At 52.6% G+C, this 57671-nt stretch carries 58 protein-coding genes and 2 pseudogenes (1 of these 60 running past the window's edge); 26 read left to right on the forward strand and 34 right to left on the reverse strand.

Annotated features, from left to right (window positions below; all coding sequences use genetic code 11):
• Positions 1-326: 326 nt before the first annotated feature.
• Positions 327-530 (reverse strand): cold-shock protein, encoded by a 204-nt coding sequence (locus RDY34_RS01355; protein ID WP_002217533.1) that lies wholly within the window; start codon positions 528-530, stop codon positions 327-329.
• 249 nt (positions 531-779) lie between these two features.
• Here RDY34_RS01355 and clpS point away from each other — a divergent pair, with 249 nt between their 5' ends.
• Entirely contained in the window at positions 780-1082 is a 303-nt protein-coding gene (clpS, locus tag RDY34_RS01360; RefSeq protein WP_003754853.1) for an ATP-dependent Clp protease adapter ClpS, read from the forward strand.
• Between the two features lies 1 nt (position 1083).
• Entirely contained in the window at positions 1084-3375 is a 2292-nt protein-coding gene (gene clpA / locus RDY34_RS01365; protein WP_003754850.1) for an ATP-dependent Clp protease ATP-binding subunit ClpA, read from the forward strand.
• Between the two features lie 39 nt (positions 3376-3414).
• Here clpA and RDY34_RS01370 read toward each other — a convergent pair whose 3' ends face one another.
• From RDY34_RS01370 to adk, 11 genes are all read right to left on the reverse strand, one after another.
• Complete coding sequence (locus RDY34_RS01370) at positions 3415-6513, reverse strand: type I restriction endonuclease subunit R (protein WP_308074333.1); 3099 nt, start codon at positions 6511-6513, stop codon at positions 3415-3417.
• The gene (locus tag RDY34_RS01375) at positions 6503-7651 is read right to left on the reverse strand and encodes an AAA family ATPase (protein WP_308072849.1); all 1149 of its coding nucleotides are present in this window, start codon (positions 7649-7651) and stop codon (positions 6503-6505) included. The genes RDY34_RS01370 and RDY34_RS01375 overlap by 11 nt, the downstream gene beginning before the upstream one ends.
• A 57-nt stretch (positions 7652-7708) precedes the next feature.
• Positions 7709-8287 carry a restriction endonuclease subunit S gene (locus tag RDY34_RS01380; protein ID WP_372340207.1) on the reverse strand — a complete coding sequence of 193 codons (579 nt, stop codon included), beginning with the start codon at positions 8285-8287 and terminating at the stop codon, positions 7709-7711.
• Positions 8253-8834, reverse strand: coding sequence for a restriction endonuclease subunit S (locus tag RDY34_RS01385; protein ID WP_308075365.1), 582 nt, complete (start codon positions 8832-8834; stop codon positions 8253-8255). The genes RDY34_RS01380 and RDY34_RS01385 overlap by 35 nt, the downstream gene beginning before the upstream one ends.
• A gap of 147 nt (positions 8835-8981) precedes the next feature.
• Positions 8982-9851, reverse strand: coding sequence for a DNA damage-inducible protein D (gene dinD / locus RDY34_RS01390; protein WP_308075169.1), 870 nt, complete (start codon positions 9849-9851; stop codon positions 8982-8984).
• 116 nt (positions 9852-9967) lie between these two features.
• Complete coding sequence (locus RDY34_RS01395; protein WP_308072852.1) at positions 9968-11512, reverse strand: type I restriction-modification system subunit M; 1545 nt, start codon at positions 11510-11512, stop codon at positions 9968-9970.
• A 73-nt stretch (positions 11513-11585) separates the two neighbouring features.
• Positions 11586-12590 (reverse strand): ADP-glyceromanno-heptose 6-epimerase, encoded by a 1005-nt coding sequence (rfaD, locus tag RDY34_RS01400; protein WP_308072853.1) that lies wholly within the window; start codon positions 12588-12590, stop codon positions 11586-11588.
• 63 nt (positions 12591-12653) lie between these two features.
• Positions 12654-13616, reverse strand: a complete 963-nt coding sequence (gene hldA / locus RDY34_RS01405; protein ID WP_003751478.1) for an ADP-heptose synthase — start codon at positions 13614-13616, stop codon at positions 12654-12656.
• 104 nt (positions 13617-13720) lie between these two features.
• Positions 13721-14113 carry a DUF2185 domain-containing protein gene (locus RDY34_RS01410; RefSeq protein WP_003751480.1) on the reverse strand — a complete coding sequence of 131 codons (393 nt, stop codon included), beginning with the start codon at positions 14111-14113 and terminating at the stop codon, positions 13721-13723.
• A 95-nt stretch (positions 14114-14208) separates the two neighbouring features.
• Positions 14209-14940, reverse strand: coding sequence for an orotidine-5'-phosphate decarboxylase (gene pyrF, locus RDY34_RS01415; protein ID WP_308072854.1), 732 nt, complete (start codon positions 14938-14940; stop codon positions 14209-14211).
• A gap of 105 nt (positions 14941-15045) precedes the next feature.
• Entirely contained in the window at positions 15046-15693 is a 648-nt protein-coding gene (gene adk, locus RDY34_RS01420) for an adenylate kinase (protein WP_308072855.1), read from the reverse strand.
• A 215-nt stretch (positions 15694-15908) separates the two neighbouring features.
• On the opposite strand from adk, the gene htpX reads away from it, so the two are divergent.
• A complete protein-coding gene (gene htpX, locus RDY34_RS01425) occupies positions 15909-16748 on the forward strand; it encodes a protease HtpX (RefSeq protein ID WP_308072857.1) in 840 nt (279 codons plus the stop codon).
• 236 nt (positions 16749-16984) lie between these two features.
• Here the strand turns inward: htpX and RDY34_RS01430 are convergent, their stop codons facing one another.
• Together RDY34_RS01430 and RDY34_RS01435 are read right to left on the reverse strand one after the other, a co-directional pair.
• Positions 16985-18283 (reverse strand): adenylosuccinate synthase, encoded by a 1299-nt coding sequence (locus tag RDY34_RS01430; RefSeq protein ID WP_196427883.1) that lies wholly within the window; start codon positions 18281-18283, stop codon positions 16985-16987.
• Positions 18284-18386: 103 nt separating this feature from the next.
• A complete protein-coding gene (locus RDY34_RS01435; RefSeq protein WP_308074337.1) occupies positions 18387-19538 on the reverse strand; it encodes an ATP phosphoribosyltransferase regulatory subunit in 1152 nt (383 codons plus the stop codon).
• A gap of 334 nt (positions 19539-19872) precedes the next feature.
• On the opposite strand from RDY34_RS01435, the gene norM reads away from it, so the two are divergent.
• The 7 genes from norM (at position 19873) to RDY34_RS01470 (ending at position 26172) form a co-directional block, all read left to right on the forward strand.
• The gene (gene norM, locus RDY34_RS01440; protein ID WP_308074338.1) at positions 19873-21252 is read left to right on the forward strand and encodes a multidrug efflux MATE transporter NorM; all 1380 of its coding nucleotides are present in this window, start codon (positions 19873-19875) and stop codon (positions 21250-21252) included.
• Between the two features lie 76 nt (positions 21253-21328).
• Positions 21329-22369, forward strand: a complete 1041-nt coding sequence (murB, locus tag RDY34_RS01445; protein ID WP_308074339.1) for a UDP-N-acetylmuramate dehydrogenase — start codon at positions 21329-21331, stop codon at positions 22367-22369.
• 11 nt (positions 22370-22380) lie between these two features.
• On the forward strand, positions 22381-23031 hold the full coding sequence (locus RDY34_RS01450) for a TetR/AcrR family transcriptional regulator (RefSeq protein ID WP_118814007.1): 651 nt from the start codon (positions 22381-22383) through the stop codon (positions 23029-23031).
• 54 nt (positions 23032-23085) lie between these two features.
• Positions 23086-23862 (forward strand): SDR family oxidoreductase, encoded by a 777-nt coding sequence (locus RDY34_RS01455; RefSeq protein WP_118817733.1) that lies wholly within the window; start codon positions 23086-23088, stop codon positions 23860-23862.
• A 50-nt stretch (positions 23863-23912) separates the two neighbouring features.
• Positions 23913-24479, forward strand: a complete 567-nt coding sequence (locus tag RDY34_RS01460) for an SCP2 domain-containing protein (protein ID WP_308074340.1) — start codon at positions 23913-23915, stop codon at positions 24477-24479.
• Between the two features lie 19 nt (positions 24480-24498).
• A complete protein-coding gene (locus RDY34_RS01465) occupies positions 24499-25389 on the forward strand; it encodes an NAD(+)/NADH kinase (protein WP_308072864.1) in 891 nt (296 codons plus the stop codon).
• A 24-nt stretch (positions 25390-25413) separates the two neighbouring features.
• On the forward strand, positions 25414-26172 hold the full coding sequence (locus tag RDY34_RS01470; protein WP_111726603.1) for a pseudouridine synthase: 759 nt from the start codon (positions 25414-25416) through the stop codon (positions 26170-26172).
• Positions 26173-26224: 52 nt separating this feature from the next.
• Here the strand turns inward: RDY34_RS01470 and RDY34_RS01475 are convergent, their stop codons facing one another.
• From RDY34_RS01475 to folE2, 3 genes are read right to left on the reverse strand one after another with little or no spacing between them, the layout of a single operon-like run.
• Positions 26225-26890 carry an NAD(P)H-dependent oxidoreductase gene (locus RDY34_RS01475; RefSeq protein WP_308072865.1) on the reverse strand — a complete coding sequence of 222 codons (666 nt, stop codon included), beginning with the start codon at positions 26888-26890 and terminating at the stop codon, positions 26225-26227.
• Between the two features lie 14 nt (positions 26891-26904).
• Positions 26905-27066, reverse strand: a complete 162-nt coding sequence (locus RDY34_RS01480) for a hypothetical protein (RefSeq protein WP_308072866.1) — start codon at positions 27064-27066, stop codon at positions 26905-26907.
• 19 nt (positions 27067-27085) lie between these two features.
• A complete protein-coding gene (folE2, locus tag RDY34_RS01485; RefSeq protein ID WP_372338036.1) occupies positions 27086-27859 on the reverse strand; it encodes a GTP cyclohydrolase FolE2 in 774 nt (257 codons plus the stop codon).
• Between the two features lie 191 nt (positions 27860-28050).
• On the opposite strand from folE2, the gene RDY34_RS01490 reads away from it, so the two are divergent.
• Positions 28051-29208, forward strand: a complete 1158-nt coding sequence (locus RDY34_RS01490) for a trans-sulfuration enzyme family protein (protein ID WP_308072868.1) — start codon at positions 28051-28053, stop codon at positions 29206-29208.
• 63 nt (positions 29209-29271) lie between these two features.
• Here RDY34_RS01490 and hemB read toward each other — a convergent pair whose 3' ends face one another.
• Complete coding sequence (gene hemB / locus RDY34_RS01495; RefSeq protein WP_308072937.1) at positions 29272-30273, reverse strand: porphobilinogen synthase; 1002 nt, start codon at positions 30271-30273, stop codon at positions 29272-29274.
• Positions 30274-30417: 144 nt separating this feature from the next.
• On the reverse strand, positions 30418-30702 hold the full coding sequence (gene yhbY / locus RDY34_RS01500; protein WP_003750834.1) for a ribosome assembly RNA-binding protein YhbY: 285 nt from the start codon (positions 30700-30702) through the stop codon (positions 30418-30420).
• Positions 30703-30812: 110 nt separating this feature from the next.
• On the opposite strand from yhbY, the gene RDY34_RS01505 reads away from it, so the two are divergent.
• The 10 genes from RDY34_RS01505 (at position 30813) to RDY34_RS01550 (ending at position 39449) form a co-directional block, all read left to right on the forward strand.
• Positions 30813-31433: an RlmE family RNA methyltransferase gene (locus RDY34_RS01505; RefSeq protein WP_096107593.1), complete on the forward strand. Its 621-nt coding sequence runs from the start codon at positions 30813-30815 to the stop codon at positions 31431-31433.
• 63 nt (positions 31434-31496) lie between these two features.
• Positions 31497-33464 (forward strand): ATP-dependent zinc metalloprotease FtsH, encoded by a 1968-nt coding sequence (ftsH, locus tag RDY34_RS01510; protein ID WP_308074341.1) that lies wholly within the window; start codon positions 31497-31499, stop codon positions 33462-33464.
• Positions 33465-33684: 220 nt separating this feature from the next.
• Positions 33685-34116, forward strand: coding sequence for a type II toxin-antitoxin system RatA family toxin (locus RDY34_RS01515; protein WP_025456696.1), 432 nt, complete (start codon positions 33685-33687; stop codon positions 34114-34116).
• Positions 34109-34387: an RnfH family protein gene (locus RDY34_RS01520; RefSeq protein ID WP_308074342.1), complete on the forward strand. Its 279-nt coding sequence runs from the start codon at positions 34109-34111 to the stop codon at positions 34385-34387. The genes RDY34_RS01515 and RDY34_RS01520 overlap by 8 nt, the downstream gene beginning before the upstream one ends.
• A 52-nt stretch (positions 34388-34439) precedes the next feature.
• Positions 34440-35018 (forward strand): aminoacyl-tRNA hydrolase, encoded by a 579-nt coding sequence (gene pth, locus RDY34_RS01525; RefSeq protein ID WP_118846667.1) that lies wholly within the window; start codon positions 34440-34442, stop codon positions 35016-35018.
• A 59-nt stretch (positions 35019-35077) separates the two neighbouring features.
• A complete protein-coding gene (locus RDY34_RS01530) occupies positions 35078-35284 on the forward strand; it encodes a hypothetical protein (RefSeq protein ID WP_002213975.1) in 207 nt (68 codons plus the stop codon).
• On the forward strand, positions 35281-35640 hold the full coding sequence (locus RDY34_RS01535; protein ID WP_308074343.1) for a VanZ family protein: 360 nt from the start codon (positions 35281-35283) through the stop codon (positions 35638-35640). The genes RDY34_RS01530 and RDY34_RS01535 overlap by 4 nt, the downstream gene beginning before the upstream one ends.
• A 228-nt stretch (positions 35641-35868) precedes the next feature.
• On the forward strand, positions 35869-37284 hold the full coding sequence (locus RDY34_RS01540) for an SLC13 family permease (protein WP_308074344.1): 1416 nt from the start codon (positions 35869-35871) through the stop codon (positions 37282-37284).
• 105 nt (positions 37285-37389) lie between these two features.
• Positions 37390-37899, forward strand: a complete 510-nt coding sequence (locus tag RDY34_RS01545; protein WP_304717614.1) for a peptidylprolyl isomerase — start codon at positions 37390-37392, stop codon at positions 37897-37899.
• Between the two features lie 167 nt (positions 37900-38066).
• On the forward strand, positions 38067-39449 hold the full coding sequence (locus tag RDY34_RS01550; protein ID WP_308072876.1) for a phosphomannomutase/phosphoglucomutase: 1383 nt from the start codon (positions 38067-38069) through the stop codon (positions 39447-39449).
• Between the two features lie 55 nt (positions 39450-39504).
• Here RDY34_RS01550 and RDY34_RS01555 read toward each other — a convergent pair whose 3' ends face one another.
• Genes RDY34_RS01555 through RDY34_RS01565 form a run of 3 tightly spaced genes read right to left on the reverse strand, consistent with a single transcriptional unit; the run spans position 39505 to position 41803 of the window.
• Complete coding sequence (locus RDY34_RS01555; protein WP_308072877.1) at positions 39505-40260, reverse strand: amino acid ABC transporter ATP-binding protein; 756 nt, start codon at positions 40258-40260, stop codon at positions 39505-39507.
• Between the two features lie 9 nt (positions 40261-40269).
• Positions 40270-40986 (reverse strand): amino acid ABC transporter permease, encoded by a 717-nt coding sequence (locus RDY34_RS01560; RefSeq protein ID WP_308075168.1) that lies wholly within the window; start codon positions 40984-40986, stop codon positions 40270-40272.
• Positions 40976-41803, reverse strand: coding sequence for an amino acid ABC transporter substrate-binding protein (locus tag RDY34_RS01565; RefSeq protein ID WP_308072879.1), 828 nt, complete (start codon positions 41801-41803; stop codon positions 40976-40978). Before RDY34_RS01565 ends, RDY34_RS01560 begins: the two co-directional genes overlap by 11 nt.
• 234 nt (positions 41804-42037) lie before the next feature.
• Here RDY34_RS01565 and RDY34_RS01570 point away from each other — a divergent pair, with 234 nt between their 5' ends.
• The 4 genes from RDY34_RS01570 to RDY34_RS01585 all read left to right on the forward strand — a co-directional run bounded on the left by RDY34_RS01570 (position 42038) and on the right by RDY34_RS01585 (position 47648).
• The gene (locus RDY34_RS01570) at positions 42038-42943 is read left to right on the forward strand and encodes a Dyp-type peroxidase (protein ID WP_308072880.1); all 906 of its coding nucleotides are present in this window, start codon (positions 42038-42040) and stop codon (positions 42941-42943) included.
• A gap of 79 nt (positions 42944-43022) precedes the next feature.
• On the forward strand, positions 43023-46637 hold the full coding sequence (recB, locus tag RDY34_RS01575; RefSeq protein ID WP_308075166.1) for an exodeoxyribonuclease V subunit beta: 3615 nt from the start codon (positions 43023-43025) through the stop codon (positions 46635-46637).
• Between the two features lie 38 nt (positions 46638-46675).
• Entirely contained in the window at positions 46676-47035 is a 360-nt protein-coding gene (locus RDY34_RS01580; RefSeq protein ID WP_308075165.1) for a rhodanese-like domain-containing protein, read from the forward strand.
• 133 nt (positions 47036-47168) lie between these two features.
• The gene (locus RDY34_RS01585) at positions 47169-47648 is read left to right on the forward strand and encodes a DUF302 domain-containing protein (RefSeq protein ID WP_308075174.1); all 480 of its coding nucleotides are present in this window, start codon (positions 47169-47171) and stop codon (positions 47646-47648) included.
• Positions 47649-47923: 275 nt separating this feature from the next.
• On the opposite strand, the gene radA is transcribed toward RDY34_RS01585, so the two are convergent.
• Positions 47924-49303: a DNA repair protein RadA gene (gene radA, locus RDY34_RS01590; protein WP_308075163.1), complete on the reverse strand. Its 1380-nt coding sequence runs from the start codon at positions 49301-49303 to the stop codon at positions 47924-47926.
• Between the two features lie 27 nt (positions 49304-49330).
• Here radA and RDY34_RS01595 point away from each other — a divergent pair, with 27 nt between their 5' ends.
• The gene (locus RDY34_RS01595) at positions 49331-49504 is read left to right on the forward strand and encodes a hypothetical protein (protein WP_308184446.1); all 174 of its coding nucleotides are present in this window, start codon (positions 49331-49333) and stop codon (positions 49502-49504) included.
• Here the strand turns inward: RDY34_RS01595 and hemE are convergent.
• From hemE to RDY34_RS01650, 11 genes and pseudogenes are all read right to left on the reverse strand, one after another.
• Positions 49492-50556 (reverse strand): uroporphyrinogen decarboxylase, encoded by a 1065-nt coding sequence (gene hemE / locus RDY34_RS01600; RefSeq protein ID WP_308075162.1) that lies wholly within the window; start codon positions 50554-50556, stop codon positions 49492-49494. The two genes, RDY34_RS01595 and hemE, sit on opposite strands and share 13 nt — an antisense overlap.
• A 153-nt stretch (positions 50557-50709) precedes the next feature.
• A pseudogene (locus RDY34_RS01605) lies at positions 50710-51154 on the reverse strand (hypothetical protein).
• Between the two features lie 32 nt (positions 51155-51186).
• Complete coding sequence (locus RDY34_RS01610; RefSeq protein WP_096111466.1) at positions 51187-52410, reverse strand: heme biosynthesis protein HemY; 1224 nt, start codon at positions 52408-52410, stop codon at positions 51187-51189.
• Entirely contained in the window at positions 52407-53741 is a 1335-nt protein-coding gene (locus RDY34_RS01615) for a uroporphyrinogen-III C-methyltransferase (protein ID WP_308072884.1), read from the reverse strand. Before RDY34_RS01615 ends, RDY34_RS01610 begins: the two co-directional genes overlap by 4 nt.
• Before the next feature lie 14 nt (positions 53742-53755).
• On the reverse strand, positions 53756-54517 hold the full coding sequence (locus RDY34_RS01620) for a uroporphyrinogen-III synthase (RefSeq protein ID WP_308074355.1): 762 nt from the start codon (positions 54515-54517) through the stop codon (positions 53756-53758).
• A 17-nt stretch (positions 54518-54534) separates the two neighbouring features.
• A complete protein-coding gene (locus RDY34_RS01625; RefSeq protein ID WP_308072887.1) occupies positions 54535-54957 on the reverse strand; it encodes a protein Gly1ORF1 in 423 nt (140 codons plus the stop codon).
• A gap of 404 nt (positions 54958-55361) precedes the next feature.
• Positions 55362-55682: a DUF2322 family protein gene (locus RDY34_RS01630; protein ID WP_308072888.1), complete on the reverse strand. Its 321-nt coding sequence runs from the start codon at positions 55680-55682 to the stop codon at positions 55362-55364.
• Positions 55683-55704: 22 nt separating this feature from the next.
• Positions 55705-56331 (reverse strand): uracil phosphoribosyltransferase, encoded by a 627-nt coding sequence (upp, locus tag RDY34_RS01635; protein ID WP_308072889.1) that lies wholly within the window; start codon positions 56329-56331, stop codon positions 55705-55707.
• 105 nt (positions 56332-56436) lie between these two features.
• Positions 56437-56748: a Grx4 family monothiol glutaredoxin gene (gene grxD / locus RDY34_RS01640; protein WP_002214004.1), complete on the reverse strand. Its 312-nt coding sequence runs from the start codon at positions 56746-56748 to the stop codon at positions 56437-56439.
• Positions 56749-56848: 100 nt separating this feature from the next.
• Positions 56849-57078: pseudogene (locus RDY34_RS10705) on the reverse strand (putative hemolysin).
• Positions 57079-57103: 25 nt separating this feature from the next.
• On the reverse strand, positions 57104-57671 hold the 3' portion of the coding sequence (locus RDY34_RS01650) for a TatD family hydrolase (protein WP_308072890.1). Its footprint extends 212 nt past the window's final position; 568 of the gene's 780 nt are visible here — the last part of the coding sequence; its start codon lies off the right edge, out of view — the gene reads right to left on this strand; the stop codon is at positions 57104-57106.

The raw sequence follows: 57671 nt of genomic DNA on the forward strand, positions 1-57671 counted from the left end.
ATCGGTTCCGTACTATTTGTACTGTCTGCGGCTTCGTCGCCTTGTCCTGATTTTTGTTAATCCACTATACATAATTTCTTTTAGATTTCCGCAAAAATCCCTGACAAACAATCTGCACATTTTTTAATCATATAAGATTTCCCCTTATTCCTCAGCATACTATCAAACATATCCACAACAGGATTCACACAGGCTAAGGATAAAGCAGATAAAAAGACACCTGTTCTTTTCAGACGGCATTCCCTGTTTCTGCAAACGGCAAAACAAAACGGCAGGACATCGTCTGTCCTGCCGTTTCACATATACGGTTTCCCGTACACTCGGGATTAAGCAGCCTGAATGTTAGCAGCTTGTTTGCCTTTAGGGCCGGTGGTTACGTCGAAAGACACGCGTTGGCCTTCTTTCAGGGTTTTGAAACCTTCCATATTGATCGCTGAGAAGTGAGCGAACAAATCTTCGCCGCCTTCGTCAGGAGTGATGAAACCAAAACCTTTAGCGTCGTTAAACCATTTTACGATACCGGTTGCCATTAGAAACTTCCTATACTTAAAAATTAACAAAATCAGCAAAATAAGGCATACAGCAAACTTAAACGTTCAGCGTTTCTCCCCAGCTTTATATACTTGGTCGAGTGCCGGCTTCTGCTTAACCGTCTTTTTACATTTGTTAAGCCGAAACGTCAAGCTATGTTTCCAAAAAAGTGAGAAAATAAGCGGAAAAACCGAAAATACAACAGAAATGCCGTCTGAAAACGGCTTCTTCCCGATAGAAAACAACTTATGACGACACACTGCCAATCCGATACGCTTTTAAGCGACCTGAAAACCCTGCCGCCAAAACGTTACGGCGTTTTCCTATTGAACGACGATTACACCACGATGGAATTTGTCGTTGAAATCCTGACCGAAATCTTTATGCTCGGGCAAGAACAGGCGGTAGCGGTAATGCTCTTGGTTCATCACGAAGGCAAAGGCCTGTGCGGCACTTACACGCGCGATATTGCCCAAACCAAACAGCAACAAGTCATGCAGCGGGCAAAAGCCGAAGGGCATCCGCTGCAATGTATTGTCGAGGAGATTTAATATGCTTGCCCCTGAATTAGAACAGATTTTGCAGCAGCTTTACCGCGAGGCGCGCAACGCCCATTATGAATTTATCAGCCTCGAGCATCTGCTTTTGGTACTCATCGAAGAAGATGCCGCCGTCCCCAACGTCCTCAAGCTCTGCGGCACGGATTTGAAAGTGGTGTCCGAACAGCTCGCCGCCAGCGTTGCCGAAAACACCCCCCTGATTCCCGAACACCTTTTAGACACGGTCGAAACCCGGCTCACGCTCGGCTTCCAACGCGTGATGCAACGGGCGATGGTACATACCCAATCCGCAGGCAAAGCCGCAGTCGAACCGTTGGACGTTTTGGTCGCGCTGATGAGCGAAACCGACAGCCACGCCGTTTATTTTTTGGGTTTGCAATCGGTTACGCGTTTTGAAGTTTTGCGCTGCATCGCCCACGGCTCTCCCGATGAAGATGAAGACGATGGCAACTATTCTTCAGATGGCATGGACGACGATAATGAGAACCGCGCCAACCCGGGCAAAAACCCTTTATCGGCGTACACCGTCAACCTCAACACCGAAGTCAAAGTCGGCCGTATCGACCCTTTGATTGGTCGCAAACACGAAATGGAACGGCTGGTGCAAATCCTGTGCCGCCGCCGCAAAAACAATCCGCTTTTGGTCGGCGAAACAGGCGTGGGCAAAACCGCGCTGGCGGAAGGTTTGGCACATCAAATCGTCAACGGCGACATTCCCGACGCGCTCAAAGATGCCGAAGTATACGCGCTGGATATGGGTTCGCTTTTGGCGGGCACAAAATACCGCGGCGATTTTGAAGCGCGGATCAAATCTATATTGAAACAGCTCGAAAAAATCCCGCGCGCCATTTTGTTTATCGACGAAATCCACACCATCATCGGCGCAGGCAGCACCAGCGGCGGCACGATGGACGCGTCCAATCTGCTCAAACCCGCATTGGCGAAAGGCTCGCTGCGCTGCATCGGTGCAACCACCTACGACGAATACCGCACCATTTTCGACAAAGACCACGCCTTAAGCCGCCGCTTCCAAAAAATCGATGTGGTCGAGCCTACCGTCGCCGAAACCGTACAAATCCTGCGCGGCTTGAAACCGATGTTTGAAGGCTTCCACCAAGTGCGCTACACGCAAGGCGCACTCGAAGCCGCCGCCGAACTTTCCGCACGCTACATCAACGAACGCTTCCTGCCCGACAAAGCCATCGACGTGATGGACGAAGCAGGCGCGGCGCAACGGATTCTGCCCAAATCCAAACAGAAAAAAGTCATCGGCAAAGCGCAAATCGAAACCGTCATCGCCAAAGTCGCGCGGATTCCTGAAAAAACCGTGTCGCACGACGACAAACAAGTGTTGCAATTCCTCGGCCGCGATTTGAACAATATGGTTTACGGGCAGGAAAACGCCATCGACGCACTGGTTGCCGCCGTCAAAATGTCGCGCTCGGGCTTGGGGCTGCCCGACAAACCGATAGGCAGCTTCCTCTTCTCCGGCCCGACCGGCGTGGGCAAAACCGAAGCCGCCAAACAGCTTGCCTACTCGATGGGCGTACCGCTGCAACGCTTCGACATGTCCGAATACATGGAACGCCACGCCGTATCGCGCCTCATCGGCGCACCACCGGGCTACGTCGGCTTTGAACAAGGCGGCCTTTTAACCGAAGCCGTCAACAAACAGCCGCATTGCGTGCTGCTCTTGGACGAAATCGAAAAAGCCCACCCCGACATTTTCAACGTCCTCCTGCAAGTCATGGACGCAGGCAAACTGACCGACAACAACGGCAAGAGTGCCGATTTCCGCAATGTTATCCTGATCATGACCACCAACGCAGGCGCGGAAAGCCTCAGCCGCCCCAGTCTCGGCTTCACCGCCAAGCGCGAGCGCGGCGATGAAATGCAGGCTATCAACAAGCTCTTCACGCCCGAGTTCCGCAACCGCTTGGACGCGATTATCCCGTTTGCGCCCCTGTCCGAACCCATTATCGTCAAAGTCGTGGACAAATTCCTGCTTCAGCTCGAACACCAGCTCCTCGACAAAAAAGTTGAAGCCGAATTCACGCCGGCATTGCGCAAATATCTGGCGGAAAAAGGTTTTGACCCACAAATGGGCGCACGCCCAATGAACCGCCTGATCCAGGAAAAAATCCGCAAACCGCTCGCCGACGAACTCCTGTTCGGCAAACTCGCCGACGGCGGCTTCGTGCGGATAGACTGGGATGCGGCAAAAGAAGAAGCCGTGTTGAAGTTTAAGAAAAGCAAGGTCAAAATAAAAACCGCCTCCGCATAAAATCAAAAATGCCGTCTGAAAGGTTCAGACGGCATTTTGTCAAATATCGGTCCCTATTCCGGCAAACTTCTCCACAAACGCCGCAATCTTTTGAAAAACACTTTGTTTCTTCGTCAGATATTGCGGGTTGAGCGGACTCATTTTCGGCAGGGTTTCGGTCAGTTCCGTACCGTTTTCGCTGGCATAGCCGCGTTTGAGCGAGCCGGTCAAATAGCGTTTGGCGGCGGTTTCGTTCAGACCTTCGGCGGCAATCAGCTCTGCTGCTTCGCGCCTCATCACCTCTTGCGCGTAGGTGTAGAAGGTTTCCAGTATGGCGGGAACATCGGGGACTTTATCCAAATCCGTATCGTTGATGAAATCCACAATCAGACCCTCTTTGGCTCGGTGTCCGATACTTGCGCGGATGATACGGCGGATTTCTTCCACTAGCTCCGCTTTGCCTTTGATTTTTTTGTGGTGCTCGAAAACCAGTTGCAAGATGTAATCCAAATTGATTTCCTGTGATTTGAGCAAATCCACCTCAAAAACCACATCGTCCCAGTCGATTTTTGACTGTTCTTTCTGTTCGCCTGCTTTTTGGCGGCGCAACCAATCGCGGATGTCGTTGTAGGCGGAACGGTAGTCCTGCACCGCCCTTTCAGACGGCATCGGCACTTGCCGCATTTCCTGCACGTCTTCATCGCTCAGGTAGTATTTTTCCTGAAACGCCTTCATCGCATCTTCGTCCGCCGCATCCACATTCTGCAACTCGCGCAGCGCGGCAAATTCATCGTAGTTCTGCAATACGTTTTCCGCCCGCAGGTATTCGCCGAAGAGTTTGGCAAAATCTTTTTTGTCTTTTTCCGTTTCGATTTCGTCGGGATCGGAGAAACGTTGGCGCAATTCTTTTGCCACATCCAAATAACCGCGCCGCACTTCGCCCGTCCGATCATCGATATAGCCGTTCATGTATTCTTCGTAGCTTTTTTCCAGCACCACGTTTTTGGTGTTTTTGTCGCCAAACAGGGTAATCGCATCAATGGTTGCCTGCTCCAAATCGCGGAAGCAGACAATATTGCCGAAGGTTTTGGTGGCATCGTAAATGCGGTTGGTGCGCGAAAACGCCTGCATCAGGCCGTGATAGCGCAGGTTTTTATCGACAAACAGCGTGTTCAGCGTCGGCGCGTCAAAACCCGTCAAAAACATACCGACCACAATCAGCAAATCCACTTCCTGATTTTTCACCCGTTTTGCCAAATCTCGGTAGTAGTTTTGAAAGGATTTGCTGTCCGTGCCGAAATTGGTTTTGAAACAGGCGTTGTAATCGTTGATGGCAGCCTGCAAAAATTCTTTTGCGCTGCTGTCCATCGCTTCCGGTTCAAAGGTTTCATCGACAATTTCACCGACGGCGTTTTGCTCTTCGTTGGCCGCAAAGGAAAAAATAGTGGCCACTTTCAACGGGTGCGGGCTGCCTGCCTGTTGTGTTTTGAACGCTTCGTAATAGCACTTCGCCGCATCCACGCTGCTGACGGCAAACATGGCGTTGAAGCCTTTGCCGCCTGCGTTCAGCCGGTGCGTTTTCTGCCTGAACTGGTTCAGGATATATTGCGTGATTTCGCGGATGCGTTCGGGGTGCAGCAGAGCTTGGCGGTTTTCGGCGGCACTCAGTTTCTTCTCGTCCTGTTCCGCTTCCACGGCTTTGAACTGCGGGCGCACATCGTTGTAATCCACTTTGAATTTCAATACTTTTTCATCGCGGATGGCATCGGTAATCACATAAGAATGCAGCTCCCGCCCGAACACGCCCGCCGTGGTTTCTGCGCCCAAAGCGTTTTCGGGAAAAATCGGCGTACCGGTAAAGCCGAACTGGCAGAATTTCTTAAATTTCTTTTTCAGGTTTTTTTGCGCTTCGCCGAATTGCGAGCGGTGGCATTCGTCGAAAATAAAGACAACTCGCTGATGGTAAACCGGCAGATTATCTTCACTCTTCATCAGGTTGTTCAGCTTTTGGATGGTGGTAACGATGATTTTGTTGTCGTCTTTTTCCAAATTGCGCTTCAAGCCCGCCGTACTTTCCGAGCCGTTTACGCTGTCGGGCGAAAAACGTTGGTATTCCTTCATCGTCTGGTAGTCCAAATCCTTCCTGTCCACCACAAAGAAAACCTTGTCGATAAACGCCGATTCCGTCGCCAGACGCGCCGCCTTGAAGCTGGTCAGCGTTTTGCCGCTGCCCGTGGTATGCCAAACATAGCCACCGCTTTCCGGCTTGCTCCAATTCTTCGCCTGCGCCGAACTGTTGATTTTCCACAAAATGCGTTCGGCGGCGGCAATCTGATACGGCCGCATAATCAGCAGCGTATCATTCGCATCGAACACGCTGTAATGCAGCAAAACGCTCAGCAATACGCTTTTCTGCAGGAACGTGGCGGTAAAGTCTTTCAAATCCTTAATCGGATTATTGTCCGACCGTGCCCAATTCATCGTGAAATCGAAGCTGTTTTTGTCGCGCTTGGTGGTGTTGGCGAAATAGCGCGTGTCCGTGCCGTTGGAAATCACGAAGATTTGCAGGAATTTGAACAGCGAATTTTCGCTGTTGAAGCTCTCTTTGCTGTAACGGTGCACCTGATTGAATGCCTCGCGCACCGCCACACCGCGCTTTTTCAATTCAATCTGCACCAGCGGCAGGCCGTTTACCAACACGGTAACGTCATAGCGGTTTGCATGCGTGCCCGTCTGCTCAAACTGGTTGATAACCTGCACATGGTTGCGGGCAAGGTTTTTCTTGTCCAGCAGATAGATGTTTTTCAGACGGCCGTCATCAAAAGCGAAATCGTAAATATGGTCGTCGTGGATTTTGCGGGTTTTATCGGTAATGTTTTCAGACGGCCTGTCCAGATATTCCGTCAAAAACCGCACCCATTCGCCGTCTGAAAACGCCATATCGTTCAGCCGCTGCAACTGGGCGCGCAGGTTTTCCAGCAGCCTGCTTTGGCTGTTCAAGTCCTTGCGGTATTCGTAACCCTGATTCTGCAAATCGGCGATTAACTCCGCTTCCAACCGGTTTTCCGATTGGTAGCTGCCCGATTGTTCGATTTTTTTATATTGGTCGAGCACGATGAAATTCGGCGTTTCGGCGATAGGTTTGGTTTCAAGATTCATGTTTATCCTTCTCATCTTTAAAGAAATTAAAATTTTTCACTAGATGGCCTAAAAGCAGTCTTACTGTTTCTTTTTCTTGCGGTGTCGGCTCTGTAAATGCTTCATTAGATAATGTCGAATGACTTGTGAAGTTAATAATACGTTGAAAGTAGTTTTGCCTACTCTCTTCAGGCAGAATCGCAGACCATTGTTGATAACCTAAAAAATTAGCAGTTTTTTCATACAGGTTTCTTAATAAGATAAAATGAAACCGCTCCACTTGCTGATTTTCAATGGCTTTTTCAATAATTTCTTTTAGATGTAGGTGATATGAAAAACTCTTATTTGAATCCCCATCTTTTGGATCAAGATTAAAACTACCATCTTCATTTTTAGAGAGCAGATAACCTCCTTTATTTTTATTTATTTTTAATTCATTAAATAACACATTGTAAAACAATATGTTATGCGTAGTTATAACAAACCTTAGTCCAAGTCTATATTTATTGCTTTTCTTTATCAAATCAGCTAAATCTACTGCCTGTTGAATCAGATGGTTTTCATCCAAAGAACTCACAGGATCATCAATAAAGATATATTCTAAATTATCAAACTGATGTGTAGAACGTTCTTCCTCACTATCTTCTGTAATCTTTAGCTCATTAATGACTTGTTGGATCAATACATAAAAAATGCTCCAGATAAAGATACTTTCTTCACCCTTTGAAACTTTAATATTACTAATAGATTCATCGTTACCACGAGCAAAATAAAACGTAATTTCTGAAAAATCATCATTAAAATCAGGAGTCAACTTATCATCTGTATAATATTGGAAATTTTCGACAACAGCTCTACCCAATCCATGTTCCTTAAGCAGCCAATCAGTAAAGCTATTGGTTTGGATTTTTAATTTTGGTTCTTCATTTTCTATTAAGCCATTGTCCCAAAAAAATAAGTCCTCAGTAAATGCGTTATAGTAGAGAAATTTTCTTCTTGTTGCCCCTTCTTCCAAATCCTCGGTTTCAGATGGAACAATCAAATTCTTAAACTCTCTGGACAAACGTGTTTTCCCTGTTCCGTTAAAAGCATAGATTAGCTGGACTTTTTTATCGTTTCCTTTTAGTTCCTCAGCAATTTCGGTTAAACTTTTTCCCATGATATTTCCTTATCAATATTTTTCAGACGGCATGATTTAAAGACCAGCTATGACTTTTCAGGCAGCCTTTGGGAAGCTCAACAACTGCCCGCGGTAATATTCGTATTGTTTTCGGCGCAGGGCGATTTCGTACGGCAGGCCTTCGCTGATGGAGTGGGTCAGGGTGTCGAATTTGTCGAGGATGGCGACGATTTTTTCTTGTTCGGGGAGTGGGGGGATGGGGATTTTAATCTTATTTAAGATTGTCTGTGTAAGGCTTGGCCTTCCTGAGCCTGTATCCAATACCATTAAATCAATCGTTCTCATAAAATAGTAGAAAAATTTCGGCTTCAATTTACTGGTGTCTATTTCTGTGTAATAGATAGTATCAACATTCCAAAAAGGGAAATCCGCATAAAAAATATTTGTGATAGACCCTTTTCTTGGAATCAAAACACTAGGTTTATCATATGCAAACGTATCCACATATCCCATTACGCCGCCTGAGCCATATACAGGAATATCGCCGGAACTCAAATTTTTCCAATCTTTCCCATTCTTAATGTTTACCACTTCCCCCAACGTCTTCCAAACCACATCTTTCAGACGGCCTTTATAGCCATCAGCTATCCTCCCCCCCGATTTGATTGTTAAAATCTAAAAGAAAGTCGCGGTAATACCGGTATTGGCGTTTGCGCAGGGCTAATTCCGCTTCCAGCTCTGTGAATTTGTCAAGTATTTTTACAATTTTTTGTTGAATTTCTAGGGGTGGGATGGGGATTGGAAATCTTTGCAACATTGGTTTTCGAATAGATGTAGCTGTTGCCCCCACACTCTTTGCTTGAATATACCTTTTAAAATCTACATTCATGAAGTAATAAAGAAATTTAGGGGATAAATCAGGTATTACAACATGAACTCTATATGCTCTTTGATGTAAGGCGTATTTACCTTCCGCATAGTGGAATATATCTCCAATTCCACCTTCTCCGGGAATAATAATAGCAGTCTCATTGAATTGATATGTTGATGATCTAAGAATATTTTTAGATCGAACATAAAATGGATACTCTCCATCATGCTCTTCATCCTGCCTATTGGAACTTCCTGTACCAATCTCAGCCACCTCCCCCAACGGCTTCCACTCCACTGGTGCCGTCTGAATCATCTCAATCAATTTTTTCGCTTTGCTTTGCATATCCATGGTTGTTTTCCGTTTCTTTCCCGCTGCGGCGGGATGTGGGGCAGTTGCGGGGCGGGTTTCGGCTCACTCTGTCCGTTTGCCGTTGTTTCTGCGGGCTGAAGCCCGTCCTGCTTTCAGGCTGCCTGAAATGGTGTGCAGGCTGCTTTTTCAGGTAGCCTGAATGCGGTTATTTTTGCCGTTTTGATGCTGTTCGGTTGCGGCAAGCCTTTTCTGTTCTTCGTTCTCAAGCTGTTTGATGCTTTTCTCGGGTACGGGCTGGTTTTCAGGCATGATGCCGCCCAGTTCTTCAATGGTTTGGCGCACTTTTTGTCCGACTTCGAAATGCACCCGGTTTGCCTGTGTTTTGCCTTGGATGTTTTCGCGGCGTAGTTTTTCTTCGGTTTGCGTGGCGCGAAACAGATTGGCAGCCAGTTCACTGGCGTTCATGTGGTCTAGGATTTTCTGGCTTTTCTTCAAGCCTTTGCGGCTGTGTATGCCCTGCTTGTCCAGTCCTCCGTATAGCCCCCGATAGCCGTGGTTTTGGAAGACGGCGTACTCAACGGGTTTTTCTACGCCTGCATCCTTGGCTGCGGCGGCAAGGTCGGTATTGTGTTCGCGCAGCTGCCTGCGAAGCAGCAGGCGTTGTTTGTCTTCGCCCAAACTCCTGAATGCGGCCTCGTCTTGCAGCTCTTGGCGGCGGGTTTGCACGGCAAAGTAGGTTTGCCCTGCGGCAATGACGCTTTTGGACGGATCGCCGTTTTGCACAATCAGGTAGCAGGCATAGCGGGAAAGGCGGTAATCCGGCACTTCGCGCTGCCCGCCTTTTCCGAGGGCTATCATTTTGTTGGTTTCAACAAAATGATGATTTTTGTCATTTCCTGATGTTTCGCAAGCAGTTATGGCTTTATCAATGGCCCGTTGGAAATTACGCCATTCGGAATATTCCAAGATTTGCTGCAAGGTGCGCGCCGACCAATATTCATTGCCTGTTTCGTCAATGTGCTTGGCGTTTTCAAAAGCATTGTTTTCTGTTGTCATGTATTTTTCCCCGAAAATTTCTTGATTTGAACTTGTAAGGATTGCTTACAGGTTGCCGCCCGTATTTTCAGACGGCCTCTTTCCCATTCAGTTGTTGCAAAATATGCAACAACTGCCTAGGCCTCAATCTCTGCAATCACTTCGTCAATTTCACGCCGCAGCCGTTCGATTTTGGCAACGGTTTCGCTGATTTCGGCGTTGAGCTGTTTGATGTCGATGACCTCGCGGGTGTCTTCGGCTTCGACATAGCTGCTGACGGCGAGATTGTAGCCGTTGTCTTTGACGGTTTGCTGGGCGGCGTTTTGGGCGATATGCGGCACATCGGCTTTATCGGCGAAGAGTTTGACGATTTCGGCAATGTGTTCTTCGGTTAAGACGTTGTTGTTGGTTTCTTTTTTAAAGAAGCTGCCTGCATCGATAAATTGGATGTCGGTATTGTCTTTGTGTTTGGACAAAACCAGGATATTGACGGCGATGCCGGTGCCGTAAAAGAGATTGGGCGCAAGGGCAATCACGGTTTCCACGTAGTTGCCCTCCACCAGATATTGGCGGATTTTCTGCTCTGCCCCGCCGCGATAGAAAATGCCGGGGAAAGAGACGATGGCGGCGCGGCCTCTGCCGGAAAGGTAGTTCAGTGCGTGCAGAATGAAGGCAAAATCGGCTTTGGATTTCGGGGCGAGTACGCCTGCGGGGGCAAAACGGTCGTCATTGATTAAGGTGGGGTCGCCGCTGCCTATCCAGTTGATGGAATAAGGCGGATTGGAGACGATGGCATCAAAGGGCCTGCTGTCTTTGAGCTTGGGATTGGTCAGTGTGTCGCCCAATTCGATGTGGAATTTGTTGTAATTGACGTTGTGCAGAAACATATTCATGCGGGCGAGGTTGTAGGTGGTGTGGTTGATTTCCTGCCCGAAGAAGCCTTCTTCGATGATGTGTTCGTCAAACTGTTTTTTCGCTTGCAAGAGCAGGCTGCCCGAGCCGCAGGCGGGGTCGTAGATTTTGTTGACTTTCTCCTGCCCGTGCACCGCCAGCCGCGCAATCAGCTTGGAGACGCTTTGCGGGGTAAAAAATTCGCCGCCGGATTTGCCTGCATTGGCAGCGTAGTTGGAAATCAGGTATTCGTAGGCATCGCCGAAAAGGTCGATGCGGTGGTCTTCAAAATTGCCGAAATCAAGTTCCGCCACGCCTTTGAGGACGGCGGCAAGGCGTTTGTTTTTGTCGGCAACGGTGCTGCCGAGCCGGCTGCTGGTGGTGTCGAAGTCGTCAAACAGGCCTTTAATGTCTTGTTCGGACGGGTAGCCGGAGGCGGAGCTTTCAATCGCGGTAAAGATTTCTTTCAGCTTGGTGTTGAGCTCTTCGTTTTGATGGGCTTCGGCGGCGATATTGCAAAAAAGCTGGCCGGGGTAGATGAAATAGCCTTTGACTTTGACGGCATCGTCTTTGATTTCGGGCGTGATGATGCTGTCCGGCATAGCGGCGTAATCAATACTGCTGTCGCCTGCCTGCATATAATCGGTGAAGTTTTCGCTGATAAAGCGGTAGAAAAGCGTGCCGAGAACGTATTGTTTAAAGTCCCAGCCGTCCACCGCGCCGCGTACTTCGTCGGCGATTTTCCAGATTTGGCGGTGCAGTTGGGCGCGTTGTTGCATTTCGGTCATCATCGAAATCCATATAAAAGTTGAACAAATCAAAATCGCCTGATATTTTCAGACGATTTTTTTACGGGCATTCAAATTAAGCCAAATTTTCCAGCATCCATTTGACGTAGCGGTCTACGCCTGCTTTGACATCGAAAAATTCTTCCTTGTATCCGGCTTCGCGCAGTTTGGTGATGTCGGCTTGGGTGAAGCTCTGGTATTTGCCTTTGAGCGCGTCGGGGAAGGGGATGTAGCGGATAAGTTCTTCTTCTACCAGCTCTTTCAAGCTCATTTCAGGTTTACCTTCGGCGGCGCGGCAGGCGTTGACGGTGGCGGCGGCGAGTTCGTTAAACTGTTGGCTGCGGCCTGTTCCGAGGTTGTAGATGCCGGAAAGTTCGGGATGGTCGAAGAAGTAGAGGTTGACTTTGGCAACGTCTTCGACGCTGACGAAGTCGCGGGTTTGTTCGCCGTTGCCGTAGCCGTCGTTTGAACCGAACAGGTTAACGTAACCGTGTTCGCGGTATTGGTGGAAATGGTGGAAGGCGACGGATGCCATACGGCCTTTGTGTTGTTCGTGTTGTCCGTAAACGTTGAAGTAGCGGAAGCCGACGACTTGGGCAGTGAGACCTTCTTTCATGCGGCGACGCAATACTTGGTCGAACAGGAATTTGGAGTAGCCGTACACATTAAGCGGTTTTTCGAGTTCGCGCTCTTCGCGGAAGATTTCGCCTTTTCCGTAAACCGCCGCACTGGAGGCATAAAGGAAGGGGATGCGTTCGTCCCGACACCAGTCCAGCAAATCCAGCGTGTACTGATAGTTGTTTTCCATCATGTACAAACCGTCGTGGTTCATCGTATCGGAACACGCGCCTTGGTGGAACACGGCTTCGATATTTTGATAAGGTAAAATGTGCTCCCTCACTTGGCGGATGAATTCGTGTTTGTCGAGATAATGGGCGATTTCGCACTCGGCAAGGTTTTTAAATTTTTCGCCTTTGCTCAAATTATCGACGGCAACGATGTCGGTAATGCCGCGCCGGTTGAGGGCTTTGACGATGTTGCTGCCGATAAAGCCGGCCGCGCCTGTTACGATGATGGTCATATTGGGTTTCCTTTGTTTTGAGGGTTTCAGACGGCATTGGATGGTCATGCCGTCTGAAAAGATTTATTGCCCGTCCAGTGCTTCAACCAACTCTGCAAACGAGCAAACCGCCGTACCAAGTTTCGCCACGACAACCCCAGCCGCAGTATTGGCAAGGTGCATGGCTTCAGACATGGTATAACCAGCAGCCAGCCCCAAGCCCATTCCGGCAATAACGGTGTCGCCTGCGCCGGACACGTCGTAAACTTCTTGGGCGCGGGTGGGCTGGTAAATCGGTTCGCCCTCATTGAATAGGGTCATGCCTTCTTCGCTTCGGGTCAGTAAAACGGCGGTCAGGTCGAGGTGGCGGCGCAGGTTTTGCGCTTTTTCGGTCAGCTCGTCTTCGTTTTTCCAACTGCCGACCACTTCTTTCAATTCGGCACGGTTGGGCGTAATCAGGGTTGCACCGGCGTATTTTTCGTAATCGTCGCCTTTGGGGTCGATTAATACGGTTTTACCTGCATGTTTCGCCCAATCGATCATATCGGAGATGTACGACAGACCGCCTTTGCCGTAGTCTGAAAAAATAATTGCGTCGTATTCGGGCAAGATTTCGCGGTATTTCCGCTTGATTTGTTCCAATACTTCGCGGTTGGGATGTTCTTCAAAATCAAGGCGGATAAGCTGCTGGTTGCGGGCGACGACGCGCAGTTTGACGGTGGTGGCGATTTGTTTGTCGCGCATCAGATAGGAGGCGACGCCGTCCTGCACCATCAGCGCGTCGAGCGCGTCGGCGGCTTCGTCGTTGCCGGTTACGGACAACAGCCCTGCTTTACCGCCCAACGAAGCGATGTTGCGCGCAACGTTCGCCGCACCGCCCGCGCGTTGGTCGATACGTCCGATTTTTGCTACGGGAACAGGGGCTTCGGGCGAAATTCGGGACACGTCGCCAAACCAATAGCGGTCGAGCATCACGTCGCCGACCACCAGGACTTTGGCTTGTGCGAAACGGGATTTGAGGGTTTCTTGTTGAAACTTGGCGGGCATTTTATGCACTCCAAAATAAGTTGTTTTTTGTGTGTGAAAACTTCACTGTATTCTCAGTAATTATCTGGCAAATTTACTGATTAATAATAAAATCCGGCTTTTTATTATTCTTCAAAGTCAAAAGGAGACCAATCGGTAACAGGTGAAAAGCAATCCTCTCCTTCTTTTTTCTCAAAAACGCTACCTATATCCGCCCAAAACAGCTCCCCAACATCTGCTTGATAATGAGTAAGCCGCGTCAAACTATGAAAGGAGAAGTTATCAGGGTTATTCGTGTATTCATTATCTTCTGTTCCGGAAAATACCCGCCATCCGCTATCAAATGGTAAATCCCCTTGATGTTCCCGATACATAAATTTAATAGGAAGCCCCTCTTCGACAATTTTATGCGACACGATTGCATACCATCCAACAGGGGTATCCTTTACAAGCAAATCATCTTCTGGAAATGCATCATAATCAAAAATATTGCTCACATCTGAACCACATTGAGACATCGGATAAATTCCTTTCTAAGCTGAAATTTTCTGGTTATTTATCTACCGTATCAAAGTAAGGCAGTTTCTTTGAACAGCATCAAAATTGTTGATGCTTAAGCGTTTGCCACGCGGTTCACTTCGCGCAATACGGCGACCGGATCGGCGGCTTGGGTTACAGGGCGGCCCATTACCAAATAGGTTGAACCTGCCGCCAAGGCTTCGGCGGGCGTCATGATGCGGCGTTGGTCGTCGTTGTTGCCAGCAACGTCCAAGCGGATACCGGGCGTTACCAAGACAAAATCTTGTCCCAACTCGCGGCGTAACGGTGCGGCTTCTTGGGCGGAACAGACCACTCCGTCCAAGCCCGAACTTTGCGCCAGTTTCGCCAAACGGATGACTTGTTCTTCGGGAGCGATGTTCAAACCGATTTCCGCCAAATCGCTTTGTTCCATACTGGTCAACACGGTTACGCCGATTAAGAGCGGCTTCGTGCCGTATCCGGCAACGGCTTCGGCTGCGGCTTCCATCATACGGCGACCGCCTGAGGCATGCATATCGACCATCCAAACGCCCATATCGGCAGCGACTTTGCAGGCTTGCGCGACGGTGTGGGGAATATCGTGGTATTTCAAATCGAGGAAAAGCTTGAGACCTTGATTGATTAAGCTTTCCGCCAAACTGCGCCCCGTCGCGGTAAACAGCTCTTTGCCGATTTTGATTTGGCACAACGTCGGATCAAGGTTGCGGACGAATCCGAGCGTGTCTTTTTCGTTGGCAAAATCAAGGGCAACGATGACGGGGGTGCGTTGTTGCTGGGTTTGGAAGTCGGAGATTAAGGGGTTCATAAGATGCCTGCGGATAAACGGTTACAACTTCGATTTTAACAGCTTTCATACACAAAATGCCGTCTGAAAATATTTTTTCAGACGGCATTTCCGACTCGGCAAAACTTATTTGCCCAAACCTTTCAATACTTCTGCTTTCACGGCTTCTACTGCTTGGGTGCCGTCGACTTTGATGTATTTAGGCGCGTGTTCGCCTTCCAGCTTGCTGTAAAAATCGACCAGCACTTCGGTTTGCTCGTGGTACACGGCAAGGCGTTTTTTGACGGTTTCTTCTTTGTCGTCGTCGCGCTGAATCAAGTCTTCGCCGGTTACGTCGTCTTTGCCTTCAACTTTAGGCGGATTGTAGGTAACGTGGTAAGTACGACCGGAAGCCAAATGCACGCGGCGGCCGCTCATGCGGTCGATAATCACGCTGTCGGGTACGTCGATTTCAACAACCGCGTCCAAATCCACACCGGCTTCAACCATGGCTTCGGCTTGTGCCAGCGTGCGCGGGAAACCGTCGAACAGGAAACCGTTTTTGCAGTCGTCTTGCGCGATGCGTTCTTTGACCATACCGATGATGATGTCGTCGCGTACCAAACCGCCTTCGTCAATGATTTTTTTTGCTTCCAAACCCAGCGGCGTGCCTGCTTTAATCGCAGCGCGAAGCATATCGCCGGTAGAGATTTGCGGAATGCCGAACGCGGCGGTGATGAATTGCGCCTGAGTGCCTTTGCCCGCGCCCGGCGCGCCTAAAAGTAATGCTTTCATGAAGTGATCCTTTTAAATGTGTTTATTGGAATCAAACAGATGGTTTACGATTCTACACGGCTTGGCACAATAGTTCAAAAACCAACTGTACAAACTGCCATTTGCAAGCAAATGTTTTGCATACCTTTGCCGAGCTTAATATTCACAAGGCTGCAACTTTTTGGGACAATCCCCAAAACTTTTAAAACATCACACCCTACCAAAAAGGAACATCCGTGAAACGCATTTTTCTGTTTTTGGCTACCAATATCGCTATTTTGGTCGTAATCAGTATTGTTTTGGCGGTTCTGGGCATCAACAGCCGGGGCGGCACGGGCAGCCTGTTGGCGTATTCCGCCGTCGTCGGCTTCACTGGTTCGATTATTTCGCTGCTGATGTCCAAATTCATCGCCAAACAATCGGTCGGCGCGGAAATTATCGACACACCGCGCACCGAAGAAGAAACCTGGCTTTTGAACACTGTCGAAGCCCAAGCGCGGCAATGGAACCTGAAAACGCCCGAAGTCGCCATCTACCACTCTCCCGAACCCAATGCCTTTGCCACGGGCGCATCGAGAAACAACTCTCTGATCGCCGTCAGCACCGGTTTGCTCGACCACATGACACGCGATGAGGTGGAAGCGGTGTTGGCGCACGAAATGGCACACGTCGGCAACGGCGATATGGTGACATTGACGCTGATTCAAGGGGTGGTTAATACCTTTGTCGTATTCCTGTCGCGCATTATTGCCAACTTGATTGCCCGGAACAACGACGGCAGCCAATCCCAGGGAACTTATTTACTGGTCAGCATGGTATTCCAAATCCTCTTCGGCTTCCTTGCCAGCTTAATTGTCATGTGGTTCAGCCGCCAGCGTGAATACCGTGCCGATGCAGGGGCGGCAAAACTGGTCGGCGCACCGAAAATGATTTCCGCCCTGCAAAGGCTTAAAGGCAATCCTGTCGACCTGCCCAAAGAAATGAACGCAATGGGCATTGCCGGAGATACGCGCGACTCCCTGCTCAGCACCCACCCTTCACTGGACAACCGCATTGCCCGCCTCAAATCGCTCTGAGCCGATTTGAAACGACAAAAAAACCGTACGCACAAGCAGTACGGTTTTTTTGTATATGCCGTCTGAAAACATCAGGTTTCCATACCGGCACCCAACCGTATCCATTTCCGTACCAGATACGCCGCATTGATATACCCCGACAAACCGTGTCCGGACAGAAAATATCAGATAAAACGGCAGCAAAAATGCCGTCTGAAACCAATTAGGGCTTCAGACGGCATTTTTACTGCAAAACCTTATGCGAACGGATGATGCAGCACAATCGTTTCTTCGCGGTCGGGGCCGGTGGAGACGATAGCTACCGGCGCACCGCACACTTCTTCGATACGTTTCAAATATGCTTTGGCATTGGCAGGTAATGCGTCGTAGCTTTTCACGCCGAAAGTGGATTCGCTCCAACCGGGCATGGTTTCGTAAATTGGCTTGCAGGCTTCTACCGCATCGGAACCGCAAGGCAGAATGTCAGTTTTGCTGCCGTCGGGCAATTCGTAGCCGACACAGATATTGATGTTCTCAATACCGTCCATCACGTCCAGCTTGGTGATGCACATACCGGAAATACCGTTGACTTGGATGGAGCGTTTCAGGGCGGCGGCATCAAACCATCCGCAGCGGCGTGCGCGACCGGTTACGGAACCGAATTCGTGTCCGCGTTCTGCCAAACCTGCGCCTACTTCGTCAAACAATTCGGTCGGGAACGGGCCTGAACCGACGCGCGTGGTATAGGCTTTGACGATGCCCAAAACATAATCCAGCATTTGAGGGCCTACGCCCGCGCCTGCGGAAGCGGCTCCCGCCAGGCAGTTGGAAGAGGTAACGAAGGGGTAAGTGCCGTAGTCAATGTCCAACAGCGTGCCTTGCGCGCCTTCAAACAGCAGTTTTTCGCCGTTTTTGTTTTTTTCGTTCAACACGCGGGATACGTCGGTAATCATCGGCGTAATGCGCGGCGCAACTTTTTCGATAACCGCCATCACGTCTTCCGCTTTTACCGGCTCGGCATTGTGCAGATGTTGCAATTGAACGTTGTAATAAGCGAGGATGGCATCCAGTTTTTCACGCAATTTTTCAGGATGCAGCAAATCGACGGCGCGGATGGCGCGGCGTGCCACTTTGTCTTCGTAGGCAGGGCCGATGCCGCGGCCGGTCGTGCCGATTTTTCCTTTGCCGCGCGATGCTTCTCGGGCTTGGTCGAGCGCGATGTGGTAAGGCAGGATCAGCGGGCAGGTCGGCGCGATTTTCAGACGGCCTTCGACGTTTTTCACGCCTGCCGCGTTCAACTCGTCGATTTCGCCCAACAGGGCTTCGGGGGAGACGACAACGCCCGAACCGATGAAGCAGTCCAAGCCTTCGTGCAGGATGCCGCTCGGAATCAGGCGCAAAATGGTTTTTTTGCCGCCGACAACCAAGGTATGTCCCGCATTGTGGCCGCCTTGGAAGCGCACCACGCCGCCGGCTTCTTCCGCCAGCCAGTCAACGATTTTACCTTTACCCTCGTCGCCCCACTGTGCGCCGATTACTACAACATTTTTAGCCATAGCCATATAACCTATCGATATTAAAAATTATTACGGGAATCCCCAAACCGGTACGGCTTTGCGCCCCGCCCCGGTTTGCCTTTCATCCGCTATGAACGGGTATTTAGCGTTTCACGACCTGCCAAACGCCGTCCGTCTTTTTCAGACGGCCTGCAAGCTCTTCCGAAACATTGTGTCCGATACCGTAGTCGATCACGACACACTGCCCTTGTTCACGCAAGGCCTCGACCGCTTCGCACGCCGCTTCGGCATCTTCCGCATCGACCAACACGGCGGGCTGCCGTTCGATGGCGGGCAAACGCCCGATAAAGCTGCGCAAGTCGAAACTGAATCCCGTTGCCGGGCGCGCCCTGCCGAAATATCCGCCCAATCCGTCATAACGCCCGCCGCGCGCGACCGCGTCGTGGAAATCGGCGGCATAGGCGGCATACAGCAAGCCCGTGTGGTAATTGTCGACGCGCAGCTCGGACAAGTCGATATGGATTTCATTATCAGGAAATGCGTCGCACACCGCCTGCAATTCGTCCAACGCGCTGCCGACCGCCGACAAATCCGGCAACCGTCCGCGCGCGTCGGACAACACTTCACGCCTGCCGTACAGGCGCGGCAGCAGCGAGAATGCTTTTGCCCACATACCGTCCAGCTTCCAAGCCTTGACCTGCGCTTCGACCGCCCCGGTATCTTTATCCTGCATCAAGGCAAGCAGCGTTGCGGACTGCCCCGCATCCAAATGCGCCGCATCGGACAAGGCGCGGAATATACCGATATGCCCCAGCGAAAGCAGTACTTTGCCCATATCGGCAATTTTCATGCTTTTCAGCATCAGGTCTATCAGCTCGATGTCGCCACGGATGTCGGCAAAACCGTACATTTCCGCCCCTGCCTGCAAGGGTTCGCGCATATTCAGCAGACCGTCGGACTGCGCGTGCAACACCGAACCGGCATAACACAACCGGTTAATCCCTTGGTTGGCGGACAAAAGATGGGCATCGATACGCGCCACCTGCGGCGTGATGTCGGCGCGTATGCCCAACTGCCTGCCGCTGAGCCTGTCCGTTACCAAAATGGTTTTCAGGGAAAGCCCCGCATCGATATGCGTCAGCAGGGAATGTGCGTACTCCATCAGCGGAGGCTGTACCAGTTCATAACCGTGTACGCGGAACAGTGCCAACAACTGCTCCCTCGCGCTTTCAAGCTGCCGCGCGTTCGTGGGCAGTACGTCGGCGATATGTTCCGGAAGCTGCCATGTCTGCATGAGAATCTGCCTTCTATTTTATCCTGTAAACACAAAAGGCTGCCCGATCCGCAATCAGACGGCATCTTTGCCGCAACGCATCACGCCGCTGTCAAAACGGCGATGCTTCCTTCCGATTCAGAATCCGAACAGCCCCTGTCCGACGGCTCAATGCCGTCAAGTCGTTAAAACCAAACTTTACCATAAAATACACACAATCTGAATATACTTTTATACCCTGTATCCACCGTCTGACGGCACGACATTTTTTTACGATATAATGTGCACCATTATTTCTCATCACTCCCCGCTGCCGTTTTTTGTTTCAGACGGCATTTTTGTTGATTGAACACTTATGCTACTCGATCTCAACCGCTTTTCCTTTTCCGTCTTCCTGAAAGAAATCCGCCTGCTGACCGCCCTTGCCCTACCCATGCTGTTGGCGCAGGTCGCGCAGGTGGGCATCGGTTTCGTCGATACCGTGATGGCGGGCGGTGCGGGTAAGGAGGACTTGGCTGCGGTGGCTTTGGGCAGCAGCGCGTTTGCCACGGTTTATATTACCTTTATGGGCATTATGGCGGCGCTGAACCCAATGATTGCCCAGCTTTACGGCGCGAGTAAAACCAGCGACGTGGGCGAAACGGGGCGGCAGGGGATTTGGTTCGGGCTGTTTTTGGGGATTTTCGGCATGGTATTGATGTGGGCGGCGATTACGCCGTTCCGCAACTGGTTGACCTTGAGCGATTATGTGGAAGGCACGATGGCGCAGTATATGTTGTTCACCAGCTTGGCGATGCCGGCGGCAATGGTACACCGCGCGCTGCACGCCTACGCTTCCAGCCTGAACCGCCCGCGCCTGATTATGTTGGTCAGCTTCGCGGCGTTTGTGTTGAATGTGCCGCTGAACTATATTTTCGTTTACAGCAAATTCGGTATGCCCGCTTTGGGCGGTGCGGGCTGCGGGTTGGCGACGATGGCGGTGTTTTGGTTCAGCGCGCTGGCATTGTGGATTTATATCGCCAAGGAAAAATTCTTCCACCCGTTCGGACTGACGGCAAAATTCGGCAAACCGGATTGGGCGGTGTTCAAACAGATTTGGAAAATCGGCGCGCCCATCGGACTGTCTTATTTTTTGGAAGCCAGCGCGTTTTCGTTTATCGTGTTCTTGATCGCGCCCTTCGGCGAAGATTATGTGGCGGCGCAGCAGGTCGGCATCAGTTTGTCGGGGATTCTCTATATGATTCCGCAAAGCGTCGGCTCGGCAGGGACGGTGCGCATCGGCTTTTCATTAGGACGGCGCGAATTTTCGCGGGCGCGTTATATTTCGGGCGTGTCGCTGGCGTTGGGTTGGATGCTCGCCGTGATTACCGTGCTTTCTTTGGTATTATTCCGTTCGCCGCTGGTAAGTATGTACAGCAATGATCCGGCGGTTTTAAGCATCGCCGCCACCGTCCTGCTGTTTGCCGGCTTGTTCCAACCGGCAGACTTCACCCAATGTATCGCGTCCTATGCCCTGCGCGGCTACAAAATCACAAAAGTGCCGATGTTCATCCACGCCGCCGCCTTCTGGGGCTGCGGCCTGCTGCCGGGCTACCTACTCGCCTACCGTTTCGGTATGGGCATTTACGGCTTCTGGACAGCATTGATTGCCTCGCTCACCATCGCAGCCATCGCCTTGGTGTGGTGCTTGGAATTGTGCAGCAGGGAGATGGTCAGATCGCATAAGGCCGTCTGAAAACTCCGCCGATTAAAATATCGAAACAATGAACTGAAGCCCGCCACTGACAATACCCATTTTAAAGTTTAAACCCATGCAACCTACCCAATACCAAACCGACCTCACCCCCTACAACACTTTCGGTCTTCGCGCCCAAGCCCAAGCCTTTATCGCGCTCGAACACGCCGACGAGTTGCGCGACATCGTCCGACTGCCCGAGTTCGACCGCAATACCGTTTTATGGCTCGGCGGCGGCAGCAACATCATTTTGATGCAGGATTACGCCGGACTGGTCGTCCATATGGAAAACAAAGGCATACGCGAGATTGCACGTTCAGACGGCCTTGTGTACATCGAAGCGCAGGCGGGCGAAATCTGGCACGATTTTGTCCTGCACACCGTCGCGCTGGGCTTGAACGGTCTGGAAAACCTGAGCCTGATTCCGGGTACGGTCGGCGCGTCGCCCGTGCAGAACATCGGTGCATACGGCGTGGAAGCGAAAGACGTGATTCACAGCGTGCGCTGCTTCGATTTGGATACGGAAACCTTTGTCGAGCTTGCCAATGCCGATTGCCGCTTCGCCTACCGAGAAAGCCTGTTCAAGCAGGAAGGCAAAGGGCGTTATGTGATTGTTTCGGTTGTGTTTGCATTAAAAGAGCATTTTGTGCCGAACTTGGGCTACGGCGATTTGGCGGCAGCGGTTGCCGAACGGTGCGCCGGCAGGGAAATAACGGCGAAAGACGTTTCCAATGCGGTGTGCGCCGTCCGCCGCCGCAAACTGCCCGATCCGGGCATTTTGGGCAATGTCGGCAGTTTCTTTAAAAACCCCGTCGTCGGCGCGGAAAAAGCCGCCGCCCTGTTGCAGCAGCATCCCGATATGCCGCATTATCCGCAGCCGGACGGTTCGGTCAAGCTTGCGGCAGGTTGGCTGATCGACCAATGCCGTCTGAAAGGCTTTCAAATCGGCGGCGCGGCGGTACACGACAAACAGGCTTTGGTTTTGGTGAACAAAAACAATGCCTCGGCAAACGATGTTTGGCAGTTGGCGCAACACATCAAATTTACAGTATTTGCTCGGTTTCAGGTAGAATTGCACGCTGAACCTAATTGGCTGCCTGCCTCGTACAGCCTGTAAATCCAAGGAGTATGCCCGTGACCCGCACCGCCAAAATCAATACCTACACACGCATCATCGATGCCGGCCTCGCCTTGTTCAACGAGGAAGGCGAGCGCAACATCAGCACCAACCATATCGCGGCGCATTTGGGCATCAGTCCGGGCAATCTCTATTACCACTTCCGCAACAAAGACGAAATCATCGTCCAACTGTTCAAACGTTACAGCGAAGCCCTGCTGGAATACCTCAACGAAGCCGTGTTGCCGTCTGATGTGGAAGACTCCATCAACTATATGGCGGGCATTTACGACGTGATGTGGGAATACCGTTTCCTCTTTAGCGACGTGAACACCCTGCTTGCGCGCAGTGCCGAATTGTTGGGCGAACACAATACCTTCACGCAAGCCAAAGTCTCCCCGCTCTTGGTCAAGCTGCTCACCCAGCTCAACGGATTAAACATCATCCAAGCCGACCAAACCGCTATGAACGACCTCGCCGTCAATATGTGGATGATCACGAAATACTGGTTCGACTTCGACAGCTCGCTGCGCGGACGCACCAAGCTGACCGAAGACTCCAAAGCACGCGGCGTCCGTCGTACCTTAAGCCTCCTGCGCCCTTATCTTTTGCCCGAACACCGCGCGGAATACGACCGGAAAATCGGCAACGGCAACCTGTAAACCCATAATGTCCGAATCAGTTTTCAGACGGCACTTGCCCGACGGTATCAGCGAATGAGCACAGTTCCCCCGCCCCATATCTCCATCACGGGCCTAGGCTATCTCGGCCTGCCGCTGGCACAAAAGTTTTACGGACACGGCAGCCGCGTTTCCGCCGTCAAGCGCAGCCTGACTTCGGACGATATCAACCTGCCCATACACCTCGACACCATCGACCTCGGCAGCACCGGCGCCTTTCAGACGGCATTGTGGCGGCACCACGCCGACAAACCCGTCTGGTTCTTCCTGCTGCCGCCCTCCTCTCTGACGCATTACGCCGACACCGTCAAACAATGGGCAGAACTTGCCCGGGCGTGCAACGTGCAACACCTGATTTTCACAAGCAGTACCAGCGTTTACGGCGATACAGCGCGCGAATGCGACGAAACCGCCCTACCCGATCCGCAAACCGAGTCCGCCCGACAAATCCTCGCCGCCGAACAACACCTGCTCGACAGCGGCGTTCCGAACATCGACATCCTGCGGCTGGGCGGGCTTTATTGCGCCGAACGCCATCCCGTCAGCCGCCTTGTTCAAAAGCAAAACATCCCGGGCGGCAACCGGCCCGTCAATATCGTCCACCGCGACATCGCCGTCGGAACCCTGTTTCAGACGGCATTCAAACCCGGCGGCAGGCGGCTGAAAAACATTATCGAACCGCGCCACCCGACACGACGCGAATTCTATACGGAAGAAGCCGCCAAACTCGGCTTGCCGGCTCCCGATTTCGCACCCGACGACAGCCGGGGCAAAATCATCCGTACCGTTTGCGATAACGGCTTAAGCCTGTAAAATAAGCGGCAACAGCAACAAACAGGCATTCTCCGCCCCAATCAGAAAATATGTCCGCCCTCCTCCCCATCATCAACCGCCTGATTCTGCAAAGCCCGGACAGCCGCTCGGAACTTGCCGCCTTTGCAGGCAAAACACTGACCCTGAACATTGCCGGGCTGAAACTGGCGGGACGCATCACGGAAGACGGTTTGCTCGCGGCGGGAAACGGCTTTGCAGACACCGAAATTACCTTCCGCGACAGCGCGATACAAAAAATCCTCCAAGGCGGCGAACCCGGGGCGGGCGACATCGGGCTCGAAGGCGACCTCATCCTCGGCATCGCGGTACTGTCCCTGCTCGGCAGCCTGCGTTCCCGCGCATCGGACGAATTGGCACGGATTTTCGACACTCAAGACGGCATCGGCAGCCGTGCCGCCGACATCGGACACAGCATCAAACAAATCGGTAAAAGCATAGCCGGACAAATCGGCGGATTTTCCCGCGAACCCGAGTCCGCAAACATCGGCGGCGAAGCCCTTGCTGGCTGCCTCGACGAAATAAGCAGACTGCGCGACGGCGTGGAACGCCTCAACGAACGCCTCGACAGGCTCGAACGCGACATTTGGATAGACTAACCTTCAGACGGCATCCGACATGAACAGCCCTTTTCACAACATCGGCATCGTAACCCGCCCCAACACGCCCGACATCCAAGATACTGCACACACACTGATTACCTTTTTGAAGCAGCACGGCTTTACCGTCTATCTCGACGAAGTCGGCATAAAGGAAGGCTGCATCTATACCCAAGACACCGGCGGCTGCCACATCGTCAACAAGACCGAACTGGGGCAATACTGCGACCTAGTCGCCGTCTTAGGCGGAGACGGCACCTTTCTCTCTGCCGCCCGCGAAATCGCCCCGCGCGCCGTTCCGATTATCGGCATCAACCAAGGTCATTTGGGCTTCCTGACCCAAGTTCCCCGCGAATATATGACGGACAAGCTATTGCCCGTTTTAGAAGGGAAATACCTTGCCGAAGAGCGCATCCTGATTGAAGCCGCACTGATCCGCGAAGGCAAAACCGCCGAACGCGCCCTCGCCCTCAACGATGCCGTCCTCTCGCGCAGCGGTGCCGGACAGATGATTGAATTTGAAGTCTTCGTTAATCAGGAATTCGTCTATACACAACGTTCGGACGGGCTGATTGTCTCCACCCCCACCGGATCGACCGCCTATTCGCTTGCCGCCGGCGGCCCCATCATGCAGGCAGGATTACACGCCTTCACGCTCGTACCCATCTGTCCGCAATCCATGACCAACCGCCCCATCGCTATTTCCGACGCATCTGAAATCGAAATCCTCGTTACCCAAAGCGGCGACGCCCGCGTTCATTTCGACGGACAATCCTTCATCGACGTACAAAACCTCGACCGCATCATCATCCGCCGCTACCACAATCCCTTACGCATCCTACACCCGACCGACTACCAATATTTCAAAACCCTGCGCCAAAAACTGCACTGGGGCGAGCAATTAGTCTAAGCGGGCCTTTACCCGAAAGTACCCATGAATTCCAAAATTTCCTCCGACCATACAGAAGATACCATACGCCTCTCCAAACGCATGGCGCAACTCGGGCTTTGTTCACGCCGCGAAGCCGACGGCTATATCGAACAGGGCTGGGTAACGGTCAACGGCAAAACCGCCGTACTCGGTCAGAAAGTTTCACCGGCAGACCGTATCGAACTGAACAAGAAAGCCCACGAACAGCAGGCAGCACGCATTACCATCCTGTTGAACAAACCCGTCGGCTATGTCAGCGCACAAGCGGAAAAAGGCTATAAATCCGCCGCCGAACTGATTACCCCTGAAAATCGCTGGGAAGGCGACACCAGCCGCATCCGTTTCGATCCGAAACACAAAATCGGTCTTGCCCCCGCTGGCAGACTCGATATCGATTCAGTCGGATTGCTGGTGTTGACGCAAGACGGCCGTATCGCCAAACAGCTTATCGGCGAAAACAGCGGCAGTGAAAAAGAATATTTGGTGCGCGTGCGCGGCAAATTGGACGAAAAAGGACTTGCCTTACTGAATCACGGATTGAGTTTGGACGGTGAGAAACTGCGTCCCGCCAAAGTAGAATGGCAAAACGAAGACCAACTGCGTTTCGTATTGAAACAAGGTAAAAAGCGGCAAATCCGCCGTATGTGCGAGCTGGTCGGACTGCGCGTCGTCGGGCTGAAACGCATCAGGATGGGCAAGGTCAAACTCGGCAGGCTGCCGCCCGGCAAATGGCGTTATCTTACTCCCGGCGAATCGTTTTAAATAAGCATAAAAATGCCGTCTGAAAATCCTTGCGTTTTCAGACGGCATTGCCTTATGCCCAAATAACGGTTTCTTCCAAGGGCCTGCGCGCTTTCGTGGCGATTTCCTGAACTCGGTAGCCGAATGTCGCGGCAACGGACACGCCCCATTCTGCCGCATCGAACAAACCGAACTGCCCGGACAATACGCGTTCCATATCGGCATAATTGAAACCTTCCACCGGACAGGAATCGATACCTGCCATAGCGGCACCCGTCATCATGTTGGCTAACGCGATATAGGTCTGGCGGCAACACCAGTCAAACAAGGCGCGCGAATCGTCCAAAATCTTGATGTCGTCGGCTTGAAACGCCCGATACCTCGCCAAAGATTTTTCTACGGCATCCGGTTCGGTAACGCCGCGCCGTTTGAGGCTTTCCAACATAAACGGGCTGTCGAAGCGGGCATTTTTCTTCGCCAAAAACACCACCAAATGACTGGCGGTATCCAAAGCATCCGCCATACCCCAAGAAAACGGCTTGATGACCTGTCGGATTTCAGGGTTTTGAACTACAACAAACTGCCAAGGCTCCGAACCGACCGAACTGGGTGACAAACGCCCGAGTTCTAAAATAAACTGAAAATCCTCGGCACTGATTTTGCGTGCCGCATCGTAATGCCGGCACGACTTGCGGTTTTTAAATGCGGATAGGATCTGCTCTCTGTCTAATACCGTCATAGTGCATCCTTTTATTACTTGTATTGCAAATTGATTTCAAACCGATACGGCTCTGCCGCACCATACAAGCCGCCCCGCCGTCGGGCTTTATCCGGATTCTGCCCATTCCTCGACAGCCGGGAAAGTAAAGCGGCGACAGATTCACAAATGCCGCCTAAACGCCCTTCAGACGGCATTTGGGCATCGCAAACGCGCCTACGGGTAGGCGATATAGGCATAAGCCGAATGGTTGTGGATAGATTCGAAATTCTCGCTCTCGACGACGAAACTCTTGATGCGTTTGTCGGCAATCAGCGAAGTAGCGACATCGCGCACCATATCTTCCACGAATTTCGGATTTTCGTAGGCCTTTTCGGTAACGTATTTTTCATCGGGGCGTTTGAGCAGGCCGTAGAGTTGGCAGCTCGCCTGCGCCTCCACATAATCGATGACTTCCTCGATACCGACTTCGGCATCGGCAGTCAGGCTGACGGTAACGTGCGAACGCTGATTATGCGCGCCATATTGGGAAATTTCTTTGGAACACGGGCAAAGCGAGGTTACGGGAATCATGACCTTCATACTGTGGCCGTATGCCCCGTCTTTGATTTCGCCCGTGAGACAGACATCATAATCCAGTAAAGACTGAATACCGGAAACTGGGGCGGTTTTCTTGCGGAAAAATGGGAAAGAAATGCTGATTTTGCCAGAGTAGGAGTCCAAAAGCGCGACCATTTCGGCAGTCAGCCTATGCAATTGTGCAAAATCCAAGGCTTCGGCATGTTGCTCCATCAATGCGACAAAACGCGACATATGCGTCCCCTTCTGCTCGGCAGGCAGGTAAACCGTCATGGTCAGACGGGCAACGGTGGACTGGATGCCCTCTGCAGTTTGCAGGGTAATCGGAAAGCGCAGGTCTTTGATACCGACCTGATTGATCGGCAGATTGCGCAAATCTCGGCTGGATTGCACGTCTGCAATAGTGTTCATGAGTTGTTTTTCCTTAATATTCATGTAATTGTTGAGATGTGTGCATGGTATGGCGTTTCCGCCGGAGAATATACCGTCAATCTGTAAATGCGAGATTATATCACTCGCTTTTAGCAGCTGCATTGATTGTTTCTATTTTTCAGATAGTGATAAAATCTTCGATTATTCACATCTACATAGGCAGAGACCAAATGAAATTCGCCACGAAAGCCATTCATTCCAGCTACGATTGCGACGAACACAACCGCGCGCTGATGCCGCCGATTTATCAAAACAGTATGTTCGCGTTGCACGAGATTGGCGAAAATGTACCTTACCGCTACTCGCGCCTGAGCAACCCGACCCGTCAGGTATTGGAAGATACCGTTGCCGATTTGGAACACGGTGCGGTCGGCTTTGCGTTTTCCAGCGGTATGGCGGGGATTGATGCCGTGTGGCGTACTTTCCTGTGCCCGGGCGATACCATTGTCGCCGTCGCCGATATTTACGGCGGCGCTTATGATTTATTGGTCGATGTTTATCAAAAATGGGGGGTGAACGTTGTTTTTGCCGATTTGGGCAATCCGGATAATTTGGACGAGCTGCTTAAAGCGCACAATGTCAAACTGGTTTGGCTGGAAACGCCGTCCAATCCGCTTTTGCGCTTGGTAGACATCAAAGCGCTTGCCACGAAAGCCAAAGCAGCCGGTGCGCTGGTCGGTATCGATAACACTTTTGCCACACCGTATCTGCAACAGCCCTTGGATATGGGTTGCGATTTTGTGTTCCATTCCGCTACCAAATATTTGTGCGGCCATTCCGACGTATTGATGGGCATCGTCGTAGCCAAAACCAAAGAGCTGGCGCAGCCTTTGCACGACATGATGGTGCATACCGGTGCGATTGCAGGCCCGATGGACTGCTGGCTGGTGTTGCGCGGTATTAAAACGCTGGCTCTGCGCATGAACGCCCATTGCCAAAACGCACTCGAAATCGCGCGCCGTTTGGAAGCCCATCCTGCCATTGAAAAAGTGTTCTATCCCGGCCTGCCGTCGCACGAGCATTACGAACTGGCGAAAACACAAATGCCCAAAGGTATCGGCGGCGTGGTTACGGTTTATCTCAAAAACGACACGCGTGAAGCGACCAATAACGTGATTAAAAACATGAAACTGGTCAAAATGGCTTCCAGCCTCGGCGGCGTGGAAAGTTTGGTCAACCATTGCTATTCCCAATCCCACAGTGGCGTGCCGCATGATGTGAAAATGGAAATGGGCATCAAACTCGGCCTGCTGCGTTTCTCTGTCGGTATCGAAGATGTAGATGATATTTGGAACGATATTTCTGCCGCACTGGATACGACTGTATAATCCACGCAAAATGCCGTCTGAAACCATAGTTTCAGACGGCATTTCAATATTGCGAATCAAATATCAACGCTTCAGCATCTTTGCCGCCTCAATGGCGTAATAAGTTAAGATACCGTCCGCACCCGCACGTTTGAATGCCAGCAGGCTTTCCAAAACCACTTTGCCGCCGTCCAGCCAGCCGTTGGCAACCGCCGCCTGCAGCATCGCATATTCGCCCGAAACCTGATAGGCATAAGTCGGCACACCGAACTCGTCCTTCACGCGGCGGACAACGTCCAAATACGGCAAACCGGGCTTGACCATCACCATATCCGCACCTTCCTGAATGTCCAACGCCACTTCGTGCAACGCCTCATCGGTATTTGCCGGATTCATCTGGTAGGTCTTTTTATCTGCCTTGCCCAAATTGCCCGAACTGCCCACCGCATCGCGGAACGGGCCGTAGAATGCAGAAGCATATTTGGCAGAATACGCCATAATCCGCGTATGGATATGCCCGGCATCCTCCAAAGCCTCGCGAATCGCACCGATACGCCCGTCCATCATATCGGAAGGGGCAACGACCTGCGCACCCGCTTCAGCGTGGCACAAAGCCTGCTTGACCAAAACCTCGACGGTTTCATCGTTCATCACATAACCGTTTTCGTCCGTCAGCCCGTCCTGACCGTGAACCGTATAAGGATCGAGCGCAACATCCGTCATAATGCCCAGTTCGGGAAATCTCTCGCGCAAGGCGCGGACGGCTGCCGGCACGAGTCCTTCGGGATTGTACGCCTCCTCCGCACGCTCGGTTTTGTTTGCCGTAACCACGGGGAACAGTGCCAGCATCGGAATACCGAGCTTCACCGCCTCTTCCGCCGTAAACAGCAGCCTGTCCAAACTTTGACGCTTCACGCCCGGCATAGAAGGCACATCCTCCTCGCGCACCGATCCCTCCAATACGAACACCGGATAAATCAAATCATCGGCAGTCAGCGTATGCTCGCGCATCAGGCGACGTGAAAAATCGTCCCTGCGCATACGGCGCATACGCGAAGCCGGAACATTGCGGTAAGGAAACTGCATAACATCCCTCCAATCATCCTGCAAATCACTCAAACCATATGAAACCTGCAACACAAAAACACTTGCAGACGGCATCGGGCAGATATACGGACAACCGTCTCCGCAACACCGAAAAACGGCTGTTTCGACATACCGCCCCTAAAATCAGGCTTCGATATTCTTACGCCACAATACCAAAAGTTTCCCGATATGTTGGATCAGTTGCGCGTCAACCGCCTCACACAAGGCATTACAGATTTCGACACGTTCGGCACGGTCGTCGCCGAACACGCGCACCTTAATCAACTCGTGCGCCGTCAGCGCGACATCGGTTTCCCTGATGACGGAATCCGTCAGACCCTGCTGCCCGACCATCACGACGGGGTTCAAATGATGCGCGCGCGCTTTCAATTCCAAAATTTCTTTGGTATTTAATTTTGTATCAGTCATTTTCCTACTGCTTGAACCATAAAGAATAATGCCCCATTGTACGCGATTTGGCGCAGCAGGGGCAAAATTAACGTACAATACGCGGTTTCCATTCCGACCCGTAAAGCATTATGTCCGCACGTTCCAAGTCCTCAAAAGCGTGGCTGCACGAACACGTCAACGATCACTACGTCCATATGGCGCAAAAAGACGGATACCGCGCCCGCGCCGCATACAAACTGCTGGAAATCAACGAAAAAGACAAACTAATCAAACCCGGCACGGTACTTGCCGACTTGGGCAGCGCGCCGGGAAGCTGGTCGCAGGTTGCCGCCAAGCTGACGGGTACTTCCGGCGCGGTATTCGCTTTGGACATCCTGCCCATGGAAGCCGTAAACGGCGTATCCTTCATTCAAGGCGACTTCAGGGAAAACGACGTTTTGGCGCAATTTGAAGGCTTATTAAACAACCGCCCCTTAGACCTTGTAATCTGCGATATGGCGCCCAATATGTCGGGCAATGCCGTAAGCGATCAGGCGCGCAGCTTTTATTTGTGCGAACTGGCTTTGGACTTCGCCTCGCAACACCTGAAAACCGGCGGCAGCTTTTTAGTCAAAGTCTTTCAGGGAGCAGGCTATCAGGAATACATGGCGGCCATGCGCGCAATTTTCGGCACGGTGCAGACGCGCAAACCCGAAGCCTCGCGCAATCGCTCCAGTGAGATTTATTTATTGGGCAAAAATAAACGCTGACAATACAGACGGCGTGCTTTACAATCATTTCCGTTTTACACCTCAATTATGGAGCTTGGCTAAGTGGGGAACACCTTTAAATCAATCCTTGTCTGGGTCGCCTTGGGTATCGGCCTGATGGCTGCGTTCAACGCTTTAGACCGTAAAAAAGAAGACAACGGGCAAATCGAATATTCGCAGTTCATCCGACAGGTCAACAACGGCGAAGTATCCGGCGTCAATATCGAAGGATCCGTCGTCAGCGGCTACCTGATTAAGGGCGAGCGCACCGACAAAAGCACATTTTTCACCAATGCGCCTTTAGACGACAATTTAATCAAAACGCTTTTAGACAAAAACGTCCGCGTAAAAGTAACGCCGGAAGAAAAACCGAGCGCGCTGGCTGCCCTGTTTTACAGCCTGCTGCCCGTATTGTTGCTGATCGGCGCGTGGTTCTACTTTATGCGTATGCAGACGGGCGGCGGCGGAAAAGGCGGCGCATTCTCATTCGGCAAAAGCCGTGCGCGCCTGCTGGACAAAGATGCCAACAAAGTGACCTTTGCCGATGTCGCCGGCTGCGACGAAGCCAAAGAAGAAGTGCAGGAAATCGTCGATTACCTGAAAGCGCCGAACCGCTATCAAAGCCTCGGCGGTCGCGTGCCGCGCGGCATCCTGCTGGCGGGCAGCCCGGGAACGGGTAAGACGCTTTTGGCAAAAGCCATTGCAGGCGAAGCCGGTGTGCCGTTCTTCAGCATTTCAGGTTCCGACTTTGTCGAAATGTTCGTCGGTGTCGGTGCGAGCCGCGTCCGCGATATGTTCGAGCAGGCGAAGAAAAACGCTCCCTGTATCATCTTTATTGATGAAATCGACGCAGTAGGCCGCCAACGCGGCGCAGGATTGGGCGGCGGCAATGATGAGCGCGAGCAAACATTAAACCAATTGTTGGTTGAAATGGACGGTTTTGAGAGCAACCAAACCGTCATCGTCATTGCGGCAACCAACCGTCCCGACGTACTCGATCCGGCATTGCAGCGGCCCGGCCGCTTCGACCGCCAAGTGGTCGTCCCCCTGCCCGATATCCGGGGGCGCGAACAGATTTTGAACGTCCATTCCAAAAAAGTGCCTTTGGACGAATCTGTGGATTTATTGTCCCTCGCGCGCGGCACGCCGGGTTTTTCCGGCGCGGATTTGGCGAACCTGGTCAACGAAGCCGCCCTGTTTGCCGGCCGCCGCAACAAAGTCAAAGTCGATCAGAGCGATTTTGAAGATGCCAAAGACAAAATCTATATGGGCCCGGAACGCCGCAGTATGGTGATGCACGAAGACGAAAAACGTGCGACGGCGTATCATGAATCCGGACACGCGATTGTTGCCGAAAGCCTGCCCTTTACCGACCCCGTCCACAAAGTAACCATTATGCCGCGCGGACGTGCGCTGGGTCTGACTTGGCAGCTTCCCGAACGCGACCGCATCAGTATGTATAAAGATCAGTTGTTGAGCCAGCTCTCCATCCTGTTCGGCGGACGGATTGCCGAAGATATTTTTGTCGGACGCATCTCCACCGGCGCATCAAACGACTTTGAACGCGCAACCCAAATGGCGCGCGAGATGGTAACGCGCTACGGCATGAGCGACAAAATGGGCGTGATGGTTTATGCGGAAAACGAAGGCGAAGTCTTCTTGGGACGCAGCGTAACCCGTTCGCAAAACATTTCCGAGAAAACCCAGCAGGACATCGACGCGGAAATCCGCCGGATTTTGGACGAGCAATACCAAATCGCCTACAAAATCCTGGATGAAAACCGCGACAAGATGGAAACGATGTGCAAAGCCCTGATGGAATGGGAAACCATCGACCGCGATCAGGTACTGGAAATTATGGCGGGCAAACAACCCAGTCCGCCCAAGGATTATAGCCACAACCTGCGCGAGAATGCGGACGCGGCGGAAAATAACGTGCCGCACGCTCCGGCTCGGGAAGAAACCGAAGCACCTGCCCCGGCAGACACCGCTTCGATAGAGTCCGAGCAGCAGCCTGAAAACAAGGCTTAACTCCCCGAACAAACGGCAGCCCGCAAGCTGCCGTTTTCCCATCCCGTTTTCAGACGGCATTTTTCGCCCAATGCCGTCTGAAACGCCAAAGCCGTATCGGTTTTTGCGAATCTGCGATATGGCGGTTTAAATTGAAATCAGAACGGGCAAGGCTGTACCGGTTTAAAATTAAACCGCTATAATACCGCCCTTCAAATACACGCCCGCATTGGTGATGCCTGTGAAAAAAGTTGAAAAAAACATCTTGGTGCTGCACGGCGCGGACAAAATGTTCGAGCTGGTCGATAAGGTTGAGGATTACCCGCACTTTCTGCCGTGGTACAGCAAAACCGAGGTCATCGGGCGTAGCGGCAACGAACTGAAGGCGCGGCTGTTTATGGACTATATGCACGTTCGCCAATCATTCGCCACGCACAACCGCAACATACCCGGCAAGGAAATCCGTATGGATTTGCTTGACGGACCGTTCAAAACCCTGCGCGGGACATGGAAGTTCATCGATTTGGGCGACGATATGTGCAAAATCGAATTCAACCTTGAATACGATTTTTCCAATGCCGTCTTATCCGCCTTAATTTCCCCCGTATTCAGCCATCTTTCCTCCACATTGGTCGAAGCGTTCGTCAAAGAGGCAGACCGCCGTTATGCTTGAAATTGAAATCGTGTACGGACTGTCTGACAAGCAGGTTTTGAAAAACATGCAAGTCGAGGAAGGAACCCGTATCCGTGCGGCCGCACTGAAAAGCGGTTTGGACGAAATCTTTACAGACCTCGACCTGCATTCCGCCCCCTTGGGTATTTTCGGCAAGGCAGTCAAAGACGACACGCCGCTGCGCGACGGCGACCGCATCGAAGTGTACCGCCCGCTGTTGATCGATCCCAAAGAAGCGCGCCGCAAACGCGTTCAAAATCAAGAAGAATAACCATGCCGTCTGAAGCCTTCAGACGGAATTCGACAGAAACACGGAAAATATCATGCCAAACAAAATCAAAATGGTTGTCGGCTTGGGCAATCCCGGCAAAGAATACGAACAGACCCGCCACAATGCGGGTTTTTGGTTCCTCGACGAACTGGCGTGGAAATGGAAGGCTTCGTTTAAAGAAGAAAAAAAATTCTTCGGCGAAGTCGCCCGTGCCGCCCTGCCCGACGGCGATGTCTGGCTGCTCAAGCCGGCCACGTTTATGAACCGTTCCGGACAGGCAGTTGCCGCGCTTGCGCAGTTCTACAAAATCAAACCCGAAGAAATTCTCGTCGTCCACGACGAACTCGACATTCCTTGCGGCAGGATTAAGTTCAAACTCGGCGGCGGCAACGGCGGACACAATGGGTTGAAAGACATTCAGGCAAAACTCGGCACGGCAGACTATTACCGCCTGCGCCTCGGTATCGACCACCCGGGCGACCGCAACCTCGTCGTCGGCTACGTCTTGAACAAACCGAGCGCGGAACACCGCCGACAGATTGACGATGCCATCGCCAAATCCCTGCAGGCCATACCCGACATCATTTCCGGCAAATGGGAAGAGGCAACGCGCTTCCTGCACAGCAAATGACCCGATGCCGTCTGAAGCCCTTTCAGACGGCATTTCCCGATTTCCATATCCGAACAGTCATGACCGAACTCAAGCAGCTTATCCAAACCGAATCCATCCCCGTCATCGAAGAAACCCTCGATTTCCTGCTGTACGAATGCAGCATCGACGACGCACCGTCTGCCGAAGAAGTGGCACAATGGCGCGACATACTTGCCGCACGCGGCGGCAAATTCCTGCGCCTGTCCAAAATCTGCCAAACGTGGCTGGACGAGGAGGCGGCATGAAGCTGCCGCGCAACCGCTTTGCCATGCTTTCCGCATTGTGGTTTGCCGGCGGCATCTATGCGCTGCTCAGACCCGCCGAAACTGCGCCGCCGCCTTTTCCGCATTTCGACAAAGCAGCACACCTCGCCCTGTTTTTCGCACAAATCTGGCTTTTGACCAAAGCATTCAGAACAGGAAAACTTCCCATCCCCTACCGCAGCCTGATGGTCTTTGCCCTCTGTTTCGCCCTCTTCAGCGAATGCGCGCAGGCATGGTTTACCGTAACGCGAACCGGCAGTTTGGGCGATGTCCTTGCCGACCTGACGGGCGCAGTCCTTGCCCTCTTTGCCGCCCGCGCCGCCGACCGCATGGACTGAATCGGTTTATTTCTCCCAAACAGGATAAATCCCCCTGATGCATCCTGTTTTTCTCCTTACATATCAATCCCATCTCATAAACAAAACCAACAAATCATTTACAATATATTTACACTACATCGGATTACAAATATACTCGAACCAGTTGCAGAACCGACGGTTTCACAAACCGTTTCGGATTGCACGACACAAAAGAAAAACCGATTTTGTTGCCTTAAAGGAGCATTCATGAACCTGCATGCAAAGGACAAAACCCAGCATCCCGAAAACGTCGAGCTGCTCAGTGCGCAGAAGCCGATTACCGACTTTAAGGGTTTGCTGACCACCATCATTTCCGCCGTCGTCTGTTTCGGCATTTACCACATCCTGCCCTACGCCCCCGATGCCAACAAAGGTATCGCGCTGCTGATTTTCGTTGCCGCGCTTTGGTTTACCGAAGCCGTCCACATTACCGTAACCGCACTGATGGTGCCGGTTCTCGCCGTCGTACTCGGTTTCCCCGACATAGACATCAAAAAGGCAATGGCCGGGTTCTCCGACCCGACGATTTACATCTTCTTCGGCGGTTTCGCACTCGCCACCGCCCTGCATATGCAGCGTCTCGACCGCAAAATCGCCGTCAGCCTGCTGCGCCTGTCGCGCGGCAATATGAAAGTGGCGGTTTTGATGTTGTTCCTCGTTACCGCCTTTCTGTCCATGTGGATCAGCAATACTGCCACCGCCGCGATGATGCTGCCTTTGGCAATGGGTATGATGAGCCACCTCGACCAGGAAAAAGAACGCAAAACCTACGTTTTCGTCCTGCTCGGCATCGCCTATTGTGCCAGTATCGGCGGCTTGGGAACAGTCGTCGGTTCGCCGCCGAACATGATTGCCGCCAAAGCCCTGAATCTTGATTTCGTCAGCTGGATGAAACTCGGTCTGCCGATGATGCTGCTGATTCTGCCGCTGATGCTGTTCTCCATGTACGTCATCCTCAAACCTAATTTGAACGAGCGCGTGGAAGTTAAAGCCGAATCGATTCCGTGGACTTTGCACCGCGTTATCGCGCTGTTGATTTTCTTGGCCGCTGCCGTCTCTTGGGTATTCAGCTCCAAAATCAAAGCCGCATTCGGTATTTCCAACCCCGATACCGTTATCGCCCTGATTGCCGCCGTTGCCGTCGTCGTCTTCGGCGTGGCGCAATGGAAGGAAGTCGCCCGCAACACCGACTGGGGCGTATTGATGCTCTTCGGCGGCGGTATCAGCTTGAGCGCGCTGCTGCAATCTTCCGGCGCATCTGAAGCACTGGGTCAACAGGTTGCTTCCACATTCTCCCATTCTCCTGCATTGCTGGTGATTTTCGTGGTTGCCGCCTTTATCATCTTCCTGACCGAGTTCACCAGTAACACGGCTTCTGCCGCCCTGCTTGTGCCCATTTTCGCCAGCATCGCCGCGCAAATGGGTCTGCCGGAACAAGTCTTGGTATTCGTCATCGGTGTCGGCGCATCTTGTGCCTTCATGTTGCCGGTTGCCACACCGCCTAACGCGATTGTGTTTGGTACAGGCTTAATCAAACAACGCGAAATGATGAATGTCGGCTTATTGCTGAACATCCTCTGCGTGGTATTGGTTGCGCTGTGGGCATACTTCTTCCTGATGTAAATCCGATTCCCTAAAACGATGCCGTCTGACATAATCCGTTCAGACGGCATTGGATTTTCCGCAAGCCTCCCAATTTTGCCTGTGATTTTCAACGAAAGGAAACCCATGATTATCCTGCACACCAACAAAGGCGACATCAAAATCGAACTCGATTTTGACAAAGCCCCCGTTACTGCTAAAAACTTCGAGCAATACGTTAAAGACGGCTTCTACGACGGCGTAATCTTCCACCGCGTTATCAAAGGCTTCATGATTCAAGGCGGCGGCATGGATGAAAACATGAACGAAAAAGAAACCCGCGATCCGATTCAAAACGAAGCGTCCAACGGTCTGCCCAACGATAAATACACCATCGCCATGGCGCGTACTTCCGATCCGCATTCCGCCAGTGCGCAATTCTTCATCAACACTGCCGACAACGCCTTCCTGAACTTCCGTTCTAAAGAGCTGTACGGCAAAACCGTCGTCCAAGACTGGGGCTATGCAGTATTCGGAAAAGTCGTTGACGGTTTTGATGTTGTCGATGCCATCGAAGGCGTATCCACCAAACGCCACGGCTACCATGATGACGTACCGAGCGAACCTGTCATCATCACTAAAGCCGAAGCCGTATAAACCGACAATCCGGAAGCAGCCTGCATCAAAGGCTGCTTTTATTTCAGACGGCATATTATTTGATGTAACCGTGCTATGCCGTCTGAAAACCGGACGCAAGCCTTCAGACGGCATACCGCTATGTTAAAATATGCCCGTTTTTCCTAAACGGACACAAAGGAAACCTTATGGCAAGCATCGCCCGCGACATCTTCAAAGCCTACGACATCCGGGGCATCGTCGGCAAAACCCTGACCGACGATGCCGCTTATCTCATCGGCAGGGCCATCGCCGCCAGAGCCGCCGAAAAAGGTATCGCCCGCATCGCGCTCGGACGCGACGGACGCTTGAGCGGTCCTGAACTGATGACACACATCCAACGCGGCCTGACCGACAGCGGTATCGGCGTCCTCAATGTCGGCATGGTTGCCACGCCCATGCTCTATTTTGCCGCCATCAACGAATGCGGCGGCAGCGGCGTGATGATTACCGGCAGCCACAATCCGCCCGATTACAACGGTTTCAAAATGATGCTCGGCGGCGACACGCTTGCCGGCGAAGCCATCCAAGAACTTTTAGCTATTATTGAGAAAGACGGTTTTGTTGCCGCCGGCAAACAAGGTAACGTAACCGAAAAAGACATCTCCGGCGAATACCACAACCACATCGTCGGCCACATCAAGCTCAAACGCCCGATGAAAATCGCCATCGACGCAGGCAACGGTGTCGGCGGCGCATTTGCAGGCAAACTCTACAAAGGTTTGGGCAATGAAGTAACCGAACTTTTCTGCGAAGTGGACGGCAATTTCCCTAATCACCACCCTGATCCTTCCAAACCGAAAAACCTGCAAGATTTGATTGCCGCACTGAAAAACAGCGATGCCGAAATCGGCTTGGCATTTGACGGCGATGCCGACCGCTTGGGCGTGGTCACCAAAGACGGCAACATCATCTATCCAGACCGCCAATTAATGCTTTTCGCGCAAGACGTGTTGAGCCGCAATCCTAAAGCCAAAGTGATTTTCGACGTCAAATCCACCCGTCTGCTCGCGCCTTGGATTAAAGAACACGGCGGCGAACCTGTGATGGAAAAAACCGGCCACAGCTTCATCAAATCCACCATGAAAAAAACCGGCGCACTGGTTGCCGGCGAAATGAGCGGTCACGTTTTCTTTAAAGAACGCTGGTTCGGCTTCGACGACGGCATGTATGCCGGTGCACGCCTCTTGGAAATCCTGTCTGCCTTCGACAATCCGTCCGAAGTGTTGAACAAGCTGCCGCAAAGCATTTCCACTCCGGAACTTAACATCGACCTGCCGGAAGGCAGCAACGGCCACAAAGTGATTGAAGAGTTGGCTGCCCATGCCAAGTTTGAAGGTGCGACCGAAATCATCACCATCGACGGCTTGCGCGTTGAATTCCCTGACGGCTTCGGCCTGATGCGTGCTTCCAATACCACGCCGATTCTGGTGTTGCGTTTTGAAGCGGATACGCAAGAAGCGATTGAGCGTATTCAAAACCAATTCAAAGCAGTCATTGAAAGCAATCCGAATCTAATCTGGCCTCTGTAAAAATAGAAAAAATGCCGTCTGAAAGTTTCAGACGGCATTTTTCACACATGGTTAATCAAATCTTGGCAGATTGGATTTGGCTTAAAAATCTCCGCGTCCGTTCGTGTTTGGGGTAGTCGAACAACTCTTTCGGGCTGCCCTGCTCTACAATAACACCGCCGTCCATCACGACGACGGTAGTCGCCACTTCAAGCGCAAACTTGATTTCGTGGGTCACGACGACCATCGTCCAGCCTTCTTGCGCCAATTCCTTCATGGCGTTCAACACGTCTTGCACCAATTCAGGGTCAAGCGCGGAAGTCGGTTCGTCAAACAACATCAGCTCGGGCTGAATCGCCAAGGCGCGGGCAATGCCGACGCGCTGCTGCTGACCGCCGGAAAGCTGGTAGGGATATAAATCCACTTTATCGCCCAAACCAACTTTTTCCAACAGTTTCAAAGCCTCTTCGCGCGCTTGGGCGGCAGGTTTGCCTTGTACGGCAACCGGTCCTTCCATCACGTTTTCCAACGCGGTTTTGTGCGGAAAGAGGTTGTATTGTTGGAACACCATGCCGGATTTGCGGCGTAGTGCCAAAATATCGTGTTTGCTTGGTTTTTTGGCAAAATCGATTTTCAGCGGTCGCTCGTTGTCGAACTCGATTTGTCCGTCTTCAGGCATTTCCAGCGCGTTTAAGCAGCGCAAAAACGTTGTTTTACCTGAGCCGGAAGGTCCGAGGATGACGACCACCTGCCCTTTGCCCACATCCAAATCGATGCCGCGCAAAATAGTGTTTTCGCCGAAGGTCTTATGGATATTGCGGATTTTAATCATGGCTTTCCCTTATTTGGCGACATAGCGGTCGAAGCGTTTTTCCAAACGCGCCTGAATCAGAAACAGTACTTTGCAGAAACACCAGTAAACCAATGCGGCTTCGATATAAACCGGCAAAAAATCATAAGTACGGTTTGCCGTCTCTTGGGCAACACGGAAAAGCTCTGTTACCGTTACCACCGCCGCGAGCGAAGTGTTTTTAAACAAGCCGATAAACTCGTTGCTCAAAGGCGGCACGGCAACGCGGAATGCCTGCGGCGCGACGATGCGGCGGAACGTCTGCATATAGGTCATACCGATGGAGAAACCGGCTTCCCATTGTCCTTTCGGTACGGACAAAATTGCCGCGCGTATGGTTTCGGAAGCATATGCGCCGACATTGAGCGAGAAGCCGATAATGGCGGCAGGAATAGGGTCGATATAGATGCCGACGGAAGGCAAACCATAGAATACGATGACCAACTGCACCAACAGCGGCGTACCGCGAATGACGGAAATATAAAATTCCACCAATTTCAGCAGGATTTTCCGCACGATGCCGCCGGCGGGCATAATCCGCACCAAAGCCACGGCTACCGCAATCATCATGCCGATAACGAAAGAAGCGATCGCTAAAGGCAAAGATACTAAGAAGCCGGCTTTGACCATAGGCAAAAACGCGCTGACAATCATATCGGCGCGTGTTTCCGTCATAAACGGCAGAGAGGCAAGGAAATTATTGAACACTGATGTCTTTTCCGAAGAATTGTTCGCCCAGTTTTTTCAACGTGCCGTCGGCTTTCAGCTCGTTGATTGCCGTGCTGAATTTTGCCACGACTTCGTCATTGCCTTTATTGACAATCAAGCCGGAACCGACTTTTTCATCGGCTGGCGCGGACCAAACGATTTTCACGCCGGCATTCGGATTTTTCTTCAGATAGTCCAAAACCGCCAATTCGTCGTTCAACGTCGCATCGGCGCGTTTTTGTTCAATCAGGGTCAGCGATTGCGCCAAACCGTCCACCGGCACGAGTTCCGCACCTGCAGCTTTGGCTTTTTCGCCGTAGTTGCTGGTCAGGGATTGCGCGGTTTTCACGCCTTTGATGTCGGCTATAGATTTGATGTTGCTGTCGTTACGCGCGACCAAAACCGCACCGCTCCAGCTGTAAGGTTCGGATTTGTCGAATGTCGCTTGGCGTTCGGGGCTGGTCAGGCCGACTTGGTTTGCCACCACGTCGAAACGCCCCGCCTTCAAACCCGCCATCATCGAATCCCATTGCGTTTCTTTAAATTTGACTTTAACACCCAGTTTTTCCGCCACGACGCGGGTTACTTCCACATCGTAACCGGTCAGTTTGCCGTCCTTGTCGTGGTAGGTAAACGGTGCGTAAGTGCCTTCCGTGCCGACGGTAACCGTGCCTTTATTGTTGATGCGCTCGATTAAAGAACCGGAAACTGCCGATTGTACAGGCGCGGAAGATGCTCCGCTGCCGCCTTCCGAACCGCCGCAGGCCGCCAAAACCAATGCGGCAATGCCGCCGAGTACGAATTTTTTCAACATCATCCTCTCCTGTAAAAAGTGTGCAAGTGCGGCATTCTAAGTGAAATTGCGGCAAACACAAAGAATACTTTTTTATATGGCTATTCCAAACCGGAATGGAAAAGATATGCCGAAGCCGCCGGAAGCGGAAATAAAGGGGGAGGGAAGGCGGATTCACGCACGCTGTTCCGGCAAAAATTCGCCTGCCGATTCGGTGCTATAATCCACCCGAAACAGATGACACCAAAAAGGAACATCATGAACACGCCCCAATCCGCCATCATTCCCGACCACGCCCAAGCCGGCATCTTTATCGAAGCCGACTTTGCTGCCAACCGCCTCAACGACATTAAAGCCGCCTGCCGCGCTTCGCTCGATGCCTTATCCGCCCTGCAAACCCGCTTTCCGGACGATATTTTGGGTATGACGATAGCCTTCGGCAGCAAAGCCTGGGCAACATTCGGGCATACGGGCGAGGGGCGTGAAATCAAACCCTTCCCCGAAATGGGCAACGGGCTTGCGCCGTCCACGCAGCACGATATGTACATCCACATCCAATCCTTCCGCCAAAACGCCGCCTACGCGCTTGCCCAATCCGTTTTGGGCGCGTTCGGCGACAGCATATGCGTCGCTTCCGAAGAACACGGTTTGCGTCTGTATCAGGATCGCGGGCTGGACGGTTTCGTCGACGGCACGGAAAACCCGCAGGGCGATGAAAAAATCCGCGAAGTCGCCATCATCCCCGAAGGGCCCGATGCGGGCGGCAGCTATGTCCTGCTGCAAAAATACCTACACGATTTGAAAAAATGGGATGCCGTCCCCGTCGCCGAACAGGAGGCCGCTGTCGGACGCAGCAAGGAAACCAACGACGAATTCGACCGCGATGTCCGCCTGCCCGATTCGCACCTCGGCCGCGTCAACCTGAAAGAAAACGGCATCGGTCTGAAAATCGTCCGCCGCAGCCTGCCCTTCGGCAAAATCAGCGGCGAACACGGTTTGATGTTTACCGCATACTGCCGCACGCTGCACAATATCGAAGCGCAATTATTGAGTATGTTCGGAGATACGGACGGCAAAACCGACCTGCTGCTCCGACACCTCTCCACCGCCGTTTCGGGCGGATACTACTACGTGCCGTCTGTCGAACGCCTGCAAAACCTCTAAGCCGGACGATGCCGTCTGAAACCCTTTTTCAGACGGCATTTTCCCGTTTTACCGTCCAACCGTTTTCCGAGCGCGCACTATGTCTGCAAGCATCCAAGCATTCGACCCGCTGACCGTCCCCATTGCCGGCACCAACCTGATTGAGGCCTCCGCCGGCACCGGCAAAACCTACGGCATTGCCGCCCTGTTTACGCGCCTGATCGTATTGGAACAAAAAAGCGTCGAGCGCGTATTGGTCGTAACCTTCACCAAAGCCGCCACCGCCGAGTTGAAAACACGCCTGCGCGCGCGTTTGGACGATGTGTTGCAGATTTTGGAAAGCAAAGAAATTGCCGAACTTGGAGACAGCGCGCTTTCAGACGGCATCGCCGCCTACTGCGCCGAACACCACGAAGGCGACACCTTCCTGCCCGCACTCTTAAAACAGGCTTTGCAAAAAGAGGGCCGGACGCGTCTGATTGTCCGCCTCAAAGCCGCCATCGGGCAATTCGACAACGCCGCCATCTATACCATCCACGGTTTCTGCCAGCGTATCCTGCGCGACTACGCCTTCCTGTGCCAAGCACCGTTCGATATCGAACTGACCGAAGAAGACGGCGACCGCCTGCTTGTCCCGGCGCAAGATTTTTGGCGCGAACGCGTCAGCAATGATCCGGTGCTTGCCGCATTGGCGTTTAAACGCAAAGCTGTGCCGCAAACCGTCCTTGCCCAAATCCGCGCCTACCTGTCCCGCCCGTACCTGAGTTTCCGCCTTCCGCAAACCGATTTGCCGCAAGCCCGGGGCGCCGCTTGGGCAAGCTGGCAAAACATTTGCGGAAATCTGGCTGAATTAAAAGAAACTTTTTGGCGCATCCATCCCCTTTTAAACGGCAATTCATATCGGAAAAACAGTTTTGCCGAACTGTTTGACGCATTGGAACAAAAAGCCCTGTCGCTGGATTTGCCCTTTTTGGAGGCAAAGCTGCACGAACGGCTCTTAAAACTCTCATCCGACAAACTCGAAGCCGGGCTGAAAAAAGGCAAAACGCCCGATGCGGCAGTATTTGCCGAATTGCAGAAACTGGCAGACTTCGGGCGCGATTTGAACGCACTCGAAGAAGCGGAAGAAGCAACAATGATCCGGCTGCAACTGGATTTAATCGGATACCTCAACCGCAGCCTTGCCGAGATGAAAAAATCGCGCCGCGAACGAGGTTTCGACGACCTGCTTCTCGATGTCCACACCGCGCTGACCGACAATCCGCACGCCGAAACCCTCGCCCGCGCCGTTGCCGAAAACTGGGAAACCGCGCTGATCGACGAGTTCCAAGACACCGACCCGCTGCAATACGAAATCTTCCAAAAAATCTTCATCGCCCAAAACCGCCCGCTGTTTCTGGTCGGCGATCCCAAACAGGCGATTTACAGCTTTCGCGGTGCGGATATTTACGCCTACCTGCAAGCCGCCGGAGACGCGCAACACCGCTACACGCTCGCCACCAACTACCGCAGCCACGCCGCGCTTATCGGCAGCATAGGCGCGTTGTTCCGCCTCAAAGAACGCCCGTTCGTTTTGGAAAACATCGGCTATTCGGAAGTCGGTGCGGCGCGTGCCGAAAGCAGGTTGTCCCCCGAACGTCCTGCCGTACAGGTCCGTTGGCTGCACGAAAACGACAATGAAAAAGCCAACAAAGACGTTTTGCGCCGCCGTGCCGCCGACTATTGCGCCGACGAAATCGCCCACGCGCTCAACGAAGCCGCCGGAGGCCGTCTGAATTTCAAAGGCTGCCCGTTGCAGTCGGGCGATATTGCCGTGCTGGTACGCACGCACAACGAGGCGGTGATGGTTTCCGCCGCCCTGAAAAAACGGCAGGTGCAAAGCGTCCTGCTTTCGCGCGAATCCGTGTTCGCCTCGCCCGAAGCCGCCGCCCTGTCCGCACTCATCGGCTTCTGGCTCGAACCGCGCCGCGCCGGAACGCTGCGCTTTGTCCTGACAAGCGGCATATTCGGTTATGACGCGCAGCAATTGCACGACTTCAACCAAAACGAAAGCGAGATTTTGCATTGGGCGGAATCTGCCCGAACCGCGCTCGACAACTGGAATCAATACGGCATTTTCGCCGCTATGCAGCAATTTTCCCAAACACACGGCATCGAAACGCACCTCTTAAGCCGGAACAACGGGCGCAGCCTGACCAACTATTTCCAACTGCTCGAACTGCTTGCTGCCGAAGACGCGCAAAACCGCAACCCCGCCGCGCTGCACAAATGGCTGCGCGACCAAATCAGCCTGGCCGGCAACAACGGCGGCGACAACCGCGCCATCCGTCTGGAAAGCGACGAAGATTTGGTCAAAATCGTTACTATGCACGCCTCAAAAGGTTTGCAGTATCCGCTGGTGTACTGCCCGTTTGCGTGGGACGCGCAAGATACCGGGCCGTCCGACTGGCAAATCCTCCACCAAAGCGCAAACCGAACCGAACTGTTGGCAAAGGCGCAACTGTCGGAAGACGAACAGAAGCAATACGCCGATGAAGAAATGGCGGAACGCCTGCGCCTGCTTTATGTCGCGCTGACGCGTGCCGAAGAACAGCTCAACATCTACGCCGCCTATTCTTCCGATACCGCCGACAACCCCCTCGCCTACCTGATCGAAGGCTTGCCCCAAGACAGCCGCGAAACCGTCCGCCGTGCCTATGCGTGTGAAAAAGACGGCATCGCGATGCTCAAACAAAACTGGCAGCGCGTGGCGGACAACGCCCCTTCCGGCACAAATTTCGCCTTCACAGAAGATGCGCCGCCCCCTGCCGTATATTGCGGTAATGCCGGTCAAACCGCCGAATTTGCCGCAAACAGCATTCCCGAACGCGGATTCCGATTTGTCCGCCACACCAGCTTTACCGCCTTAAGCCGCCATACCCAAACGCCCGACGGCGGCGAAGAAGATGTGCAGCCTTCCCTAGACCCTGCAGAAACGGCAGAGTCAACCATGCCGTCTGAAACGCCGACGGCTTCAGACGGCATATCGATACACGACTTTCCGAAAGGCACGCAGGCGGGGCTGTGCCTGCACGAAATTCTTGAAGATTTCAAATTCGGACAAGCAGCCGCCGGACAGGAAACCCTCATTGCCGACAAGCTGAAAAAATACGGTTTTGAAGAAATATGGCTGCCCGCCGTTGCCGAAATGGCGGAAGCCTGCCGCAAAACGCCGCTGACGGGGGCATACGGCCTGTCCGACATCCCGCCCGAGTGCCGCTGTCCCGAAATGGGCTTTACCCTCCACACCGAAGACTTCGGCCTCAAACGGCTGCGTGCATGGCTTGCCCGCGACAACATCCGGCTGCCCGAAGTCTGCCGTGCAGCCGCCGAAACGCTAGACTTCCACACCGTCAACGGCTTTTTAAACGGCTTTATCGATATGGTCTGCCAAGACCCCGACGGCAATATCTGCATCATCGACTACAAGTCGAACTACCTCGGCGCGGACGCATCCGCCTACACGCAACAGGCGATGGACGAGGCCGTAGCGCACCACCACTATTACCTTCAGGCACTGATTTACGCCGTTGCCGCCGCGCGCTACTTCAAACTGCGCGGACAACCGCCCGCCGCCGTTTCCGTCCGCTACCTGTTTTTGCGCGGCATAGACGGCAAAGGCGGCGGCGTTTGGCGTTGGGACATAGATGCCGACGCTTTGGAACAGATAAAATAACTTCCCGTCCCTTAAGACGACAACCGCAGGAGAACCCTATGAATATCAAACACCTGATTACCGCCGCACTCATTGCCTCAGCCGCCTTTGCCGCACAGGCAGCCCCGCAAAAACCCGTATCCGCCGCCAAAGCCGCGCAACATTCAGCCGTTTGGATCGATGTCCGTTCCGAACAGGAATTCAGCGAAGGGCATTTGCACAACGCGGTCAACATCCCCGTCGACCAAATCGTCCGCCGCATACACGAAGCCGCGCCCGACAAAGACACGCCGCTCAACCTCTACTGCCGCAGCGGACGGCGTGCCGAAGCCGCCCTTCAAGAGCTGAAAAAAGCAGGTTATACAAAAGTTGTCAATCACGGCGGTTATGAAGACCTGCTCAAAAAAGGGATGAAATGACACCATGCCGTCTGAAAAGACAGGCTTTCAGACGGCATACGGCGTTCCGGCACGCGGCACGGCATCACAGGCGCGGCGCGTGCCGCCCCGTCCGAAGCCTGACAAACAAACCGATAAGGAAAAAGGAAATACGATGAAACACATACTCCCCCTGATTGCCGCATCCGCACTCTGCATTTCAACCGCTTCGGCACACTCTGCCGTCAAACCGCCCGCCCAAAACGAAACCGCTATGACCACGCATACCCTCACCTCGAAATACAGTTTTGACGAAACCGTCAGCCGCCTTGAAACCGCCATAAAAAGCAAAGGGATGGACATTTTTGCCGTCATCGACCATCAGGAAGCGGCACGCCGAAACGGCCTGACCATGCAGCCGGCAAAAGTCATCGTCTTCGGCACGCCCAAAGCCGGTACGCCGCTGATGGTCAAAGACCCCGCCTTCGCCCTGCAACTGCCACTGCGCGTCCTCGTTACCGAAACAGACGGCAAAGTACGCGCCGCCTATACCGATACGCGCGCCCTTATCGCCGGCAGCCGCATCGGTTTCGACGAAGTGGCAAACACTTTGGCAAACGCCGAAAAACTGATACAAAAAACCGTAGGCGAATAAGCCCGTCGCCGACATATGGCGGATGGAAATCAAATGCACACGCCCCTCATTCCCACGAAGTCGGGAATCCAAGCGGTTGGGTTGTCGTGATTTCCAATCATTGCCGAAACGGACGATTCCGGATTCCCGCCCTCGCAGGGATGATGGGCGTGTGCGTTTTTGCCATATCACAGGCAACTTTGCCGCAAATCTTATCTGTCGCCGGTATGCCTTCTTGTTTCAATCCGCCACAAACCAAATGCCGTCTGAAACCTGATTTCAGACGGCATTTCCTTTCAATCCCTATCTTCCCGACAAATATCGATGGCTTCCTGTAAACTCGAAACTCCGTGGATTTTCAGCTTGGGAAACTCTTTGGCATTGCGTGGCATATTGGCTTTGGGGACGATGGCGCGTTTAAAGCCGAGTTTCTCCGCTTCTTTGAGCCGCTCTTGTCCGCGTGCGACAGGGCGGACTTCGCCGCTTAAGCCGATTTCGCCGAAAACCACGGTTTTTTCGGGCATAGGGCGGTTACGGAAGCTGGAGAGCATGGCGAGGATGACCGCCAAATCCGCCGCCGGTTCGCCGATTTTCACGCCGCCGACGGCGTTTAAAAAAACATCCTGATCGAAACAGGCAATGCCGCCGTGTCGGTTTAACACGGCGAGCAACATGGCAAGGCGGTTTTGTTCGAGACCGACGGTGAGTCGTTTGGGGGTGAAGCCGTGCGCGTCATCGACCAATGCCTGAATTTCGACCAAAAGCGGGCGGCTGCCTTCCTGTGTAACCAAAACACACGAGCCGGGCGTATCGTCGCGGTAGCTGGCGAGGAAGATGGCGGACGGGTTGGATACGCCTTTCAAACCGTTTTCGGTCATCGCGAACACGCCCAATTCGTTTGCCGCGCCGAAACGGTTTTTGATGGCGCGTATCATACGGTAGTTGGAATGTTGGTCGCCCTCGAAATACAGCACGGTATCAACCATGTGCTCCAGTACGCGCGGGCCGGCAATCGCGCCGTCTTTGGTAACGTGTCCGACCAGTATCATGGCGATGCCCATCTGTTTCGCCATACGCGTCAGCTGGGCGGCACATTCGCGCACCTGCGATACGGAACCTGGGGCGGACGTGATTTGGTCGGAATACATGGTTTGGATGGAATCGATAACCACGACTTCGGGTTGATGCTGTTTCAAGGCCGTCTGAATCGCTTCCATGCGGATTTCGGCAAGCAGGTTTACGCCTTCGGTGGGCAGTTCCAAACGTTGCGCGCGCAGGGCGACCTGCTGAGCTGATTCTTCACCGGAAACATACAGCACTTTACGGCTTTGCGCCATTTTGGCGATGGTTTGCAACAGCAGCGTGGATTTGCCGATGCCGGGGTCGCCACCGAGCAGGATGACCGCACCATCGACCAAACCGCCGCCCAATACGCGGTCAAGCTCGCCCATACCGGTCGGATTGCGCGGTATTTCGGTGGCGGTCACGGCGGAGAGGAATTGGACGGTCGAGGTATCCGCCGCCCAAGATTGGAAGCGGGCGTTTTTAGGCTCGGGCGCGGCAAGGCTTTCCTGAAGCGTGTTCCACTCGCCGCAATGCGGGCATTTGCCTTGCCATTTCGGGGAAGTGCCGCCGCATTCGGTGCATTGGTAAAGGGTTTTAAGCGTTTTTGCCATCGGTTTTCCCTGCATCTGAAAACAAAAATGCCGTCTGAAAATAGGGACGGTTGGGATTGCGCCAATACGGCAACACCGCCGCCGTCATGTACTATCCATACACGGCGGATATTGCCGCATTGCCTTATTTTTACCCCAACCGACCATCTCTCGGCTTCAGACGGCATATCGGGCAGTTTCCTGCCGGCTTACCCGCCGTGATACTGCCGCGACAGCTCGTGTACGGTGTCGACTAAGATTTTGGCGTGTTCGGGGTCGGCATGTTGGTTGATGCCGTGTCCGAGGTTGAAGACATGGCCACTGCCTTGTCCGAAGTCGGCAAGGATACGTGCGGCTTCGGTACGGATGGATTCCGGCGTACCGAAGAGGGCGAACGGGTCGAAGTTGCCTTGCAGGGCGACTTGCTTGCCGACGCGGCGGCGTGCTTCGCCGATGTTGCACGTCCAGTCCAAGCCCAATGCGTCTGCGCCGATTTCTGCCATACTTTCCAGCCACAAGCTGCCGCCTTTGGCAAATACGATGACGGGAACGCGGCGGCCTTCGCTTTCGCGTTTGAGTCCGGCGACGATCTGGCGGATGTATTTGAGGCTGAATTCTTTAAACGCCGCATCGCTCAAGACGCCGCCCCAAGTGTCGAAAATCTGCACCGCCTGCGCGCCCGCGTCGATTTGGGCATTGAGGTAGGCGGTAACGGCTTGGGCGTTGGTATCGAGGATCTTGTGCAGCAAATCGGGGCGCGAGTACATCATGGTTTTGATGGTGCGGAATTCTTTGCTGCTGCCGCCTTCAACCATGTAGCAGGCAAGCGTGAACGGGCTGCCGGAGAAGCCGATAAGCGGTACGCGGCCGTCCAATGCTTTACGGATGGAAGTTACCGCGTCGAAAACGTATTGCAGTTTTTCCATGTCGGGAACGTGCAGCTTGGCGATATCGGCTTCGTGTTGTAAGGCGTGTTCGAATTTCGGGCCTTCGCCTTCGGCAAAGTACAGTCCCAAGCCCATTGCGTCGGGGACGGTCAGGATGTCGGAGAACAAAATTGCCGCGTCCAAATCGAAGCGTTCCAAAGGTTGGATGGTAACTTCGGTCGCCAATTCGGTGTTTTTACACAAATCGAGGAAGCTGCCCGCTTTCGCGCGTGTGGCTTTGTATTCGGGCAGATAACGCCCCGCCTGGCGCATCATCCAAATCGGCGTGTATTCGACGGGCTGTTTGAGCAGGGCGCGGAGGAAGGTATCGTTTTTTAAAAGAGTCATGCGGGGCTTTCGGTTTGTTTGTAAAACGGGGAAGGAAAACGGTTTTCAGACAACCTTTGCGGCGGTTTCCGCAATGAAAGGTCGTCTGAAAAGGGAGGGACGGGCACATTTGCCTAGGTAATCATCAGTAGATGATTAAACGGCAGCAGGTTTTCATGGGGTTTCAATGGTGCGTTTATCTTCGATATGGATAACTTTGGGTTCTTCAGCATCACAATCGCGATGAGAGCGCCCTTCGATACCGATTTTGAAATCTTCATCCAATCCTTCTTCTTTTAGGATTAGCGTAAAAATTTCGGGATGATGACATGAAACGGCATATCCATCGCCACTATCTAACTAAAGTGATAATGCCAAAATCTGCAGATGGTGTTCCTATTTGAACCTTGCCCCATTTGCTTAATATCTCTTTAGCTTGTTTCTCCAGATCTTTTTCTGGTTCAAGTAAAATGACGCAAGTCCCATTTTCAAAGAGCACCCAAGATTTTTCGTTTCCATTAATGCTCTTTTTCCAAACATCAATTAACTTTTGGCGATAAGCAGGCGTTCCAATTTCAAATATTTCTTTCTTTTCCTTAAAGGAATCTGAAGGTTCCATCAAATTCTCCCAGATAAAGATATTTCCCAAAATCAGCTATGCTGCTCTAACGCTGCGTGGCGTTCGTCATCGGAGACGGCTTCCAAAACCAATTTGCGCTGTGCTTCGGCTTTTTGCGGCTGTTCGGTTTCGTCAAAGACTTTCGCCAACACCAAACGCGCCGAAACGCTCGGTTGCAGGGCGATACTGGCTTCCAAATAACCTTTCGCCTTACCCCAAAGTTTGCGGACGTAGGCGAGCCGGCCGAGATACATCAGCAGAAGCGCGTTGTCGGGCTGTTCTTTCAGCCAAGAATCGGCAAAATCGATGGCTTTCTGCTGTTCGCGCTCGCCCAAAAAGCGCACGCTTTCGACAAAGGCTTCCAAAAGCTCGGGGCGGCGGTTGTGCGGATAATGCTGTTTGACCCATTTGACCGCATCGGCATACAGTCCCAAACGTTCGTACTTTTCCGCAACCGATACACTCAATTCCCCGTTTTTGAGGCTGTCGGGAATCCGCTTCAGGCAGGTTTTTAAAGCGGCGGCATCGGCAGCATCCGCCAGCTGGCGGCGGTATGCCCAATTTTGATACCGTTCCATTTCCGATTTGCCCAACGCGCCCGCCTTGGAAAGTTTTTCGGTTTTTGCCAGAACCTGCAACGCGTCGCCCCTGTCGAAAGCGTAACGAAGTTGCAGACGCACGAGGCGCGTAAGGTTGGCATTCATCTTCGCCGCCGCATGAAGATTAGCTTCCGCCGCTTCGTAATCGCGCCGGTTCAACGCCGATTCCGCCAACAAAAGATAACGGGAAAGCTGCTGTTTTTCCGGCAGTTTGGCGATTTCCGCAAGATAACGGTCGCGCAACTCGATGTTTTCCATCTGTCCGGCGGCGTGCGCACCCAGCATCAATGCCAAAGTCCGGTTGTCGCCCGCCTCTTTGTTGCCCAACACGCGCGAGGCTTCAAGTTCCGCCTTTTCAAAACGCCCTTCAAAATACGCCAAACCCGCCTTGTTCAAAGCAAGCGCGGCCTTGCGGCCTTTACGCGCTGAACCGAAACGCTGCATCTTTTCGGGGATATTGAATACGCCGATAATGAATTTGAACAGGAAATACCACACCACGACGGCAATCAGCGAACCTAACACAAAGGCGTGCAGGTTGATTCTGAGCATGGTCTGTCCGAGTACGATATACACGTCGCCGGTGTAAATGCCCGAAGCCAGTGCCAGTCCGACGGCGGCGGCAAACAGGACGACGATCCAGACTACCGTTTTCATGCGCGTTCTCCTTTAGCGGACGGCGAACGCCCTGCCTTTTCCGGTACGGGCTGTTTTTTTGCAGGCTGTTCCAGTTTGCGTTCCGAAGGCAGGGACGGTGCTTCTATGGTCTTCACATCCGATGCGGCAGCCGGTTCGGAAGCTGTTTTTTCGTTTACCGGTTCAGAAGCCGCCTGTTCCGCTTCTTGATTTTCCGCCGCCGTCATACGCGTACCGTCGCGATAGGCGCGGACGGCATTTAGGCTGTTTTTCAAACCGTCATCCGCCGTCATGCGCACATCCAACGCCTTCAATTCCGCCAATTCCTTCAACCACGACTGCGTGGCGGGGGATTTGGCATCAAAATACTGTCTGACGGCGGCTTCGGCATTGTTCAAATCGCTTTGATAGACTTCGCTGTTGCGCTGCATTAATGCAGTGCGCGCATCCAAAAGGCGGAGGCGCAGGTTTTCACGCACAAAATAGGCCTGTTCCGGTGAAATCAGCATGGCATCGTTGTTTTCCAAATGGCGGATTTCGACCAGCCCCTTCAATGTGCCGAGGGATTTTTCCCATACGTTCTGCCACCATGAAGCGGAAACGGCTTCGTTCTTCACCTGTACGCCCGGTTTCAATACGCCGTCTAAAATCAACGGCAGTCCGGATACGGCGGTTTCCAACCGGTCGATGCGCAGTGCCGTGCCGGAAATATCGACATAAGGACGGTTTTTCAGTTCCGCCAAGTCGCTGCTGACCGCCTGCTTGATCGGCAGAAGCTCTGCCTGATTGAAACGGGACAGGCGACTGTCGATATGCTCCAACACGCCGACTGCCGTTTGGATATTGCCGGTCAACACCAGCTGTTGCGCCGCCAGATTGAGTATGGTCTCGGTTTCGTCCACCAGCCAATCGGCACGCCCTTTGGTCAGCTCGCGATAGGCTTTTTGCGTCATCAGGATTTGTTCGCCGTTGGCTTTGACACCGCTGCCCAAACGGTCGAGTTCGGACTGTATGGCACTTTGGCGGTTGAGGTTGTCTTTAAGCAGGGCGGCGTTTTCCGACTCGCCCAAAGCGGCTTTATCGATTTTCTGGTTGAATGCCAACTCTTGGTTTTTCAAGACATTCTGTCCCTGGACAAACAAAAAACCACTTGCACCCAGACCCAAGGCCGCCAATACCAGGGCGCAGACCGCCAAAGCGTTGCTGCCGGACTGTTTGACGATAAAAGGAGCGGCAGGAATGTGTACTTCTGTTTCGTTTTCTTTGCGTGGGGAAGAGGTTTCAGACGGCATTTCTTTTGATGCCTGTATCTCGCGTACGGGTTCGGATGATTTGTTTTCAGGTTCGCCCACCGTTTTGCTCCTTATTAATTTGAGGTTCCGGGAAAGACCATGCCGTCTGAAACGGAAATGGAAGAATGGGAAAGCGCGGCTTCCAGCGTAGGGACGGTTTCAACCGAACACACGCCTTCGCGCTTCAATGCCTCCGCAATGCGCGGATGATGGGTAAAGTATAGCAAGGATTTGAAGAATCGGGAAAATTGCGGCGGAAGCTGTGCAAACAGCGACTGCACGAGTTCTGTGGACGTAATATAGGCGGCGGCAATATTTTCGGTTTGGAAATTTTGAAAGTTCAAAGGTTTATGCCGTCTGAAATAGACTTCTGCCACCTCCGTCCGAAAACCTTTCTCCTGCAAGGCATTCATCAGAAAATCCCGCCCGCTGTGTCCGCGCACAAACAATACGCGTGCACCTTCGGGCAGACTGTTCCAAACCGGCAGGCGCAAAACCGCCTCGCTGTCGTTTCCGTCATCCGGCGCGATGACCGTTCTTCCCAAATAGCGTTCCAATGCGCGGCGGCTGCCCTTCCCTACGGCAATGTGTATCTTTATGCCGTTTGAAAGGTTAAGGTACGGGACGGCGGTTTCAACGGCGGTCGGACTGACCCAAAACACGGCATCCGCACGGGCATACATTTCCGGCAGCCGTTTCAGGCTTGCTTTGTCGGTTTCGATTTCAATCGGACTCAACACTTCCGCCTGCCATCCGGCAAGCCGGCAGGTTTCGACATCGTCCTTCGCCCTGTCCGACGGCCGGACAATCAGCATGATGGGTTTCGCTGTTTCCATCGCCTTATCCGCCCCGATTACAGGGAAAAATCGGCATCGTTGAAATTCGCCTGTGCGGTTTTCGGCATACAGCCGACCCGTGCGACTTCCTTGCCCCTACGCTCCACAACGACACCGCTGCTTTCCGTATGAGTCGCGGAATCGAAGCCTGTCCATACGGTGTACATAAATTCGCCGTTTTGGAATTTCATCGTTGCCCGGCGTCCGCTGCCCATGCCTTGCCACCTGTCGGAACGCCCCGACAGGTCAGCTTTGCTGTTGCGTATGGCAATTTCTTTTTTTGCCGCACTGCCGAACGAATATTCGTAAAGATTGCGGTTGATTTTTTGAACTTCTATGTATTTGTTGTTGTCCGTTTTACAGGAAAACACCGTATCCGCCCACACGGTTTGGGCGGAAGCCGACAGAAGCAATACGGCAGAAAGGAACATTTTTTTCATCGTATTTCCTTAATGGTTGAAACCCCGCCACTTGGACATCCGTCCTTCGTGGCAGCAGCATCAGATTTTATTTGAGAGGGGTTTAACCCCTTCCAAATTAGGGCAACACATAGGGCAACGCTTTAATAGTGGATTAACAAAAACCAGTACGGCGTTGCCTCGCCTTAGCTCAAAGAGAACGATTCTCTAAGGTGCTGAAGCACCAAGTGAATCGGTTCCGTACTATTTGTACTGTCTGCGGCTTCGTCGCATTGTCCTCATTTTTGTTAATCCACTATATGTGTCGTCCTGTGTGTTGAAACATCATTGCCCGTATCCTGAAATAGAAAAGAAAATGCCCGTTTTACGGTCTTCTTTCCGACAAAATGCCGTCTGAAACGGATTTCAGACGGCATGGTCGAAAATTATTGCGCGGCAAGCGGCTTGAGCAACAAGGTTTCGCCGCTTTGCACGACATTTTCCAGCAGATCGATGTTCGGATGCTTGCCCGGGTGGGCGCGCGCGTCGGCAACGTGTTCGGCAAACCATATCAAACCCTGTTCTGCCGCTTCTTTGTCCAATTTTCCGTCAAAACGTTCCGCCAAAGCATTGTACAACTTGAGCGAACCGAGCTTGCCCTGAACGGCGGGAATGTGGTGAACCGTTTTGCCGTCGGCATCATGAACGTCCAAACCGCCCAGATGGTCGATTGAAGGAAATGTGGCGAGATAGTCTTGAAAATTCATATCAAATCCGAAAATCAGTCAGTTAGCGCGTGCCGAAAATCTTGTCGCCCGCATCGCCCAAGCCGGGGATGATGTAGCCGTTCTCGTTCAAGTGGCTGTCGAGTGCGGCGGTGTAAATCGTAACGTCAGGGTGCGCGTCGTTGACCGCCTTCACACCCTCGGGCGCGGCAACCAGCACCAGTGCCTTGATATTTTTGCAGCCCTTGGCTTTCAAAAGGTCGATGGTGGCAACCATTGAACCGCCCGTCGCCAGCATCGGGTCGATAATCAGGGCAGGACGTTCGTCCATGCTGTCCACGAATTTCTCGAAGTAGGAAACGGGTTTCAGCGTTTCCTCATCGCGCTGCAGTCCGACTACGCTGATTTTGGCAGTCGGAATCAGGTCGAGCACGCCGTCAAGCATACCCAAACCTGCACGCAGGATGGGAACGACGGTCAATGTTTTGCCCTTGATGCGGTCGCCTTCAATCTGACCGCACCATCCGTCGATAAGGTATTTTTCGATTTCAAAATCACGGCTTGCCTCGTATGCCATCAGGCGCGCCAGCTCGGTGGCAAGCGTCCGGAATTTGTAGGTGCTGCAATCCGCCTCCCTCATCAGGGTTAATTTGTGGCAGACGAGCGGATGGTTGATAACATTAACGTTCATCGCGGTGTTCCAATGTGATTTTGAGACGCGCCATTATACTTTTTTTTGATTTGCCGGAAAAGAAAATGCCGTCTGAAACACGTTCAGACGGCATTGCCGAATCCATCAGGCTTTCAGCAGCTCTTGCAGCTCGCCTGCCTCATACATTTCCATCAGGATGTCCGAACCGCCGACAAACTCGCCGTTCACATAAAGTTGGGGGATGGTCGGCCAGTCGCTGTATTCCTTAATGCCTTGGCGTACTTCGGGATTTTCCAATACGTTGACGGTAACGTAATCGGTGCAGCCCGCCGCGTTCAGGATTTGCACGGCGCGGGAAGAGAAACCGCATTGCGGAAACTGCTTCGTACCTTTCATAAACAATACGACGCGGTGTGTCGTTACTACTTCTTTAATTTGGTCGTGGATGGAAGCCATCGCTTATTCCTTTTGATAAAGTTGACAAAATTTGTCAGGTAGGGCGCATTATACGCAAAAGCGGAAACTTCCCACAATATTTGCCGTATATCGCGCAGTATCAATGTTGTGAACGGAAATATTCCCACTCCTCGACAATCCTGCTGTCCGGCAAATGGCACAGGGTATATCCGCCGCCGCTTTCGTCTTTTTTGCTTCCCGTCTGCCGCCTTTGGCAATGCAGAATTTGGAAGCGGGATTTGCCATACCGACTGCTTCATGCCTGTCCGAAACGTGTTGGCAGGCAGCCGGCAGCAGCGCGGACAATGCATACGGATGAATTGCCTTCATGGTTTTCCTTATCGTCGGCACAGGGTCAGACGGCCCGCATATCGGGTACTTTTTTAAACAGCCGGTAAAAGTTTTCCGTCGTGTATGCCGCAACCTGTTCCAATGTTTGGCTCCGCAATTTGGCAATATATTCGGCGGTATGACGCACAAAAGCCGGCTCGTTCTGCCTGCCGCGCTTGGGAACGGGGGCAAGGAACGGCGCATCGGTTTCCACCAAAATGCGGTCGTCCGGCACATATTTTGCCGCCTCCTGAACCAAAGGGGCGTTTTTAAACGTAACAATTCCCGAGAAAGAAATATAAAGCCCCAAATCCATGGCAGCCCGGGCAAAGGCTGTGTCTTCGGAAAAACAGTGGATAACGCCCGAATTAACCCGGCATTCTTTCAGGATAGACAAGGTATCCGCCGCCGCATCGCGCGTATGGACGATAACGGGCAGCCCGGTTTGATTGGCTGCTTCGATGTGGTCTGCAAAGCGTTTGTGCTGCCAGGACAAATCACCTTTGCACCAGTAATAATCCAAACCCGTCTCTCCAATGCCGATCACTTTCGGCGAGGCGGCTGCGGCAACCATTTCCGCGACGGAAAATTCT

The organism is Neisseria polysaccharea (assembly GCF_963392925.1).
Taxonomy (GTDB): domain Bacteria; phylum Pseudomonadota; class Gammaproteobacteria; order Burkholderiales; family Neisseriaceae; genus Neisseria; species Neisseria polysaccharea.

Bases quoted from the DNA above. Each gene is read 5' to 3' on its own strand.
- RDY34_RS01355 (WP_002217533.1), bottom strand. From the start codon at position 530: ATGGCAACCGGTATCGTAAAATGGTTTAACGACGCTAAAGGTTTTGGT.
- clpS (WP_003754853.1), top strand. From the start codon at position 780: ATGACGACACACTGCCAATCCGATACGCTTTTAAGCGACCTGAAAACC.
- clpA (WP_003754850.1), top strand. From the start codon at position 1,084: ATGCTTGCCCCTGAATTAGAACAGATTTTGCAGCAGCTTTACCGCGAG.
- RDY34_RS01370 (WP_308074333.1), bottom strand. From the start codon at position 6,513: ATGAATCTTGAAACCAAACCTATCGCCGAAACGCCGAATTTCATCGTG.
- RDY34_RS01375 (WP_308072849.1), bottom strand. From the start codon at position 7,651: ATGGGAAAAAGTTTAACCGAAATTGCTGAGGAACTAAAAGGAAACGAT.
- RDY34_RS01385 (WP_308075365.1), bottom strand. From the start codon at position 8,834: ATGGATATGCAAAGCAAAGCGAAAAAATTGATTGAGATGATTCAGACG.
- dinD (WP_308075169.1), bottom strand. From the start codon at position 9,851: ATGACAACAGAAAACAATGCTTTTGAAAACGCCAAGCACATTGACGAA.
- RDY34_RS01395 (WP_308072852.1), bottom strand. From the start codon at position 11,512: ATGATGACCGAAATGCAACAACGCGCCCAACTGCACCGCCAAATCTGG.
- rfaD (WP_308072853.1), bottom strand. From the start codon at position 12,590: ATGACCATCATCGTAACAGGCGCGGCCGGCTTTATCGGCAGCAACATC.
- hldA (WP_003751478.1), bottom strand. From the start codon at position 13,616: ATGCCCGCCAAGTTTCAACAAGAAACCCTCAAATCCCGTTTCGCACAA.
- RDY34_RS01410 (WP_003751480.1), bottom strand. From the start codon at position 14,113: ATGTCTCAATGTGGTTCAGATGTGAGCAATATTTTTGATTATGATGCA.
- pyrF (WP_308072854.1), bottom strand. From the start codon at position 14,940: ATGAACCCCTTAATCTCCGACTTCCAAACCCAGCAACAACGCACCCCC.
- adk (WP_308072855.1), bottom strand. From the start codon at position 15,693: ATGAAAGCATTACTTTTAGGCGCGCCGGGCGCGGGCAAAGGCACTCAG.
- RDY34_RS01430 (WP_196427883.1), bottom strand. From the start codon at position 18,283: ATGGCTAAAAATGTTGTAGTAATCGGCGCACAGTGGGGCGACGAGGGT.
- RDY34_RS01435 (WP_308074337.1), bottom strand. From the start codon at position 19,538: ATGCAGACATGGCAGCTTCCGGAACATATCGCCGACGTACTGCCCACG.
- norM (WP_308074338.1), top strand. From the start codon at position 19,873: ATGCTACTCGATCTCAACCGCTTTTCCTTTTCCGTCTTCCTGAAAGAA.
- murB (WP_308074339.1), top strand. From the start codon at position 21,329: ATGCAACCTACCCAATACCAAACCGACCTCACCCCCTACAACACTTTC.
- RDY34_RS01450 (WP_118814007.1), top strand. From the start codon at position 22,381: ATGCCCGTGACCCGCACCGCCAAAATCAATACCTACACACGCATCATC.
- RDY34_RS01455 (WP_118817733.1), top strand. From the start codon at position 23,086: ATGAGCACAGTTCCCCCGCCCCATATCTCCATCACGGGCCTAGGCTAT.
- RDY34_RS01460 (WP_308074340.1), top strand. From the start codon at position 23,913: ATGTCCGCCCTCCTCCCCATCATCAACCGCCTGATTCTGCAAAGCCCG.
- RDY34_RS01465 (WP_308072864.1), top strand. From the start codon at position 24,499: ATGAACAGCCCTTTTCACAACATCGGCATCGTAACCCGCCCCAACACG.
- RDY34_RS01470 (WP_111726603.1), top strand. From the start codon at position 25,414: ATGAATTCCAAAATTTCCTCCGACCATACAGAAGATACCATACGCCTC.
- RDY34_RS01475 (WP_308072865.1), bottom strand. From the start codon at position 26,890: ATGACGGTATTAGACAGAGAGCAGATCCTATCCGCATTTAAAAACCGC.
- RDY34_RS01480 (WP_308072866.1), bottom strand. From the start codon at position 27,066: ATGCCGTCTGAAGGGCGTTTAGGCGGCATTTGTGAATCTGTCGCCGCT.
- folE2 (WP_372338036.1), bottom strand. From the start codon at position 27,859: ATGAACACTATTGCAGACGTGCAATCCAGCCGAGATTTGCGCAATCTG.
- RDY34_RS01490 (WP_308072868.1), top strand. From the start codon at position 28,051: ATGAAATTCGCCACGAAAGCCATTCATTCCAGCTACGATTGCGACGAA.
- hemB (WP_308072937.1), bottom strand. From the start codon at position 30,273: ATGCAGTTTCCTTACCGCAATGTTCCGGCTTCGCGTATGCGCCGTATG.
- yhbY (WP_003750834.1), bottom strand. From the start codon at position 30,702: ATGACTGATACAAAATTAAATACCAAAGAAATTTTGGAATTGAAAGCG.
- RDY34_RS01505 (WP_096107593.1), top strand. From the start codon at position 30,813: ATGTCCGCACGTTCCAAGTCCTCAAAAGCGTGGCTGCACGAACACGTC.
- RDY34_RS01520 (WP_308074342.1), top strand. From the start codon at position 34,109: ATGCTTGAAATTGAAATCGTGTACGGACTGTCTGACAAGCAGGTTTTG.
- pth (WP_118846667.1), top strand. From the start codon at position 34,440: ATGCCAAACAAAATCAAAATGGTTGTCGGCTTGGGCAATCCCGGCAAA.
- RDY34_RS01530 (WP_002213975.1), top strand. From the start codon at position 35,078: ATGACCGAACTCAAGCAGCTTATCCAAACCGAATCCATCCCCGTCATC.
- RDY34_RS01535 (WP_308074343.1), top strand. From the start codon at position 35,281: ATGAAGCTGCCGCGCAACCGCTTTGCCATGCTTTCCGCATTGTGGTTT.
- RDY34_RS01540 (WP_308074344.1), top strand. From the start codon at position 35,869: ATGAACCTGCATGCAAAGGACAAAACCCAGCATCCCGAAAACGTCGAG.
- RDY34_RS01545 (WP_304717614.1), top strand. From the start codon at position 37,390: ATGATTATCCTGCACACCAACAAAGGCGACATCAAAATCGAACTCGAT.
- RDY34_RS01550 (WP_308072876.1), top strand. From the start codon at position 38,067: ATGGCAAGCATCGCCCGCGACATCTTCAAAGCCTACGACATCCGGGGC.
- RDY34_RS01555 (WP_308072877.1), bottom strand. From the start codon at position 40,260: ATGATTAAAATCCGCAATATCCATAAGACCTTCGGCGAAAACACTATT.
- RDY34_RS01565 (WP_308072879.1), bottom strand. From the start codon at position 41,803: ATGATGTTGAAAAAATTCGTACTCGGCGGCATTGCCGCATTGGTTTTG.
- RDY34_RS01570 (WP_308072880.1), top strand. From the start codon at position 42,038: ATGAACACGCCCCAATCCGCCATCATTCCCGACCACGCCCAAGCCGGC.
- recB (WP_308075166.1), top strand. From the start codon at position 43,023: ATGTCTGCAAGCATCCAAGCATTCGACCCGCTGACCGTCCCCATTGCC.
- RDY34_RS01580 (WP_308075165.1), top strand. From the start codon at position 46,676: ATGAATATCAAACACCTGATTACCGCCGCACTCATTGCCTCAGCCGCC.
- RDY34_RS01585 (WP_308075174.1), top strand. From the start codon at position 47,169: ATGAAACACATACTCCCCCTGATTGCCGCATCCGCACTCTGCATTTCA.
- radA (WP_308075163.1), bottom strand. From the start codon at position 49,303: ATGGCAAAAACGCTTAAAACCCTTTACCAATGCACCGAATGCGGCGGC.
- RDY34_RS01595 (WP_308184446.1), top strand. From the start codon at position 49,331: ATGCCGTCTGAAAATAGGGACGGTTGGGATTGCGCCAATACGGCAACA.
- hemE (WP_308075162.1), bottom strand. From the start codon at position 50,556: ATGACTCTTTTAAAAAACGATACCTTCCTCCGCGCCCTGCTCAAACAG.
- RDY34_RS01610 (WP_096111466.1), bottom strand. From the start codon at position 52,410: ATGAAAACGGTAGTCTGGATCGTCGTCCTGTTTGCCGCCGCCGTCGGA.
- RDY34_RS01620 (WP_308074355.1), bottom strand. From the start codon at position 54,517: ATGGAAACAGCGAAACCCATCATGCTGATTGTCCGGCCGTCGGACAGG.
- RDY34_RS01625 (WP_308072887.1), bottom strand. From the start codon at position 54,957: ATGAAAAAAATGTTCCTTTCTGCCGTATTGCTTCTGTCGGCTTCCGCC.
- RDY34_RS01630 (WP_308072888.1), bottom strand. From the start codon at position 55,682: ATGAATTTTCAAGACTATCTCGCCACATTTCCTTCAATCGACCATCTG.
- upp (WP_308072889.1), bottom strand. From the start codon at position 56,331: ATGAACGTTAATGTTATCAACCATCCGCTCGTCTGCCACAAATTAACC.
- grxD (WP_002214004.1), bottom strand. From the start codon at position 56,748: ATGGCTTCCATCCACGACCAAATTAAAGAAGTAGTAACGACACACCGC.